57 protein-coding genes and 1 pseudogene (1 of these 58 running past the window's edge) are annotated in these 55,595 nt (G+C 72.7%); 24 read left to right on the top strand and 34 right to left on the bottom strand.

The genetic code is table 11. The annotated features are described in order from the left end of the window. The 3 genes from NYZ95_RS06880 to NYZ95_RS06870 form a co-directional block, all read left to right on the top strand. A protein-coding gene (locus NYZ95_RS06880) for a flavin-containing monooxygenase (protein WP_262850927.1) crosses the window boundary here: on the top strand, positions 1–711 show its 3' portion. Its footprint begins 792 nt before the window's first position; the window shows 711 of its 1,503 coding nt (coding positions 793–1,503); the start codon falls outside the window, past its left edge; it ends in the stop codon at positions 709–711. Beyond that, entirely contained in the window at positions 708–1,997 is a 1,290-nt protein-coding gene (locus NYZ95_RS06875; protein WP_262850069.1) for a cytochrome P450, read from the top strand. Before NYZ95_RS06880 ends, NYZ95_RS06875 begins: the two co-directional genes overlap by 4 nt. Before the next feature lie 104 nt (positions 1,998–2,101). Next, positions 2,102–3,070 carry an NADPH:quinone oxidoreductase family protein gene (locus NYZ95_RS06870; protein WP_262850067.1) on the top strand — a complete coding sequence of 323 codons (969 nt, stop codon included), beginning with the start codon at positions 2,102–2,104 and terminating at the stop codon, positions 3,068–3,070. Positions 3,071–3,080: 10 nt separating this feature from the next. Here NYZ95_RS06870 and NYZ95_RS06865 read toward each other — a convergent pair whose 3' ends face one another. From NYZ95_RS06865 to NYZ95_RS06845, 5 genes are all read right to left on the bottom strand, one after another. Beyond that, positions 3,081–3,911, bottom strand: a complete 831-nt coding sequence (locus NYZ95_RS06865) for an ECF transporter S component (RefSeq protein ID WP_262850065.1) — start codon at positions 3,909–3,911, stop codon at positions 3,081–3,083. Then, positions 3,908–5,515: an ABC transporter ATP-binding protein gene (locus NYZ95_RS06860; RefSeq protein WP_262850063.1), complete on the bottom strand. Its 1,608-nt coding sequence runs from the start codon at positions 5,513–5,515 to the stop codon at positions 3,908–3,910. Before NYZ95_RS06860 ends, NYZ95_RS06865 begins: the two co-directional genes overlap by 4 nt. Next, a complete protein-coding gene (locus tag NYZ95_RS06855) occupies positions 5,512–6,594 on the bottom strand; it encodes an energy-coupling factor transporter transmembrane component T (RefSeq protein ID WP_262850061.1) in 1,083 nt (360 codons plus the stop codon). The genes NYZ95_RS06860 and NYZ95_RS06855 overlap by 4 nt, the downstream gene beginning before the upstream one ends. 3 nt (positions 6,595–6,597) lie before the next feature. Further along, positions 6,598–7,293, bottom strand: coding sequence for an SCO2322-related protein (locus tag NYZ95_RS06850; protein WP_262850059.1), 696 nt, complete (start codon positions 7,291–7,293; stop codon positions 6,598–6,600). Positions 7,294–7,490: 197 nt separating this feature from the next. Beyond that, positions 7,491–8,093 (bottom strand): pyridoxamine 5'-phosphate oxidase family protein, encoded by a 603-nt coding sequence (locus NYZ95_RS06845; protein WP_262850057.1) that lies wholly within the window; start codon positions 8,091–8,093, stop codon positions 7,491–7,493. A gap of 46 nt (positions 8,094–8,139) precedes the next feature. Between NYZ95_RS06845 and NYZ95_RS06840 the strand changes: the two genes are divergently transcribed. Both NYZ95_RS06840 and NYZ95_RS06835 read left to right on the top strand, forming a co-directional pair. After that, the gene (locus NYZ95_RS06840; RefSeq protein WP_262850055.1) at positions 8,140–10,002 is read left to right on the top strand and encodes an endonuclease/exonuclease/phosphatase family protein; all 1,863 of its coding nucleotides are present in this window, start codon (positions 8,140–8,142) and stop codon (positions 10,000–10,002) included. Between the two features lie 18 nt (positions 10,003–10,020). After that, complete coding sequence (locus NYZ95_RS06835; protein WP_262850053.1) at positions 10,021–10,551, top strand: DUF1440 domain-containing protein; 531 nt, start codon at positions 10,021–10,023, stop codon at positions 10,549–10,551. Here the strand turns inward: NYZ95_RS06835 and NYZ95_RS06830 are convergent. Further along, the gene (locus tag NYZ95_RS06830; RefSeq protein ID WP_262850051.1) at positions 10,548–11,156 is read right to left on the bottom strand and encodes a TetR/AcrR family transcriptional regulator; all 609 of its coding nucleotides are present in this window, start codon (positions 11,154–11,156) and stop codon (positions 10,548–10,550) included. The two genes, NYZ95_RS06835 and NYZ95_RS06830, sit on opposite strands and share 4 nt — an antisense overlap. 20 nt (positions 11,157–11,176) lie before the next feature. Between NYZ95_RS06830 and NYZ95_RS20550 the strand changes: the two are divergent. Next, positions 11,177–11,755 (top strand): annotated as a pseudogene (locus NYZ95_RS20550) (nitroreductase/quinone reductase family protein); the annotation flags it as partial. Between the two features lie 54 nt (positions 11,756–11,809). Here the strand turns inward: NYZ95_RS20550 and cbiE are convergent. Further along, positions 11,810–13,018, bottom strand: a complete 1,209-nt coding sequence (gene cbiE, locus NYZ95_RS06825) for a precorrin-6y C5,15-methyltransferase (decarboxylating) subunit CbiE (protein WP_262850049.1) — start codon at positions 13,016–13,018, stop codon at positions 11,810–11,812. 129 nt (positions 13,019–13,147) lie between these two features. On the opposite strand from cbiE, the gene cobA reads away from it, so the two are divergent. Together cobA and NYZ95_RS06815 are read left to right on the top strand one after the other, a co-directional pair. After that, positions 13,148–14,263 carry a uroporphyrinogen-III C-methyltransferase gene (gene cobA, locus NYZ95_RS06820; RefSeq protein WP_262850047.1) on the top strand — a complete coding sequence of 372 codons (1,116 nt, stop codon included), beginning with the start codon at positions 13,148–13,150 and terminating at the stop codon, positions 14,261–14,263. 60 nt (positions 14,264–14,323) lie between these two features. After that, positions 14,324–15,352 carry an NAD-dependent epimerase/dehydratase family protein gene (locus NYZ95_RS06815; RefSeq protein WP_262850046.1) on the top strand — a complete coding sequence of 343 codons (1,029 nt, stop codon included), beginning with the start codon at positions 14,324–14,326 and terminating at the stop codon, positions 15,350–15,352. On the opposite strand, the gene mctP is transcribed toward NYZ95_RS06815, so the two are convergent. Together mctP and NYZ95_RS06805 are read right to left on the bottom strand one after the other, a co-directional pair. Further along, entirely contained in the window at positions 15,338–16,999 is a 1,662-nt protein-coding gene (gene mctP, locus NYZ95_RS06810; RefSeq protein ID WP_262850044.1) for a monocarboxylate uptake permease MctP, read from the bottom strand. The two genes, NYZ95_RS06815 and mctP, sit on opposite strands and share 15 nt — an antisense overlap. After that, positions 16,996–17,295, bottom strand: a complete 300-nt coding sequence (locus tag NYZ95_RS06805; RefSeq protein WP_262850042.1) for a DUF3311 domain-containing protein — start codon at positions 17,293–17,295, stop codon at positions 16,996–16,998. Before NYZ95_RS06805 ends, mctP begins: the two co-directional genes overlap by 4 nt. A gap of 191 nt (positions 17,296–17,486) precedes the next feature. On the opposite strand from NYZ95_RS06805, the gene cobT reads away from it, so the two are divergent. Together cobT and NYZ95_RS06795 are read left to right on the top strand one after the other, a co-directional pair. Continuing rightward, on the top strand, positions 17,487–18,536 hold the full coding sequence (cobT, locus tag NYZ95_RS06800) for a nicotinate-nucleotide--dimethylbenzimidazole phosphoribosyltransferase (protein WP_262850039.1): 1,050 nt from the start codon (positions 17,487–17,489) through the stop codon (positions 18,534–18,536). Further along, the gene (locus tag NYZ95_RS06795; RefSeq protein ID WP_262850037.1) at positions 18,533–19,324 is read left to right on the top strand and encodes an adenosylcobinamide-GDP ribazoletransferase; all 792 of its coding nucleotides are present in this window, start codon (positions 18,533–18,535) and stop codon (positions 19,322–19,324) included. The genes cobT and NYZ95_RS06795 overlap by 4 nt, the downstream gene beginning before the upstream one ends. A 15-nt stretch (positions 19,325–19,339) precedes the next feature. Here NYZ95_RS06795 and NYZ95_RS06790 read toward each other — a convergent pair whose 3' ends face one another. After that, positions 19,340–19,873: a bifunctional adenosylcobinamide kinase/adenosylcobinamide-phosphate guanylyltransferase gene (locus NYZ95_RS06790; protein ID WP_262850036.1), complete on the bottom strand. Its 534-nt coding sequence runs from the start codon at positions 19,871–19,873 to the stop codon at positions 19,340–19,342. A gap of 130 nt (positions 19,874–20,003) precedes the next feature. Here NYZ95_RS06790 and NYZ95_RS06785 point away from each other — a divergent pair, with 130 nt between their 5' ends. Then, entirely contained in the window at positions 20,004–20,474 is a 471-nt protein-coding gene (locus tag NYZ95_RS06785) for a hypothetical protein (RefSeq protein ID WP_262850034.1), read from the top strand. Next, the gene (locus tag NYZ95_RS06780; protein ID WP_262850032.1) at positions 20,471–21,679 is read left to right on the top strand and encodes a hypothetical protein; all 1,209 of its coding nucleotides are present in this window, start codon (positions 20,471–20,473) and stop codon (positions 21,677–21,679) included. Before NYZ95_RS06785 ends, NYZ95_RS06780 begins: the two co-directional genes overlap by 4 nt. A gap of 19 nt (positions 21,680–21,698) precedes the next feature. Here NYZ95_RS06780 and NYZ95_RS06775 read toward each other — a convergent pair whose 3' ends face one another. Next, positions 21,699–22,526 carry an NAD-dependent protein deacetylase gene (locus NYZ95_RS06775; RefSeq protein ID WP_262850030.1) on the bottom strand — a complete coding sequence of 276 codons (828 nt, stop codon included), beginning with the start codon at positions 22,524–22,526 and terminating at the stop codon, positions 21,699–21,701. Positions 22,527–22,579: 53 nt separating this feature from the next. Here NYZ95_RS06775 and NYZ95_RS06770 point away from each other — a divergent pair, with 53 nt between their 5' ends. After that, positions 22,580–23,383 (top strand): lytic murein transglycosylase, encoded by an 804-nt coding sequence (locus tag NYZ95_RS06770; protein ID WP_262850028.1) that lies wholly within the window; start codon positions 22,580–22,582, stop codon positions 23,381–23,383. A 121-nt stretch (positions 23,384–23,504) separates the two neighbouring features. Here the strand turns inward: NYZ95_RS06770 and NYZ95_RS06765 are convergent, their stop codons facing one another. Then, complete coding sequence (locus tag NYZ95_RS06765) at positions 23,505–25,730, bottom strand: MMPL family transporter (RefSeq protein WP_262850026.1); 2,226 nt, start codon at positions 25,728–25,730, stop codon at positions 23,505–23,507. Between the two features lie 42 nt (positions 25,731–25,772). Then, on the bottom strand, positions 25,773–26,348 hold the full coding sequence (locus tag NYZ95_RS06760; RefSeq protein WP_262850024.1) for a TetR/AcrR family transcriptional regulator: 576 nt from the start codon (positions 26,346–26,348) through the stop codon (positions 25,773–25,775). A gap of 132 nt (positions 26,349–26,480) precedes the next feature. On the opposite strand from NYZ95_RS06760, the gene NYZ95_RS06755 reads away from it, so the two are divergent. Then, positions 26,481–28,406, top strand: a complete 1,926-nt coding sequence (locus NYZ95_RS06755; protein WP_262850022.1) for an acyl-CoA dehydrogenase family protein — start codon at positions 26,481–26,483, stop codon at positions 28,404–28,406. Here the strand turns inward: NYZ95_RS06755 and NYZ95_RS06750 are convergent. Genes NYZ95_RS06750 through NYZ95_RS06730 form a run of 5 tightly spaced genes read right to left on the bottom strand, consistent with a single transcriptional unit; the run spans position 28,403 to position 32,694 of the window. Continuing rightward, positions 28,403–29,914 carry a sodium/solute symporter gene (locus NYZ95_RS06750; RefSeq protein ID WP_262850020.1) on the bottom strand — a complete coding sequence of 504 codons (1,512 nt, stop codon included), beginning with the start codon at positions 29,912–29,914 and terminating at the stop codon, positions 28,403–28,405. The two genes, NYZ95_RS06755 and NYZ95_RS06750, sit on opposite strands and share 4 nt — an antisense overlap. Next, positions 29,911–30,285, bottom strand: coding sequence for a hypothetical protein (locus tag NYZ95_RS06745; protein ID WP_262850018.1), 375 nt, complete (start codon positions 30,283–30,285; stop codon positions 29,911–29,913). Before NYZ95_RS06745 ends, NYZ95_RS06750 begins: the two co-directional genes overlap by 4 nt. A gap of 1 nt (position 30,286) precedes the next feature. Further along, positions 30,287–31,036 carry a LytR/AlgR family response regulator transcription factor gene (locus NYZ95_RS06740; protein ID WP_262850016.1) on the bottom strand — a complete coding sequence of 250 codons (750 nt, stop codon included), beginning with the start codon at positions 31,034–31,036 and terminating at the stop codon, positions 30,287–30,289. Between the two features lie 46 nt (positions 31,037–31,082). After that, complete coding sequence (locus NYZ95_RS06735; protein WP_262850014.1) at positions 31,083–32,174, bottom strand: sensor histidine kinase; 1,092 nt, start codon at positions 32,172–32,174, stop codon at positions 31,083–31,085. 19 nt (positions 32,175–32,193) lie between these two features. Further along, the gene (locus tag NYZ95_RS06730; protein WP_262850012.1) at positions 32,194–32,694 is read right to left on the bottom strand and encodes a GNAT family N-acetyltransferase; all 501 of its coding nucleotides are present in this window, start codon (positions 32,692–32,694) and stop codon (positions 32,194–32,196) included. A gap of 132 nt (positions 32,695–32,826) precedes the next feature. Between NYZ95_RS06730 and NYZ95_RS06725 the strand changes: the two genes are divergently transcribed. Beyond that, on the top strand, positions 32,827–33,732 hold the full coding sequence (locus tag NYZ95_RS06725; protein WP_262850010.1) for a putative endonuclease domain-containing protein: 906 nt from the start codon (positions 32,827–32,829) through the stop codon (positions 33,730–33,732). Positions 33,733–33,830: 98 nt separating this feature from the next. Here NYZ95_RS06725 and purL read toward each other — a convergent pair whose 3' ends face one another. Then, complete coding sequence (gene purL / locus NYZ95_RS06720; protein ID WP_262850008.1) at positions 33,831–36,122, bottom strand: phosphoribosylformylglycinamidine synthase subunit PurL; 2,292 nt, start codon at positions 36,120–36,122, stop codon at positions 33,831–33,833. 3 nt (positions 36,123–36,125) lie between these two features. Continuing rightward, positions 36,126–36,467 carry a cupin domain-containing protein gene (locus tag NYZ95_RS06715; protein ID WP_262850006.1) on the bottom strand — a complete coding sequence of 114 codons (342 nt, stop codon included), beginning with the start codon at positions 36,465–36,467 and terminating at the stop codon, positions 36,126–36,128. A gap of 65 nt (positions 36,468–36,532) precedes the next feature. Between NYZ95_RS06715 and NYZ95_RS06710 the strand changes: the two genes are divergently transcribed. After that, a complete protein-coding gene (locus tag NYZ95_RS06710) occupies positions 36,533–37,684 on the top strand; it encodes a GNAT family N-acetyltransferase (protein WP_262850004.1) in 1,152 nt (383 codons plus the stop codon). 9 nt (positions 37,685–37,693) lie between these two features. Here the strand turns inward: NYZ95_RS06710 and NYZ95_RS06705 are convergent, their stop codons facing one another. The 6 genes from NYZ95_RS06705 to NYZ95_RS06680 all read right to left on the bottom strand — a co-directional run bounded on the left by NYZ95_RS06705 (position 37,694) and on the right by NYZ95_RS06680 (position 41,606). Beyond that, entirely contained in the window at positions 37,694–38,539 is an 846-nt protein-coding gene (locus NYZ95_RS06705; RefSeq protein ID WP_262850002.1) for a siderophore-interacting protein, read from the bottom strand. Between the two features lie 47 nt (positions 38,540–38,586). Continuing rightward, the gene (locus NYZ95_RS06700; RefSeq protein WP_262850000.1) at positions 38,587–39,003 is read right to left on the bottom strand and encodes a VOC family protein; all 417 of its coding nucleotides are present in this window, start codon (positions 39,001–39,003) and stop codon (positions 38,587–38,589) included. Positions 39,004–39,028: 25 nt separating this feature from the next. Beyond that, entirely contained in the window at positions 39,029–40,249 is a 1,221-nt protein-coding gene (locus NYZ95_RS06695; RefSeq protein WP_372500456.1) for an Nramp family divalent metal transporter, read from the bottom strand. A gap of 44 nt (positions 40,250–40,293) precedes the next feature. Continuing rightward, positions 40,294–40,788: a hypothetical protein gene (locus NYZ95_RS06690; RefSeq protein WP_262849998.1), complete on the bottom strand. Its 495-nt coding sequence runs from the start codon at positions 40,786–40,788 to the stop codon at positions 40,294–40,296. Further along, a complete protein-coding gene (locus NYZ95_RS06685; RefSeq protein ID WP_262849997.1) occupies positions 40,785–41,204 on the bottom strand; it encodes a hypothetical protein in 420 nt (139 codons plus the stop codon). Before NYZ95_RS06685 ends, NYZ95_RS06690 begins: the two co-directional genes overlap by 4 nt. Before the next feature lie 99 nt (positions 41,205–41,303). Next, positions 41,304–41,606 carry a GNAT family N-acetyltransferase gene (locus NYZ95_RS06680; protein WP_262849995.1) on the bottom strand — a complete coding sequence of 101 codons (303 nt, stop codon included), beginning with the start codon at positions 41,604–41,606 and terminating at the stop codon, positions 41,304–41,306. Between the two features lie 21 nt (positions 41,607–41,627). On the opposite strand from NYZ95_RS06680, the gene NYZ95_RS06675 reads away from it, so the two are divergent. Both NYZ95_RS06675 and NYZ95_RS06670 read left to right on the top strand, forming a co-directional pair. Beyond that, entirely contained in the window at positions 41,628–42,257 is a 630-nt protein-coding gene (locus NYZ95_RS06675) for an ABC transporter ATP-binding protein (RefSeq protein WP_372500455.1), read from the top strand. A 95-nt stretch (positions 42,258–42,352) separates the two neighbouring features. Continuing rightward, entirely contained in the window at positions 42,353–43,738 is a 1,386-nt protein-coding gene (locus tag NYZ95_RS06670) for a DUF6297 family protein (protein WP_262849993.1), read from the top strand. Here NYZ95_RS06670 and purQ read toward each other — a convergent pair. From purQ to NYZ95_RS06640, 6 genes are all read right to left on the bottom strand, one after another. Beyond that, complete coding sequence (gene purQ / locus NYZ95_RS06665; RefSeq protein WP_262849991.1) at positions 43,716–44,387, bottom strand: phosphoribosylformylglycinamidine synthase subunit PurQ; 672 nt, start codon at positions 44,385–44,387, stop codon at positions 43,716–43,718. The genes NYZ95_RS06670 and purQ overlap by 23 nt on opposite strands. After that, positions 44,384–44,656, bottom strand: a complete 273-nt coding sequence (gene purS, locus NYZ95_RS06660; protein ID WP_262849989.1) for a phosphoribosylformylglycinamidine synthase subunit PurS — start codon at positions 44,654–44,656, stop codon at positions 44,384–44,386. The genes purQ and purS overlap by 4 nt, the downstream gene beginning before the upstream one ends. A 72-nt stretch (positions 44,657–44,728) precedes the next feature. Next, positions 44,729–46,279, bottom strand: coding sequence for a long-chain-fatty-acid--CoA ligase (locus NYZ95_RS06655; protein WP_262849988.1), 1,551 nt, complete (start codon positions 46,277–46,279; stop codon positions 44,729–44,731). A 90-nt stretch (positions 46,280–46,369) separates the two neighbouring features. Beyond that, the gene (locus NYZ95_RS06650) at positions 46,370–47,239 is read right to left on the bottom strand and encodes a phosphoribosylaminoimidazolesuccinocarboxamide synthase (RefSeq protein ID WP_262849986.1); all 870 of its coding nucleotides are present in this window, start codon (positions 47,237–47,239) and stop codon (positions 46,370–46,372) included. A 10-nt stretch (positions 47,240–47,249) separates the two neighbouring features. Further along, a complete protein-coding gene (locus tag NYZ95_RS06645; protein ID WP_262849984.1) occupies positions 47,250–48,392 on the bottom strand; it encodes a serine hydrolase domain-containing protein in 1,143 nt (380 codons plus the stop codon). A gap of 65 nt (positions 48,393–48,457) precedes the next feature. Then, positions 48,458–49,399, bottom strand: coding sequence for a helix-turn-helix transcriptional regulator (locus NYZ95_RS06640; protein ID WP_262849982.1), 942 nt, complete (start codon positions 49,397–49,399; stop codon positions 48,458–48,460). Positions 49,400–49,461: 62 nt separating this feature from the next. Between NYZ95_RS06640 and NYZ95_RS06635 the strand changes: the two genes are divergently transcribed. Both NYZ95_RS06635 and NYZ95_RS06630 read left to right on the top strand, forming a co-directional pair. Next, positions 49,462–50,475, top strand: a complete 1,014-nt coding sequence (locus tag NYZ95_RS06635) for an ABC transporter ATP-binding protein (protein WP_308212227.1) — start codon at positions 49,462–49,464, stop codon at positions 50,473–50,475. Then, positions 50,472–51,293, top strand: a complete 822-nt coding sequence (locus tag NYZ95_RS06630) for an ABC transporter permease (RefSeq protein ID WP_262849980.1) — start codon at positions 50,472–50,474, stop codon at positions 51,291–51,293. The genes NYZ95_RS06635 and NYZ95_RS06630 overlap by 4 nt, the downstream gene beginning before the upstream one ends. Positions 51,294–51,327: 34 nt before the next feature. On the opposite strand, the gene NYZ95_RS06625 is transcribed toward NYZ95_RS06630, so the two are convergent. Next, positions 51,328–51,834: a COG4315 family predicted lipoprotein gene (locus NYZ95_RS06625; RefSeq protein ID WP_262849978.1), complete on the bottom strand. Its 507-nt coding sequence runs from the start codon at positions 51,832–51,834 to the stop codon at positions 51,328–51,330. A gap of 127 nt (positions 51,835–51,961) precedes the next feature. Here NYZ95_RS06625 and NYZ95_RS06620 point away from each other — a divergent pair, with 127 nt between their 5' ends. Together NYZ95_RS06620 and NYZ95_RS06615 are read left to right on the top strand one after the other, a co-directional pair. Further along, on the top strand, positions 51,962–52,495 hold the full coding sequence (locus NYZ95_RS06620) for a sigma-70 family RNA polymerase sigma factor (protein WP_262849976.1): 534 nt from the start codon (positions 51,962–51,964) through the stop codon (positions 52,493–52,495). Then, complete coding sequence (locus tag NYZ95_RS06615) at positions 52,492–53,175, top strand: anti-sigma factor family protein (protein ID WP_262849974.1); 684 nt, start codon at positions 52,492–52,494, stop codon at positions 53,173–53,175. Before NYZ95_RS06620 ends, NYZ95_RS06615 begins: the two co-directional genes overlap by 4 nt. A gap of 7 nt (positions 53,176–53,182) precedes the next feature. On the opposite strand, the gene purB is transcribed toward NYZ95_RS06615, so the two are convergent. After that, positions 53,183–54,604, bottom strand: coding sequence for an adenylosuccinate lyase (purB, locus tag NYZ95_RS06610; protein ID WP_443677471.1), 1,422 nt, complete (start codon positions 54,602–54,604; stop codon positions 53,183–53,185). Positions 54,605–54,695: 91 nt separating this feature from the next. Between purB and NYZ95_RS06605 the strand changes: the two genes are divergently transcribed. Together NYZ95_RS06605 and NYZ95_RS06600 are read left to right on the top strand one after the other, a co-directional pair. Continuing rightward, entirely contained in the window at positions 54,696–55,172 is a 477-nt protein-coding gene (locus tag NYZ95_RS06605; RefSeq protein WP_262849970.1) for a hypothetical protein, read from the top strand. Further along, a complete protein-coding gene (locus tag NYZ95_RS06600) occupies positions 55,169–55,456 on the top strand; it encodes a transcriptional regulator (RefSeq protein WP_262849968.1) in 288 nt (95 codons plus the stop codon). Before NYZ95_RS06605 ends, NYZ95_RS06600 begins: the two co-directional genes overlap by 4 nt. The last annotated feature ends 139 nt before the right edge of the window (positions 55,457–55,595 follow it).

Raw genomic sequence — 55,595 nt, 5'->3', positions numbered from 1 at the left:
GCGCGCCAGGTCGAGGACCCGGAGACGCGCGCGAAGCTCACCCCCGACTACCGCCTGGGGTGCAAGCGGGTGCTCCAGTCGAACGACTTCTACAAGACCTTCAACAGGGACAACGTCGCGCTCGAGACGAGCGGCATCGCCAAGATCGTGCCCGAGGGTGTCGTCGACCGCGAAGGCGTCCTCCACGAGGCCGACGTCATCGTGTACGGGACGGGCTTCCACGTCGTGGACGCGTTCGACCACCTCAACTTCACGGGGCGCGGCGGGATCGACCTCGGTCGGATGTTCGCCGAGGAGGGCGTCGAGACGTATCTCGGCATCACGGTGCACCGCTTCCCGAACCTCTTCTTCATGCTCGGCCCCAACACCGCCCTCGGCCACAACTCCGTGGTCTTCATGATCGAGCAGCAGGCGAAGTACATCGTGCGCGCGCTCGACGAGATGGACCGTCTGCGCGCGACGACGATGGAGCCGACCAAGCTCGCCCAGGACGCGTACAACGCCGACATCCAGCGGCGCGTGAAGAAGGGCATCTGGACGCAGGGCGGCTGCACGTCCTGGTACCTCGACTCGCAGGGCAACAACCGGACGATCTGGCCGAAGTTCACCTTCCAGTACTGGTGGGAGACGCGGACGGTGCGCGAGGCTGACTACGTGTTCACCCGCGCGCCCCGCGAGGCACGAGCGTTGCCGGAGGAGGCTGTGGCATGACCTTGCCGCCCGGGCCTCGCTGGCCGGCTGCGGTGCAGACCGTCGCGTTCCTCGCGTTCCAGGAACGGTTCGCCCGCATGCTCGTCCGGCGCTACGGCGCGGCGTACACGATCCGGATCCACCCCGGGCCGCGCACGATCGCGACGATCAGCGCGCCCGAGCAGATCAGGCAGGTCTTCGGCGGCAGCCCTCGCGACTTCCACGCGGGTGAGGGCAACCAGGTGCTGCGCCCGGTCATGGGCGACCACTCGGTGCTGCTCACCGACGAGGACGAGCACATGCGGGCGCGCAAGCTGCTCATGCCGGCATTCAACGGTGCGTCGCTGCGCAGCTATCGCGGGCTGGTCGAGACCCTCGCCAAGGAGGAGGTCGACCGCTGGCACGACGGGCAGCGGCTCGTCACCCACGACCGGATGAACGCCCTCACCCTCGAGGTGATCCTGCAGGTCGTCTTCGGGGTCACCGACGCACGCACGCTCGGCGCCCTGCGCCCGCGGATCCGCCGCATGGTCGAGATCGGCCCGGTGATGTTCGTCGGGTGGATCTTCCCCAGGCTGCGGTCGTACGGGCCGTGGCGGCGCTACTTCGACAACCAGGCCGCGGTGGACCGCCTGATGTATGCCGAGATCGCCGCACGCCGAGAGGTCAGCGACCTCGCCACGCGTACGGACGTGCTGTCACGCCTGCTGCAGGCAGGCGGCGACGGCGACCTGCCGCCCCTGACCGACGAGGAGCTCCGCGACCAGCTGGTCACGCTCCTGCTCGCCGGTCACGAGACCACCGCGTCAGCCCTGTCGTGGACGCTGTACGAGCTCGGCGCGAACCCCGACGTCCAGGAGGAGGCGCTGCGCGCCGCCGACGCCGGGGACGACGAGTTTGTGGAGGCGTGCCTCAAGGAGGGGATGCGGCGGCATCCCGTCATCGACTCCGTCGTACGCCGCCTCACGACGCCTCAGCGCGTCGGGCCGTGGGACCTCCCGGCGGGGACGGTCGTCTCACCGTCGATCGCGGGCGCTCACTTCACCCCCGCGAACTTCCCCGAGCCGAGCCGCTTCCGGCCGCGCCGCTTCCTCGACGACGACATCGCCGCCCACACGTGGCTGCCGTTCGGCGGAGGCGTACGGCGCTGCATCGGTGCGGGGTTCTCGCTGATGGAAGGGACGGTCGTGCTGAAGGAGATCCTCACGCGCTACCGGGTCACCGTCGACACCGAGGAGGTCTCGACGGTGCGCAACATCACGCACGTGCCGAAGGGCAAGGCGGTCGTGACGTTGCACGCACGCTGACAACGCTGTGCTGGCTGACAACGCTGTGCTGACTGACAACGCTGTGCTGGCTGACAACGCTGTGCTGGCTGACAACTAAGCGCCCGCTTAGGTAGGGTCCAGGCATGCGTGCCGTGCAGATCACCTCGCTCGAAGGACCGTCCGCCGTCGAGCTCGTCGAGACCGACGCCCCCGAGCCGGGCCCCGACCAGGTCGTCATCGACGTCAGGGCCTCAGGGGTCTCGTTCCCGGAGGTCCTCCAGACCCGCGGGCAGTACCAGATCAACCCTCCCCTGCCGTTCATCCCCGGCTCGGAGGTCGCCGGCGAGGTCGTCACCGCACCATCGGGCTCGGGCTTCTCGATCGGCGACCGCGTCGCGGCGTTCCCCGCCCTCGGCGGGTTCGCCGAGCGGGTCGTCGCCGCGACCGACATGACGTTCCACCTCCCCGACAACCTGTCGTACGAACAGGGTGCCGCCGTGCCGCTCAACTACCTCACGGCTCACTTCGCCCTTCTCAAGCGCGGCCAGCTGCGCAGCGGGGAGTCGGTGCTGGTCCACGGCGCTGCGGGCGGTGTCGGCACCGCGTCGATCCAGATGGCCAAGGCGTACGGCGCGGGCCAGGTGATCGCCGTCGTCTCCACCGACGCCAAGGGCGAGATCGCGGTAGCGGCCGGCGCGGACGCGTACGTGCTCGCCGAAGGCTTCCGGGACACCGTCAAGGAGCTCACCGGCGGCCACGGGGTCGACCTCGTGGTGGACCCGGTCGGCGGTGACCGCTTCACCGACTCGCTGCGCAGCCTCACCGACGACGGCCGTCTGCTCGTCATCGGCTTCACCGCGGGGACGATCCCCGAGGTCAAGGTCAACCGCCTGCTCCTCAACAACATCGACGTCCGTGGCGTCGGCTGGGGAGCGTACGCGCTCAAGCGTCCCGGATACGTCGCGGCGCAGTGGGAGGAGCTCACCCCGCTGCTCGAGGCGGGCAAGCTCACCGCCCCCATCGGCGGGCGCTTCCCGCTGGAGGACGCGGCGCGGGCGCTCGAGGTGATCGACAGCCGCGAGGCGCTCGGCAAGGTCGTGCTCGTCCCCTGACGCGCCGCGGCTAGTCGGAGGGCGTGGCGTCGAGCGGGCGGCTGGCGAAGGTCGGCGTCCGCCCGAACGACGCCCGACGCGCGGCGCGCCGCAGCGTGAGCAGCACCGCCGGTCCGAGGACGACGATCAGAACGGCGTTGGTGATCGCGCGGCCGGTGTCCCACGACCCGGTGGACGTCAGCAGGGTGAACCAGAAGAAGCGCTCCAGGTTCTCCGCGAGCGAGGCGCCGGGCACGAACGCCAGCCCCTGCTCGCCGCTCGCGTCGACGCCGGCGAGGTACGGCCAGAAGGAGAGGTTGAGCAGCGCGCCGTAGAAGTACGCCGCGAACACCCCGTACGCCGCGAGCATCGCGATCTCCGCACGACCGGTGACGCGGCGCGGGAGCATCCCCGCCCCCATCCCCAGCCAGGCCGCGCACATCATCTGGAACGGCAGCCACGGCCCGACCCCGGCGGTCAGCAGCGCTGACGCGAACAACGACGTGCACCCCAGCAGGAAACCGAACCCCGCGCCGAAGACCCGCCCCGCGAGGACCAGCAGGAAGAACACGAGGTCGATCCCGGCCGTCCCCGCACTGAGTGCCCGCAGGCCGCACTGGATCGCCGCCAGCACCCCGAGCATCGCCAGGGCCTTGGCGTCCATGCCGCCCTCGGACAGCTCCGCCGCGACGACGAGGATCAGCAGCGGCAGGAGCAGCACGAAGTACATCGGCGCCTGGGCCTCCTGCTGGCTCGACCCGGCGGGCTCGAAGAGCAGCGGCCAGCAGAACATCGCGAGCCCGGCGACGGTCGCGAGGGCGAGCACGGCGGTCGACCGTGGGCGGAGCGTGATCGCGTTCACTGCCGCTCCTCCAACGCCACCCGCACGTCGCGGACCGTCAGCCACGGGTCACCGAGGACCTTCGTGACCTGTGGCGCGAACGCCGGCGAGGTCGCCAGCACCTCGTGGACGTCGCCTGCGGTGATCACCTCGCCCTGCGCCATGACCGCAGCCCGGTCCGCCACCGTCGCGACGAACTCGACGTCGTGCGTGGCGACGAGCACCGCTGCGCCGTCGGCCGCCAGCTCGCGCAGGATCTCGGCGAGCGCCTCCTTCGCCGTGTAGTCGAGTCCGCGCGTCGGCTCGTCGAGCAGCATCACCCGCGGCGCGGCGGTGAGCTGGACGGCGAGGACCAGCGCAAGCTTCTGGCCCTCGGAGAGGTCGCGCGGGTTGGTCGCCGGGTCGACGGTGCCGGCGAGGCGGGTGAGCAGCGCGGTGCACGTGCCCTCCGCCGCGTCGGCCTCGGCGTCGGCTGCCGCGCACTCCGCGGCGACGGACTCGAGGTACAGCAGGTCGCTGGCGGTCTGCGGGACCATGCCGACCCGCCGGCGCGCCTGCGTACGGGAGAGCCGTGCGGGGTCCTCCCCCTCCACCCGTACGTCGCCGCCGTGGCGGGGCCCCGACCCTTGCAGGGCCCAGAGCAGGGTCGACTTGCCGGAGCCGTTGCGACCCATCAGCGCCGTCACCGTCCCCGCCGGGAGGTCGATGTCCACCCCTCGTACGGCCGGCAGCGGGCCGTAGCGCACCTCCACCCCGCGCGCCGAGAGCAGGACGCCGTCCCGTCCGGGCTGCGGGCGGGCCGGAACGGGGAGCCCGGCGAGCTCCTTGCGGAGCGTCTGGGACGCGCGGCGAGCCTCACGTACGGTCAGCGGCAGCGGCTCCCACCCGGCCAGCCGGCCCAGCTCCACGATCGGAGGCGCGATCGGGCTGGTCGCGAGCAGCGTGGCAGGTGCCCCCGCCGTCACCGAGCCGTCGGTCCCGACGTGCACGAGCACGTCGGCGAAGGGCACCACCCGCTCGAGCCGGTGCTCCGCGAGGACGACGGTCGTGCCGAGATCGTGCACGAGCCGCGCCAGCGTGGCGAGGACGTCCTCGGCCGAGGTCGGGTCGAGCGCGGAGGTCGGTTCGTCGAGGACGAGCACCGGAGGGTGCATCGTCAGCACGGCGCCGATCGCCACACGCTGCTGCTGTCCACCCGACAGCGAGCGCAGCGACCGCGCCCGCAGGTCGGCGATGCCGAGCAGGTCCAGCGTCTCCTCGACGCGTCGCCGCATCGCCTGCGGATCCACGCCGAGCTGCTCCATCCCGTAGGCGAGCTCCTCCTCGACCGTGTCCGTGACGAACCCCGCCTGAGGGTCCTGGCCGACCCAGCCGACCGTCGCCGCAAGCTCCCTGGGCGGGTGGTCCTCGGTCCGCAGGCCCGCCACGGTCACGCTTCCCTCGAGGTGACCACCGGTGAAGTGCGGGACCAGACCGTTGAGCAGGCCGAGCAGCGAGGACTTGCCGGCACCCGTGGGCCCCGTGACCACCACCAGCTCACCTTCGTCGACGTGCAGGTCGACGTCACGGAGCACCGGACGCGCGGCGCCGTCGTAGGTCATCGTGACGCCGTCGACCGTGATCATGCCGCCATCCCCGCGGCCGTACGGGTGGCCGCCGCGCTGCGCAGCGCGGCGTACGGCGAGGTCGGCTCGGGGGTGAGCAGCGCCGGCAGCGCGGCGACCACGAGCCCGGTGAGCGTGACCGGTGACAGAGCGAAGTCGAGGAAGAACGTCACGGCGACCGCGACACCGCACAGCGCGGTGAACCACTCCCACCCCCGCCACGGGTCGGGCCGGTAACGCGTCTGGCCGACCTTGCGTCCGGACAGCCAGAACCCGATGCCGGCCACGGCGAAGCCTGCCGCGAGCATCGGCGCCGCGAGGATCCGGGGCGCGGTCAGGTCGGCCGTCGCGTACGCCCCGACGCATACCCCGAGGAGGCCTCCGACGAGCAGCGCCCCGGTGAGCCTGCTCGTCCGAGGGTCTGCGGCGCCCTTGCGGCCGTACCCGCGCGCGTCCATCGACGCGGCGAGCTGCATCGAGCGGTCGAGGGCGTCCTCCATCACCGGGATGACGATCGAGCGCAGGGCGCGGACGTTGCGCGACGCGTCACCGCGCAGCCGCCGCGCACGCCGGACCCGCCCGACGGACTCGGCGAGCTGCGGGAACAGGGTCATGGCGACCACCACGGCCGCACCGACCTCGTACAGCGCCGCGGGCAGCGACTTGAGGAGACGGCGCGGGTTCGCCAGGGAGTTCGCGGCCCCCACGCAGATGATCAGGGCGGCGAGCTGGAGCCCGGCCGCGAACGACCGCTGCAGCGTGTCGGACGTGATGGGGCCGAGCACCCGCACCCCGTCCGCCCACGACGGCAGCGGCACCTCCGGCAGGTCGAGGATCACGGTGCCGGTCGACGACGCGCCGAACACGACGCCGAACAGCACCCGGATCACGATCACCAGGGCACCGAGGCCGAGGTAGAGCCGGAACGACATCGCCCACGGCGCGACCGGCCGGCGTGCGAGCACGACCAGCGAGGCCACGCCGATCACGAGGCCGAGCAGGAGCACGTCGTACGTCCGGGTGGCCGCGACCGCGAGTCCCAGCGCCCACACCCACCAGGCTCCAGGGTGCAGGTCACGCCGAGCGCGGGGCTCGGCCACGGCTCAGGCGTCCTCGCTGCTGCGGCGTCGCACGAGGGTGACGGCGATGGCGACGGCGAGCAGCACCGCGACGGCGATGCCGATCCACACGATCGAGGTGCCGTCGTTCTCGTCGTCGGCGGCCTCGTCGCTGGTGTCGGCCGCGTTGTCCGCTTTGTCGACGGAGTCGTCGGCGGTCGCGGTCGGCGGGTTCGCCGGGTCGAACGCAGGCGTGGGTGCTGCGTCCGCCGGCTGGTCGAGCTGGAAGCGCCAGCCCTCGAACCCTCCGGGCACCGCCTTGTTGGTGTCGGCGCCGGTCGTCGCGTACGCCCAGGCGCCGTCGGCGGGAGCCACGTAGTAGGACCAGTACGCACCCGCGGGCGGGAACTCCTGGCACTTCTCGGTGTAGTCGCGGCCGCCGACGTCGATCGCCTCCGACGCCGACGGCTCGTCGTCGATCCGGCACACGGCCGGGACATCGCTCGAGGCGACGGTCGCCGCGTCGAATCCCGCGGCCTCCAGCGCCTGGAGGCCGGTCATGCCGTCGGAGTCCTCGGCGCACCCGACCTCGACGTCGCCCCCGAGGTCGGTGAAGTCGACGACGACGGTGGTGCCCGTGGCGTCCGCGCAGACGCCGTCGGCGGCGTGAGCGGGTGCGGAACCCAGGACGGGGAGAGCGGCACCCAGGAGAAGTGCGGCGGCGGCTGCGTGCATACGCATGCGAACGGTTCCTTCCTGCTGCGACGGGCGAGCCCGTTTTCCTCGGCAGCACATGGAGGTAGGGACTCCGGATCGCGGTGTGGATCGCGGAGCTGGCAGCAGGTGCTCCGGCTCGCCCCTCGTACGAGGTGCCTACGGTTGCGGGTCAGCGCCGGACTTCGACCGGCTTCCCCTGATGCCGCGCTCAGGATATCCGGTCAGCCCGGGAGCCGGCGCGCCGTCCACCCCTCGGGGGTCCGCTCGTACTCCAGACGCCTGCTCGGCCCTTCGTCGTCACCGCCCCAGAACGTGAGGCGCCGCGGCACGAGGTGGAAGCACCTCCAGGTCCGCGGCGGGGTCAGGAGGGGGTGCTTCTCGTCGAAGCGGCGCCACCGCTCGACCCGCTCCTCGCGCGGCAGCTGCGCCATCTCGGGGTCGTTGAGCCATGCGAGCAGCTGGAGGTCGCGCGGGCACGCGTCGAAGAGCTGGGCCGCCTCCGTGTCCGTCGCGGGCGCGACCTCACCAGCGGCGACGAGCTGGCGCGCCTCCTGCGGCCAGGCGAGGACGGCGACCGCGTACGGGAAGGCGTCGAGCTGGTCGGCCTTGCGGGCGCGGCTGTCGGTGTGGAACGAGAGCCGCTCGCCGTCGAACCCGTTGACCATGACCGTACGGGCGTCGGGCGCGCCGTCGAGGTCGCGGCTCGCCAGCGTCATCAAGGGCGGGTCGCCGTCCGGGGCGACGTCGAGCCACGCCGCCAGCAGGTGGTACGGCTCCGGGGTCTCCTCGCCGGGTTCGGGGACGTGCCTGCCTCGGGTGCTCACCGCGCCGACACTAGTGCGCGGCCCCCTGGACCGGTAGAACTCGTCCATGACGCCACCCCGGTCCCGCACCGCCGCCCTGCTCGCCGTCGCCGTCGGGGTCTGGGTCCTCGGCGACCTCGTCCGTGCGTGGGCGCCGTCGCTGATCACGATCTTCGGACAGGCAGCGTCGACGCCACCCGAGCTGATGGGGGCGTACGCGCTCGGCTGTGCCGCCGTCGGCGTGGCGGCCGCGTTCCTGGTGCGTCGGCGCGCCGCGGGTGCCGCCTGGGTGGCGCTCGGCGTCGCGCTCGTGTGCCGGGTCGCCCTGCAGCTGACCGACGGCGGCCAGCCGCAGCTGCTCGTGGCCTCGCTCGGCCTCGCTGCCGGGATCACCTGGCTGTCGCTGACAGCGACCACGTCCGGGGACGTGCTGGTCGTCGGTGTCGCCATGGGCACCGCGCTCGGCACCGTCACCCATGCTGCGCTGGGAACCTGGGGCGCAGTGTGGCGTGACGACGGCTGGGCGTGGGTGCTGCTCGTGGCGCAGGTCGTCGGCGCCGCGCTCGCCTGGCGGGCGGCACGCGGTCACCGTCCGCAGCCCGTCGCCGCCCGGACGGCGTGGCTCGTGATGCCCGGCCTGCTGCTCGGCGGCCTGGTCTTCGCGAACGCGGGGCGTGCGTCCGCGGCGGCGGGCACGGCCGGCCTCGTCGTGATCGCCCTGGCGGCGGTCGCCTCGGTCGCGACGGCCACCCTGCGACCGCCCCGCACGGCCACGTGGGCAGCCGCGGCGGTCCTCGCGGGCGCCACCGCGCTGGCGCTCCTCGTGACCGCCGACGTCGGCGGCGTCCCGGCGGTCTCCCCGACGTGGACGCTCGTGGCGTACGCGCTCGGGATGCCCGCGCTCACCCTCCTGTGGGCCGCCTCCGACCACGGTCGCCCGGCACGCGCCGCGACGCTGGCGCTGGGCGGCCTGGTGTGGGTCGTGCTGCTGTTCGTCTACTACGCGGGCTACGACCTCGGCTACCGCGCCGACCTCGTCGTCGTCCTCGCGGCAGCGGTGCTGGGCGTGGTCGCGTCCGCGGGCGTGCCCGCGGCCACCGAGGGTACGGGGCCGGTGGCCGTGCAGCCCGCCCTCCTCGGCGTGGCCGCCGTCCTCGCCGCCGTCGTCGCGTGGGGCGGCCCGGCGATGACCGTCACGGCGCTGGATCTCGAGGCCGAGACCGACCCCACGCCGGAGTCCGGCCTGCGGGTGAGCGCGTACAACGTGCGGATGGGCTACGGCATGGACGGCACGTTCCGCCCGGACCTGGTGGCCGAGACGCTGCACGGGTCCGACGTGGCGCTGCTCAGCGAGGTCGACCGCGGGTGGTACCTCAACGGCGGCCAGGACGAGCTCGCGATCCTCGAGCGGATGCTCCGCCGCGAGGCCGTCTTCGCCCCGGCCGCCGATCCGGTCTGGGGCGACGCCGTGCTCACGGACCTCCCGGTCAGGGAGGTCGTCGGGACACCGCTGCCCTCGCACGGCGCCGTCACCGGCGCGCAGGCGCTGTCGGTGCGCCTCGACGCCGGTGGGACCTCGACGTGGTTCGTCTCGACCCACCTGCAGCCTCACGACGGCGACGAGGGCGTCGACGCCCAGACCGCCGACCTCGTCGAGATGCTCCACGACCGGCTCGCCGACGGGCACCCGCTCGTCCTCGGCGGCGACCTCAACACGCAGCCCGGGAGCAGCGCGTTCCTCCAGCTGACGGGGCTCGGACTCGTCGACGCGCTCGACGGGGCAGGGCCGACGTCGCCTGCGGACCGGCCGACGGCCCGGATCGACCACCTCCTGACGACGCCCGACCTCGTCGCGTCGTCACCGACGGTGGGCGGCTCGCAGGCGTCGGACCATCTGCCGATCTCGGTGACCCTCACGCCGCGCGACTGACGCGCGTACCGTGGCCGGATGAGCGCACACCGGATGCTCCGCGGCGCGGTCGTCGGCGCCCTCGCGTCGCTGCCCGCGTCGTACGTCAAGGCCGTCACCGAGCCCGCCCTCCAGCGCACTGCCGAGCGGGTGGTGCCGCCGCAGACGTGGCAGAAGCGCCTGGTCGGGACCGACCCGAGCGGCCACCCGGAGAACATGCCGCCCGCGGTCGTCGCCGCCGAGGTCGCCGAGCTCCGGGACGGGACCGTGCTCGACCCCGCGCAGAAGGTCCGCGCGAGCCGGGCGATCCACTACGTCTTCGGGGCGGTGGCCGGCACGTTGTACGGCGCGCTCGCCGCCCGCTTCCCCGTCGTGACGCGCGGCGCCGGCGCGCCTGCGGGGATCGCGTTGTACGCGGGCACGCACGGGACGAGCCTGCCCGCGGCGGGCATCCAGGAGCCGCCCTGGACGCTGCCGGCGTCGGCGGTGATCTGGGAGACCGCGAGCCACGCGGTGTACGGCGTGGCCCTCGAGCTGTCGCGCCGGGTCCTCGACCGGGTCGTCCCTTAGGTCCCGCTCGACGACACGGGCGCGGGGCCGAGGAGCCGGTCGAGCACGACCTCGACGGATGCCGTCAGGGTCTCCGGCGCAGCGTCGCCCGTGCTCACCGCGTGCAGGGCGAGGCCGTCGGCCGTCGCGGCCAGGGTCCGGGCGAGCAGCCTCGCCTCGTCGGAGCCCTCGGCCTGCGCGCCGCTCTCGGCGACCAGCTGCGCGAGCGCTTCGTGCAGGTCGCCCAGCGCCGCCGCCTGGATCTGCTGGAGCGCGGGGCGCGAGGGCGCGACCGCCGCGAACGCGAGGTGGATGACGCACTCGTCGTGCCGCCGGGCGTCGAGCGGGAGCAGCTCGAGCAGCATCCGGCGCAGGCGTTCACGCGGTTCCGGCACGTCCTCGATCGCCTCGAGCCGGGCGCGGATGCGCCGCAGGACCTCCTCGTACGTCGCGGCCAGGAGGCCCTCGCGCGTACGGAAGTAGTGCTGCACCGTGCCGAGCGAGACGCCCGCCTCGTCGGCGACGGTGCGGAACGACGCGCTCTCGACGCCGCGGCTCGCCACGACCGCGAGGAAGGCGTCGACGACGGCCTCCCGGCGGTCGGCGGGGGTTGACTTCCTGTCCATGAAGAGGATCATACGACTGTATGAACCTTTCATACAGTCGTATGACACCGAGCCGTGGGATCACCGGCGGCTTCGTCGTCGCGATCGCGCTCGGCTGGGTGGTCTGGGCCATCGACCCGGCCCACGACCTCACCTTCGCCGTGGGCCAGACCCTGGTCCTGCTGGCACTCCTCGTCCTGACCGCCGCGAGCCCGTCCCTGAAGGTCGCGCTCGTCAAGCGGCTCCAGCGCTGGGTGGTGAACCCGATCGTCCGCGGCGGATTCGCGCTCGGCGTCAACCCGCTCGGCCTGGCGCTGCTGGAGACGACGGGACGCCGGACCGGACGACCCCGCCGCACCCCCGTCGGCAACGGGCACGAGGGCACGTCGTTCTGGATCATCGCTGAGCACGGCGAGCGGGCCGGCTACGTCCGCAACATCGCCCGCCACCCGCGCGTACGCGTGCGGCTGCGGACCGGGCTGCTGCGCTACGAGTGGTTCGACGGGACCGCCCGCATCCTGCCGTACGACGACCCGATCGCCCGCCAGCGCAGCCTGCTCCGGTGGCACCCGCTGCGCGCGTTCAACGCGATGACCGTACGGGTGCTCGGAAGCGAGCTCCTCACCGTGCACGTCCGCCTGGACGGCCCCGCACCCGATGCCCGCTCGGCAGCGTCAGCGAGTCGCGCTCCACTGCGTGACCGGCCGGCCGGGACGCCAGACGATCTGGCCCTCCCCCGCGCTGACGGTGTCGACGCCGAGACGGACGAGCTCGCCCCCGTGCTTGCGGAAGCGGTCGATCAAGGCGGCCTCGTCGTCGAGCGTGACGGCGTGGGCGACGAGCCGGCCTCCGGGACGCAGCGCCTCCCACGCGAGGTCGACAAGGGCGGTGTCGGCGGCGCGGGCGCCGAGGAAGACGGCGTCGGGCGCGGCGAGGCTCTCGAGCGCCTCCGGCAACGTGCCCTCGGTGACCCGCAGCTCCGGCACCCCGAGGTCGGCCGCCATCTCCTTCGTCCGGGCGACGCCGTCGCGGTCGTCCTCGACGACGACCCCGAACGCCAACGGCTCCGCGCGCAGCCACTCGACGGCGAGGGTGGCAGCGCCCGGGCCGAGTCCCCAGAGCAGGTCGCCGGCGGCCGGGGCGAGACGCGCCAGCGTGGCGGCCCGGACGTCACGTGACACCACGCCGCCGCCCTCTCCGAACACGCTGTCGGGCAGACCGGGCACGCTCGACATCGCCGAGCGGCGCGAGGCGTCCGCGACGCAGTCGAGGCAGACGACGTTGAGCTCGGGTGCGACCCGGACGTTCCACGTCGCCGCCGTCGCCTCGGCCCGCGACTCCGCCAGGCCCCCGAGGTCGCCGAGGACGGTCATCGTCGTGTCGCCGTACCCCTGGGCGACCAGCAGGGCGGCCACCGACGCGGGCGTGCCCCCGTCGTTCGACAGCACGATCAGCCGTCGGCCCGGGGCGAGGTGCGGGACGAGCTGGCGGACGTCGCGGCCGATGAGCGACACCAGCGACGTCTCCTCGTACGACCAGTGCATCCGCGCACGCGCGAGCGACTCGGTCGAGATCGTCGGCACGATCTCCACGTAGTCGGCCCCCAGCAGCCGGATGAGCGTCGTCCCGATGCCGGCGACGAGCGGGTCTCCCGCGGACAGGACGACGACCCGCTTGCCTTCGTACTCGTCGAGGAGCGCGGGCAGCGCCTCGTCGAGGTTGGGCGGCCACTCCACCCGGACCTGCCACCACGCCCACGGGACGGTCTCGAGGTGTCGCTTGCCGCCCATGACCACCTCGGCCTCGCGGACGAGGCGGCGCGACTCCATGGCGAGACCTTCCCAGCCGTCCGCACCGATGCCTACGACCGTGATCCGCTGCATGGGTGCTGACGGTAGTCGCCTGCGGGCCTCTAGCCCAAGCCCGGGGAGCAGGAGATCGGGCAGTTTTGTCCGCGATGCGGAGCGTCCGAACGGCGGGAGGCATCCGTGCCTACCATCGGGGCTCATTCCGTGAACGAGAGGACGGCCGCGCTGATGGCACGCGACGCGGGATTCCGCGCCACCTTCCCGGTCTCCGGCCGCCGCGTCCTCGTGGTCGGCGGCGGCACCGCCGCGCTCGCGCAGGTCGCGTCCCTGCGCGACGGCGGAGCACGGGTCACCGTCGTGGCCGCGCACTCGGTGCCGTCGATCGAGGACCTCGCCGAGCGGGGCGTCGTGACCTGGCACACCCGTGCGTACGACCGTGGCGACGTCGTCGGTCATGACCTGGTGGTGCCCGCGAGCGGCGACCCCCTGCTGGACGCCCGGGTCGCCGCCGAGGCCGCCGACGCCGGCACCTGGTGCACCGTCCCCGATTCGGGCAGTTCCCCACGTTCCGAAGGGGGCGAAGACGTGGGGAACTGTCCGAATCGGGGACGGGTCGTGCTGGTGGGTGGCGGACCGGGCGACCCGGGGCTGATCACGGTCGCCGGGCTCGAGGCCGTACGGTCGGCTGACGTCGTCGTCACGGACCGGCTCGCTCCCCTGGGCGTCCTAGACGGGCTCGACGCGGAGGTCGTCGACGTCGGCAAGATCCCCCGGGGGCGCTCGACGCCGCAGGAGGAGATCAACCGCGTCCTGGTCACGCATGCTGCGGCCGGCAAGCGCGTCGTACGCCTCAAGGGTGGCGACCCGTTCGTGTTCGGGCGCGGCGGCGAGGAGGTCGAGGCCTGCGTCGCGGCGGGCATCCCGGTCGACGTCGTCCCCGGGGTCACCTCCGCGATCGCGGGCCCCGCGCTCGCCGGGATCCCGGTCACGCACCGCGGCCTGAGCCAGGGCTTCACCGTCGTCTCCGGGCACGTCCCCCCGGGCGACCCGCGCTCCACCCTCGACTGGGACGCGCTCGCCCGCTCGGGCACGAACCTCGTCCTCCTCATGGCGGTCGCGACCCTCCCGGCGATCACGGAGACCCTCGTCGCCGCGGGCCTCGACCCTGCGACTCCCGCGGCGACGATCGCCGACGCCACGCTGCCGACGCAGCGCAGCGTCCGTGCCGACGTCGCGACGATCGCCGCGCGGGTGGCTGCCGAGGGCATCGGTGCCCCCGCGATCACCGTCGTCGGCGACGTCGCGGCGCGCCCGGTCTGACGGCTCGTCGTTTGACGGCTCGTCCCTGCGGGTACCCGTGCAGGGACGGAAGGAGCAGCGATGCGCGTCGTCGTCACGGGAGCCACAGGCAATGTCGGGACCGCCCTGCTGCGCGAGCTCGCACGCCGGCACCACACGCTGGTCGGCGTCGCCCGTCGTGATCCCCGCAGCGGCCCCGGCGACCGCGGCCCCGACGGCGTCCCCGTCGACGTCCGGTGGCACACCGCCGACGTCGGGACGGACCCGCTCGACTCCGTCCTCGCCGGCGCCGACGCTCTCGTGCACCTCGCGTGGATGTTCCAGCCGACCCACGACCCGGACACGACCTGGCGGGCGAACGCGGTCGGCACGCGGAACGTGCTCGCCGCGGCCTCGCGTGCGGGAGTCGGCGTCGTCGTCTGCGCGTCCTCGGTCGCCGCGTACTCGCCGAGCCTCGACGACGAGCCGGTCGACGAGTCGTGGCCGACCGACGGCCCGTCCCCCGCGTCGTACTGCCGTGAGAAGGCGTACGTCGAGCGCGCGCTCGACGCCTTCGAGGCCACGCACCCCGACGTCCGCGTGGTCCGCGTCCGGCCGGCGTTCGTGTTCCAGCGCTCGGCCGCGTCCGAGCAGCGACGGATCTTCGGCGCCCCCGGCTTGCGTCCCTGGATGCTCGACCGCCGCCTGCTGCCCGTGCTGCCCGTCCCTGCGGGCCTGCGCCTGCAGACCGTCCACGCCGACGACCTCGCACGTGTCTACGCCGAGACGGTCGAGCGGCCGGTCCGCGGCGCGTTCAACGTCGCCGCGGACGGCGTCCTGCGGCGCGACGAGCTCGGCGAGATCTTCGGTGCCCGCACGGTCGAGGCACCTCAGAGCGTCGCACGCGCCGCGTTGGAGGGAGCGTGGCGCGTGCGGCTGGCCGGGGCCCCCGGCTACCTGTTCGACGCCCTCCTCCGGGTCCCCGTGCTGGCGACCGCCCGCGCGAAGACGGAGCTCGGCTGGCAGCCGCGCCACGGCGCCGCCGAGGCCCTCGCGGAGATGGTCACCGGCGCCCGTGAAGGCGCCGGTGACTCCACTCCTCCGCTGCAGCCGGACTCAACGCGTCTCTGAGAGACCGCCGGCCGGCTCGTCGAGACCGGGGAGGGTCTTCATGACCCGCGGATCACCCTCGTCCGCGAAGTAGTCGCCCGCGATCGTCTCGTCCGTCCCGTTCGACACCTTGCCGGCCCGCAGCGCGAGCGTGACGAGGGCGGCCACGACGAGGTTGATCGCGAACGCCGTCAGCCCGATGTAGCCGAGGTGCCCGATGACCGGGATCGGGTCGAGCGACCCCCCGAAGTGCGCCCCGGTGACGGGGTTGACGACGTTGTACGCACTGACCGTGCCGTACACCATGCCGACGGCCCAGCCGGCGAGCAGGCCCCACCGGTGGAACCACCGCGTGTAGAGGCTGAACACGATCGCGGGGAGCGTCTGGAGGATCCAGATGCCGCCGAGGAGCTGGAAGTTGATCGCGTTCTGCTTGTCGAGCGTCAGGACGAAGACCAGCGCGAAGACCTTCACGACCAGCGACGACAGCTTCGAGACCTTGGCCTCCTGCTGTGGCGTCGCATCCGGTTTCAGGTACTCCTTGTAGACGTTGCGGGTGAACGTGTTCGCCGCCGCGATCGACATGATCGCCGCCGGGACCAGCGCTCCGATCGCGATCGCCGCCCACGCGACGCCGGCGAACCACGACGGGAACATGTCCTCGAACAGCTGCGGGATCACCAGCTGTGCGTTCGGCTCGCCGTCGAGCCCGACCGGCTTCGTCCCCGCCGCGATCGCGACCCAGCCGAGCAGCGCGAGCAGGCCGAGGATGAACGAGTACGCCGGCAGGATCGACGCGTTGCGCCGGATCGTTTGGCGCGACTGGCTCGACAGCGTCGCCGTGATCGAGTGCGGGTACATGAACAGCGCGAGCGCCGAGCCCAGCGCGAGCGTCGCGTAGGCCCAGTGGTTGTCGAGGCCGGTCGGGATGAACGAGCCGGTGGGCGCGCCCGTCGCCGGGTTCGGGGTGGACATCTTCTTTTCGGCCGCGCCGAACACGGCGTCCCAGCCCCCGACCTTCGACGGGAGGTAGACGATCGCGACGATGATGACGAGGTAGATCAGCGTGTCCTTCACGAACGCGATCACGGCCGGCGCACGCAGGCCCGACGAGTACGTGTACGCCGCGAGCAGCGCGAACGCGATGAACAGCGGCGCGTCCTTGGCGATCCAGTTGGAGCCGCCGCCGAGACCCGCCACCTCGAGCACCGCCTGGATGCCGACGAGCTGGAGCGCGATGTACGGCATGGTCGCGAGGAAGCCGGTGATGGCGACGGCGAGCGTCAGCCCTCGGCTGCTGTAGCGCCCGCGCACGAAGTCGGCCGGCGTCACGTACCCGTGCCGGTGGCTCACCGACCACAGCCGCGCCATGAAGACGAAGATGATCGGGTAGAGCACGATCGTGTACGGCACCGCGAAGAAGCCGGCCACGGCACCGGTGGCGAACATCGCGGCCGGGACCGCCACGAACGTGTACGCGGTGTAGAGGTCGCCGCCGAGCAGGAACCAGGTCACCCAGGTCCCGAAGCCTCGCCCGCCGAGGCCCCACTCGTCCAGGGACTCCATCGACGGCGGGCGGCGCCAGCGCGCGGCCAGGAAGCCCATCACCGTGACGAGCGCGAAGAGCAGGATCAGGACGGTGAGGGCGACCCCGTTGACGTCGCTCATCGCTCGACCTCCTCGGACGCGTGGGGTCGCATCGGGCGGTGCGGGCGGGCCACGAGGACGATCCGGTACGAGGTGTAGGTCAGGCCGGCGGTGAGGAAGACCCAGAGGAACTGGTACCAGAAGAAGAACGGCCAGGGGCCCAGCTTCGGGTCGACGCGTGCGTACGAGTCCACCCACAGCAGCGCGATCACGGGGATCGCGAGCAGCACGGCCGCGACCGTCAGCAGCGCGCGGTTGGCGGGAGGCGGGGTGTCGTGCAAGGTCGGGTCGTCGACCTCGTCGTTGCCGGTGGTCATCGCGGGTCTCACTCTCTCGAGGCGGTGTGACTGCGGTCACACAGGCTGGCACTGGCCCGCACCCGGGTCCACGCACGGCGCGGTCGCGTCGGTGAGCGGTCGGTACGACGCGGTGGGCGGTCGCGTCGGCCGGTCGGGCGGACGCGGGCGTACGCTGGAGTGCTCTTCCGTCGACCTCGAGGACCGACCTGATGACCCGTCCTGACGCCCCCGGCCGCGTCGCTTGCCCGTCCGACCGCGCCCGTACGCTGGCCGCCGAACGCCTCGCCGGGCTCGCGACCCCTGCGGGTGCACTGGGTCGTCTCGGCGAGACGGCGGTGTGGCTGTCGGCCGTCCAGGACGCGTGCCCGCCGCGGCCGCTCGAGGACGTACGCGTCGTGGTGTTCGCCGGCGACCACGGCGTGACGTCGCACGGGGTCTCCGCCTACCCGAAGGAGATCACCGCGCTGATGGTCCGCCAGTTCCTTTCCGGAGGAGCCGGGGTCGCCGTCCTCGCCCGCCAGCACGGAGCGGCGCTGCGCGTGCTCGACCTCGGTGTCGACATCGACCCTGGCGTGCTCCCCGCCGAGGTGAGCACGCACAAGATCCGTCGCGGCTCCGGGGCGATCCACCTTGAGGACGCGCTGAGCACGGACGAGACGCGCCGGGCGCTCGCCGTCGGTGCCGACGTGGCGGCCGAGGAGATCGCCTCCGGCGCGGACCTGCTGATTCCCGGCGACATGGGCATCGGCAACACGACACCGTCGGCCGCGCTGATCGCCGCCTCGCTGGGGCTCGACGCCCGTGACGTCACCGGCCGTGGGTCGGGCGTGGACGAGGCGACGCTCGCACACAAGGAGCAGGTCGTCGCACAGGCGCTCGTACGGGCGGGTGAGCGCGTGTCCGATCCCGTCGAGCGCCTCACCGCGCTCGGTTCGGCCGACCTGGCGGCTCAGGTCGGGTTCCTCGCCGAGGCGGCGCGACGCGGTGTCCCGGTGCTGCTCGACGGTGTCATCTCGGTCGCGTGCGCGCTGGTGGCCGAGGACTACGCCCCGGGCTCAGCAGCGTGGTTCGCTGCCGGCCACCGCTCCCCCGAACCGGCGCAGGCGCTCGCCCTGAGCAAGCTCGGCCTCGAGCCGCTCCTCGACCTCGGCATGCGCCTCGGGGAGGGCAGCGGCGCCGTCGCCGCCCTGCCGGTGCTGCGCTCGGCGGGCGCGCTGCTCACCGACATGTCGCTCCTCGCGGACGTCCTCGGGTCGTGACCGTCGAGGCAGGGCGCGGCGTCGTCCCCGACGGCGTCCTGCTCGCGGCAGGGACGTTCACCGTCCTCCCGGTCGCGCCACCGTCGACCGTCGACGCCGCCCGTGCGCGCACGGCGATGCTGCTCGCTCCGCTCGCGGTGACGCCGCTCGCGCTCGGGGTCTGCGCGGTCGTCGCCCTCGGGTCCGTGCTCGGGTGGCCCGGCATGCTCACCGGCGCGCTCGCGGTCGGCGTGCTCGCAGTCGGCACGCGGGTGCTGCACCTGGACGGCCTGGCCGACACCGCCGACGGGCTCAGCGCCCCGTACGACCGGGAGCGGCGCCTCGCGATCATGAAGTCCGGGGACGTCGGACCTGCCGGAGTGGCCGCGCTGGTCCTCGTGCTGGTCCTGCAGGCCGCCGCCCTCGGCGCGCTCGCCGCCCGCCCGTACGGGTGGCTGCTCGCCGGCGTCCTCGTCTGCGCGTCCCGGGCGGCGTGCGCGATCGTCTGCGCACGTCCGGTCCCGGCCGCGGCGCCGACGGGTCTCGGAGCGGCCGTGGCCGGGTCGGTACCGCTCGCCGGGGCAGTCGCGGTCGGCTGCTTCGTCGCCGCCGCGCTCGCCGGGGCGGTCGCGGCGACCGGGGAGCCGTGGTGGCTCGGGCCCCTCGCGGTCGTCGCGGCCGCGCTCTGCGTCGCCCTCCTCGTCCGGCGGGCGATCTCCGTCCTCGGCGGGATCACCGGCGACGTGATCGGCGCCTCCGTCGAGCTGGCGCTCGCGGCGCTGTGCGTCGTCGCGCTGACCGCTGCCTGAGCGGCGTCCCTCTCACTACAGGTAGAGCACCCGCCCGGCGACGACCAGCGCCACCTCGTCCGAGCAGGCGGCGACCCGCTGGTTCACGAGGCCAAGCACGTCACGGAACACCCGGCCCGAGCGGTGCTCGGGCACGACACCGAACCCGACCTCGTTCGTGACCGCCACCGTGAGGTCCCGTCGCGCGCACCACGCCTCGACGAGGCCGTCGATCCGCTTGCCGACCTCGGGTCGCCACTGGGCGTCCGGCGCGTCCCAGGCCCCCACCTCGTCCAGCATCGCGGTCGCCCAGGTGCTGAGGCAGTCGACGATCACCGGCGTCGTGGCGCCCTCCAGCGCGCTCGTGACGTCGGTGGTCTCCCGCGTGATCCAGGACTCGGGACGTCGCCTCTGGTGCTCGGCGACCCGGGCGACCCACTCGGGGTCTGACCCGTCCGGCACCGGGCCGGGGGCGATGTAGGAGACCACCGGTTCTCGCTGGAGCAGCGACTCGGCGTAGCGGGACTTGCCCGACCGCACCCCTCCGGTCACCAGCACCCTGCGTCCCATGTCCGCCCTCTCGTCTGAAGGTCGTCCGTGCGTCACCGTCGACAGCGCCTCTTCGCAGCCTCGCACGTCGGTCTGCGCGACGCGAGCCTGCCCCCGAGACAGGTCGCCGCCGTGCCGATACGGTGCGGGGATGAGCCGCAACCGACGTCGCCTCGTCCTCGGTGCGTGCACGGTCTCCCTGCTGCTGGCGGTGGTCGTGGTCGCGGCAGTGACCGGGTGGGGCCGCGAGGACGCCGAGGCAGGTCCGGAACCCGACCGCACCGCCGGCACGCAGGCGCCGCTGGGAGACTGCGCCCGCATGACGTACGACGGGCGGACGTACTACTCGGTGGGCCGCCAGCTCGCACGCGACGACCTCGTGCCGCCGGGCGACCCGCTGAACGACGGCGAGGGACCCCGAAGCTGTGACCCGGACGCCATGGAGACGTTGGAGTTCCGACCGGCCGGGGTCCGCCACATCCCGGGTGTCGATCCCGCGCGGGCGGTCGTGGCCCGGTACGACCCGAGCCGAGACCGCGACGCGCTGTACGTCGCCGACCCGGACTACCCGCGCACCGGCGCGCTCCCGGACGACCTCGCCGAGGCCCTCGACCTGTCATGACCGTGCGGCACGGGTGGCTCCGTACGGCAGCGCTGGTCCTCGCGCTCGCGTCGCTGTCCGCCTGCTCGTCGGCCGCGGACCACGCCACGTCACCCTCCCCCGCGCCGGCCGAGTCGCCGTCGCCGCGCGCGACGACCGCCGTCAGCCCGTCCCCTCGCGCGCTCCCCGGCGGGTGGGAGGCCGAGGCGCTGCCCGGACGCCTGAGGCCGGTGGTGGCCACGACGGACGGCACCCGGCTCGTCGTGAGCGGCGGCGCAGGCTCGGGTGACGACGCCGAGCCGCGTCTCCTCCTCCGCGGCGAGCGGGGATGGGAGGACGTGCGGCTCACGCCGGAGACCGGGTACGGGCGGGTCGCCTCGCTGGTCGAGCTGGCCGTAGCCCCGGACGGGAGTGTCGTGGCGCTGGGCAACGCCACCGGCGGGGCTCACCTCATGCCGCGCTGGACCGCCTGGTCGGGCACGCTCGACCGGGTCGACGAGAAGCCGCAGGTGTTCGAGACCTTCGGCGGGCCGTCCGCCGGTGGGCTTGCCGGCGTCGCGTCCGCGCCGGTCGCCACCGTGATCGGGAGCTGGGCCACCTCGCCCTCACGCTTGTCGCCCGCCGTCTGGCGCGAGGACGGCGGGCGGTGGCTGCGCCGTACCGACGTCGGTGCGTTCGCGGACCGCGGTGACGTCCAGGCGCTGCCGGCCGCGGTCGCCGCGACGGAGGCGCACGTCGTGGTCGTGGGCACCGAGACGACGACCGATGCGGCCGGGACGCGGCAGGCCGCCGTCGCCTGGCGTACGAGCGACCTGGGCCGATGGGAGCGGTTCCCGCTCACCGACCCGGCTGGGTCCGGCGTGTCGAGCGGGGCGACCGACGTGTCGTGCGCCGCGGACGGGTGCGTGGTCGCCGGATGGGTCGGGCCGCGTCTCGCCGGGTGGCGGCTGGACCGGCAGGGCGTGGAGCGTCTGCGGCCACCGCCTGTCGCCGTCGAGCCGTACGTCGCACGCCCACGGGCGGCGTACGACGGGTCGTGCGTCGCCCTCGCCGCCGGCCAGGAGTCGCGCGACCTCGTGGCCTCGACCGACGGCGTACGGTGGCGCGCGATGCCGGTTCCGCAGCCGGAGGTCACCGATCTCGCGCTCGTCGGTGGGCGGCTCTTCGCCCTCGCCCCCGACGCGGGAACACCCCTCGTCGCGCGCGACGACGCCTGCCGACGGTGACCCAGCACCCACGCGTTGGCTACGCGGCGAGCGACGACGCCAGCGGCACCAGCGTCTCGGCACACCCGGCGTCGAGCTTCAGCGTCGCGAGCTCGTCGCCACGGGTGCGGCCGCGGTTGACGATGACGACCGGTGTGCCGGCCTTCGCCGCCTGGCGGACGAACCGCAGCCCCGACATCACCTGCAGCGACGACCCGACGACGAGCAGGGCGTCCGCGGCGTCCACGAAGGACCGGCACCGCTCGACGCGGGGCTTCGGGACGTTCTCACCGAAGAACACCACGTCCGGTTTCAGCCGCCCGCCGCACCGCTCGCACGCCGCGACGCGGAACGCGCTCGTCTCCTCCAGCAGCGCGTCGCCGTCCGGCGCTATCGCGTACGCGCCCTCGCCGTATCCGGGGTTCATCGCGTCGAGCCGCTCGTGCAGCGCCACCCGCGACGTACGGTCACCGCAGTCCAGGCACACCACGTCGGCGATCCGGCCGTGCAGCGTCACCAGCTCGCGCTGACCGGCCTCCTCGTGGAGCCCGTCGACGTTCTGCGTGATCACGGCGTCGACGGCCCCGGCGCGCTCGAGCGCGACCAGGGCGTGGTGCGCGGCGTTCGGGGCGGCGCCGGTCATGTGCCGCCAGCCGACGTGGGCCCGCGCCCAGTAGCGCTGCTGCGCCTGCGGGGTCGCCACGAACTCCTGGTACGTCATCGGCTGGCGCGGCACCGAACCCGGCCCGCGGTAGTCCGGGATGCCCGAGTCCGTGCTGACCCCGGCTCCCGTCAGCACGACCGTACGCCGCCCCGCGAGCAGCGTACGGACGTCCTCGAGGGTCGGCGGCGGGGTCAACGTGTCCACACTTCGAGGGTACGAGGGCGGTCACGTACGCACCTGCGTCTACGCTGACCTGCGTGAACGGTCGGACCTGGACGAGCAGGAGCGTGCTCGTCCCTGCGGCGCTGGGCGTCGTCTGCGCCGGTGTCGGCCTCACGGCGTGGGCGAGCGGCAGCGCCGACGCGACGATCGGCGCCACGACCGTCACCACCCTCGACGCCCCCAAGCTCCCGTCGGGCGCAGCCTCGCCCCAGCCGGCCGACGCCGGTCTCACGACCTCCTCGCTCGACTCCGGGGTCGGGTTGTCCGGAGGTGGCGTCGCGCGCGGCTGGGTCTCCGACGCCTCCGCCCGTACGGGGATCAGCGCGGTCGCGCTGACCGCCTACGCCAACGCCGCGCTCCGTATCGGTGACGAGCAGCCCGGTTGCCGGCTCGGCTGGACGACGCTGGCGGGGATCGGCTGGGTCGAGACGCATCACGGCACTCTCGGCGGCAACGCCCTCCTGCCGGACGGCACCACCCGTACGCCGATCCTCGGGCCGGCCCTCGACGGGAGCGCGGGCCTCAAGGCGCTGCGGGCGCGCGCCGACGACACCGCCGCCCACGGCAACGCGACCTGGGACCACGCCGTCGGCCCCCTGCAGTTCATCGGCTCGACCTGGCGGCGCTGGGGCGCCGACGGGGACGGCGACGGCGTCAGCGACCGGCACGACATCGATGACGCCGCGTACGCCGCCGCCCGCTATCTCTGCGCAGACGGCAACGACCTCACCACAGGGTCCGGGTGGACCGCTGCGGTGAGGTCGTACAACCACTCTGACGCCTACGTCGCCTCCGTCCTCGCCGCGACGAACGACTACGGCGCACGCGCGGGAGGCTGACCCCGTACGCCCAGGGTCGGGTACCCGAGCGAACCTCCGGACACCCGACCGTGCACAGTCGGGGCGGGGTGCGTCCGCTGGGGTACCCGAGCGGACGCACCCTCGGCTCACACCGGTGGCGTCAGCGCGATCCCGCCGCGCCCGTCGACGCGGGCTCCTTCTGCTCCTGGGCGGCAAGACGCTTGGTGAGCTGGTCGCCCTCGATGTCGAGGTTCGGGATCGGCTTGTCGAGCCACTTCGGCAGCCACCATGCGGACTTCCCGGCGATCGCCATGAACGCGGGGATGAGGGTCATCCGGACCAGGAACGCGTCGGCGAGGATGCCGAACGCCAGTCCGAAGCCGATCGGCTTGATCATCGCCATGTCGCTGATGATGAAGCTGCCGAACACCGAGATCATGATGATCGCGGCCGCGGTGACGACACGGGCGCTGTGGCTGAAGCCGGTGACCACCGCCGCCTTCGCGTCACCGGTGTGCACGAACTCCTCACGCATCCGCGACACGAGGAACACCTGGTAGTCCATCGCCAGGCCGAACAGGATGCCGACCATGAGCAGCGGCAGGATGCTGATGATCGGGCCCGGCGTGTCGACTCCGAACAGGTCGGACAGCCAGCCCCACTGGAACACCGCCACCGTCGCACCGAGCGCCATCCCGATGGTGAACAGGAACCCGAGCACCGCCGACAGCGGCACCAGCAGCGACCGGAACACCAGGATCAGCAGCAGGAACGCCAGCCCGACGACGAGCGCGAGGTAGACGGGTAGGGCGTCGGCGAGCTTCTCCGACACGTCGACCGACACCGCGGTCTGCCCGCTCACGTACACCTCGGCACCGGTGTCGTCCTGGACGGACGCCACCGCGTCGCGGATGTTGCCGACGAGCTCCTGCGTCGCAGCCTCGGCCGGGCCACTCTTCGGGACCACGGTGATCGTCGTCAGGTCGGCGTCGGGGATCGGCTGCCCCGGCACCACCGCGGCGACATCCTCCTCGACGCCTTCGATCGCCTCCGTCGCTGCGCCGACCGCAGCCTCGGCGTCGTCGGCCTTCGCGGTGTCGACGACGACGAGGAGCGGACCGTTCGCACCGGCGCCGAAGCTGTCGGCGATCATGTCGTACGCCTTGCGCTGCGTCGTGTCCGTCGCCGCGGTGCCGTCGTCGGGCAGCGACTCCTCCAGCGACATCACCGGGATCGACACGACTGCGGCGATGGCGACGCCGAGGACGGCGACGACGGCCTTGCGCCGCGAGACGAACGACGCCCAGCGCTGGCCCATGGCGGGCTTGTCGGAGTGGTCGTCGGCCTCCGGGTCGTGCTGACGCAGGCCCGGGATCTTGCCCTTGACGATGCGCTTCTTCGCGAAGCCGAACAGCGCGGGCAGCAGCGTGAGCGCGATGAGGACGGCGATCGCGACCGTGGCCGCGGCGGCGAGACCCATCTCGGTCAGGAGCGAGATGTTGACGACCGACAGGCCGACGAGTGCGATGACCACGGTGAGGCCGGCGAAGACGACCGCGCTGCCGGCCGTACCGACCGCGCGCCCTGCAGCCTCCTCCGGGTCGCGGCCGATCATCACCTCGTGGCGGTGGCGCGACACGATGAACAAGGCGTAGTCGATGCCGACGGCCAGGCCGAGCATCGTCGCAAGGATCGGCGTCGTCGAGCCCAGCGACACGAAGCCGGTGAGTGTCGTGATGCCGGCGATGCCGATCCCGACGCCGATCAGCGCCGTGAGCAGCGGCATGCCCGCGGCGACCAGGGAGCCGAAGGTGAAGATGAGGACCACCAGCGCGACGACGACGCCGATCGCCTCCGACGCGCCGGTCTCCGGGATCTCCATCAGCGCGTCACCGCCGATCTCGACGGTCATGCCGGCCTCACGGCCGATCTCCGGTGCCTCCTCGAGCGCGTCGACCTGCGCTGCGCTGAGGTCGATCGACTGCTTCGCGTACGAGATCGTCGTGTACGCGACCGTCTCGTCGGGCGAGACCTGTCCCGCCTCGAACGGGTCGACGGCGTTGACCACGCCGTCCTGCCCGGCGAAGGAGTCGACGGTCTCGGTGACGGCGGCGGCGTACTCCGGGTCGGTGACCTTCGCACCCTCGGGCGCCTCGAAGACGATGCGCGCGGTCGCGCCGTCAGCGGCAGCCTGCGGGTTGCGCTCCTTCATCAGGTCGAACGCCTCGACCGACTCCAGCCCCGGCATCGAGAAGTTGTCGGACGTCTTGCCCGAGAGGGTGGCTGCGCCGGTGCCGGCGAGCACCAGGGCGATCAGCCACGCGACGAGGACGCCTTTGCGGTGGCGGAACGCCCACCGTCCGAGACGGTAGAGGGACCAGGACACGGTGTCTCCTGTGGGTCGAGCGCCCGCAGGCGCGGGTGCGGGTCAGGGTGTGGTGGTGATGCCCAGGGCGGGCAGGATCACGGCGTCCAGGAACGCAGCGAGGTAGGTCATGTCGGCCGGCTTGCGCTCGATGAGCTCGCGGACCATCGCCGGGCCGACCAAGGTCGGGACGAGGAACGGGATCGCCGGGTTGTCGGGGTCGATCTCGCCACGGGCGACGGCACGGCGCAGCACCTCGTCGACGACGCCGACCCGTGAGGCGATGACACGGTCGTGCAGCGACTCGGCGAGCGTCGGGTGGGTCTGGCAGGCGTGGAGGACGGCCCCGGCGAGCGCGATGTCGGGGTCGACCTCGTTGATCACCCGGTACAGCGCGAGGAAGTCGCCGCGCAGCGACCCCGTCTCGACGACGGAGGGCACCTCCGGCGCGTGCGCGTCGAAGGCGGCCACGACCAGGGCTTCCTTGCTCCCCCACTGGCGGTAGAGCGTCGCCTTGCTGGACCGCGTCTCTTCAGCGATGCGATCCATCGTGAGCTTGTCGTACCCGAGCTCGGTGAGCAGGCGCAGCACCGCCGCGTACAGCTCGTCGGTGCGCTCGGGCGTCAGACGACTGCTCACCCATCCCCCTCGATCGAAACACACGACTATCGAAACGAAACAGTTTCGTTCCGATGCTAGGTCGGCGTCAGCCGAAACCGGAGCGGCCGAAGGGTGGTCTCGCTCACAACAGCCACCGGGTAGCGTCGAGGCATGGCCGACCTCGCGATCTCCCTCCGCTCCGTCCTCGACGGCCCGTACGCCGCAGCGCGTGACGTGAGCCGTGACCAGCTGGCAGCGACCGGGGTCCTGACCGACCCGACGCTGGCGCTCGACGAGCAGCGCACCCGCGTACGCGAGGCCGTCCTCGCCCTCGCGTCCACCGGCCTGCCCGGCGCCGGCTTCGCGACGTCGCACGGAGGCACCGGCGACATCGCCGCGACGCTCGTCGGCTTCGAGATGCTCGTCCACAGCGACGTCTCGCTGATGGTCAAGGCCGGCGTCCAGTGGGGCCTGTTCGGTGGCGCCATCGAGAACCTCGGCACCGACCGGCACCACCAGGCGTACCTGCCTCGCGTCATCAACGGCGACCTCCTCGGCTGCTTCGCGATGACCGAGACCGGGCACGGCAGCGACGTCCAGAGCATCGAGACGACAGCGACGTACGACGCCGAGACCGGAGAGTTCGTGATCGACTCGCCGACCCCGACCGCCCGCAAGGACTACATCGGCGGCGCGGCTCACGACGCGACGCTCGCGGCGGTCTTCGCGCAGCTCGTGACCGCCGGCCCGGGCGAGACGCCGCAGTCGCGGGGCGTGCACTGCCTGCTCGTCCCGATCCGCGACGCCGACGGCCGTGACCTCCCCGGCGTCACGACCTCCGACTGCGGGGTCAAGGGCGGCCTCAACGGCGTCGACAACGGTCGCATCGTCTTCGACCAGGTCCGCGTGCCGCGCGAGAACCTCCTCGACCAGTACGCGACGGTCGCCGAGGACGGCTCCTACTCCTCCCCCATCGAGAACCCGAACCGTCGCTTCTTCACGATGCTCGGCACGCTGATCCGCGGGCGCGTGAGCATCGCCGGTGCGAGTGGTGCAGCTGCGCGGCACGCGTTGACGCTGGCCGTGCGGTACGCCCTGAAGCGGCGCCAGTTCGGCCGTCCCGGCACCGACGGCGAGACCCTGCTGATGGACTACCGGACCCACCAGCGCCGGCTGCTGCCCGCGCTCGCGCGCGCGTACGCCCTCCAGACCGCGCAGAACGACCTCGTCGGCACGCTCGCCCGCATCCAGGGCGGCGGCACACCGGCGGACCCGACGGAGCAGCGCGAGCTCGAGGCGCTGGCCGCGGGCGTGAAGGCGTACGCGTCGTGGCACGCGACGGCGACGATCCAGGAGTGCCGGGAGGCCTGCGGTGGCGCCGGCTACATGGCCGCCAACCGCCTGACCTCCCTGAAGGCCGACACCGACGTCTTCACCACCTTCGAGGGCGACAACACGGTGCTGATGCAGCTGGTCGGGAAGGAGTTGCTGACCGGGTACGCCGACGAGGTCCGTGGCCTCGACCCGGTGGGGATGGCCTCGTTCGCCGTCGCCAACGCCGCAGAGGTCGTGCTCGAGCGCACCCCGGTCGCGCCGTTGGTCGCCCGGCTGCGCGACGCGACCCGCCGCGAGGGCGACGAGCCCGACCTCCTGGACCGCGGGACGCAGCTCAGCCTGCTCACCGACCGCGAGGAGCACCTCCTCGAGACGCTCGCCCGCCGGATGCAGGCGGCCCGCAAGGCCACCGGGGAGGAGGCCTTCACAGCGGTCAACCAGGCGCAGGACCACCTCGTCCACCTCGGCCGGGCGCACGTGGAGCGGGTGGTGCTGGAGTCGTTCGTCGCCACCGTCGGCGAGGTCGAGGACGACGAGACCCGCGAGATCCTCGACGCGGTCTGCGACCTGTACGCGCTGAGCGTCGTCGAGCAGGACAAGGCGTGGTTCCTCGAGCACCGGCGGCTGTCGGTCGGCCGGGCCAAGAACGTGACGACCTCCGTCAACGCGCTCTGCGAGCGGCTGCGCCCGTACGCCGGCGACCTGGTCGACGCCTTCGGCATCCCGGAGAACCTGCTCGAGGTGGAGATGCTCGGCAGCTAGCGGTCCGCCCGGTCGAGCCGGAGCCGCTCCGGCGTGTGCAGCCGCACCATCGTGCGGGCCACGTTGGACGGCCGGCGGTGCTGGGTCGCGAGCGACACGAGGACCATCACGGCGAACGCGAGCGGCACCGACCAGGCCGCGGGGCGCGACAGCAGGAGGTCGAGCCAGCCGTCGTCGCTGCCGCGGACGATGGTCGCGACGACGGCGCCACCGGCCCCGATCCCGCCCGCGAGCATCCCCGCGATCGCCCCGGCGGCTGTGAGCCGGCGCCACCAGATCCCGAGGACGAGCAGGGGGCAGAAGGTCGACGCCGCCACGGCGAACGCGAACCCGACCGAGCTGGCCACGGCGATCTGGTCCGAGGCCAGGGCGAGGCCGAGCGGGAAGACGGTCCCGACGACGGCACCCGCGCGTACGGCGGCGACCGGCCCGAGGGCGCGACGCCCGAGCGAGCCCTGGGCGAGCACGCCCGCGAGCGACATGGTGAGCCCGGAGGACGTCGACAGGAACGCCGCGAAGGCGCCCGCCGTCAGCAGCGCGCCCAGCACGTCGCCGAGGGTGCCGCCGATCACCCGGAGCGGGAGCTCGAGGACGACGATGTCGCTGCTGCCCGTCCCGGCCAGGTCGCCGGCGTACACCCGGCCGATCACCCCGTACGCCGTCGGCAGCAGGTAGAACGCGCCGAGCAGGGCCAGGACGATCAGCGTCGTCCTGCGCGCGGCACGCCCGTCGGGGTTGGTGTAGAAGCGCACGACGACGTGCGGCAGCCCCATCGTGCCGAGGAACGTGGCGACGATCAGCGAGTACGTGCCGTAGAGCGCGAGCGACGTCGTGTCCGCGGCCATGGGCGACAGCCACGCCTCCGAGGCGCCCGCGCCGGTCGGGGTGGGACGCCCGTCCTCGGTCCACGCGTGCAGCAGGAAGACGAGCGGCACGAGGAGCGCGGTCAGCTTGAGCCAGTACTGGAACGCCTGGACGAACGTGATGCTGCGCATGCCGCCGGAGACGACGTTGACGACGACGATCGCGGCGACGAGGACGGACCCGGCCCAGATCGGCGCCCCGGTCACGGTGTGGAGAACCAGACCGGCGCCCTGGAACTGCGGCATCAGGTAGAGCCACCCGATGACCACCACGAGCACGCTCGCCACGGCGCGGGCGACGCTGGACTGGACGCGGATCTGGGTGAAGTCCGGCAGCGTGTACGCGCCGGAGCGGCGCAGCGGCGCCGCGACGAACGCCAGCAGGACGAGGTAGCCCGCCGTCCAGCCCACCGGGAACCACAGCATGTCGGCACCGAGGGTGAGGACGAGCCCGGCGATGCCGAGGTACGAGGCGGCCGAGAGGTACTCCCCACCGATGGCCGAGGAGTTCCAGAGCGGGCTCACCGACCGCGACGCGACGTAGAAGTCGGACGTGGTGCGGCTGATGCGCAGCCCGAACAACCCGATGCCCAGCGTCAGCAGCGCCACCACGGTGACGGCCACGGCCGCGTACGAGCTGTTCACGGCCTCTCGACCAGGTCGCTGAACGCCCGCTCGTTGCGCTCGGAGGCACGGACGAACACCCAGCCGATGACGAAGAGCACGGGGTAGACCGCCGCTCCCAGCAACCACCACGGCAACGGGACCGACGCCACGGTGACGGTGTCGAGACCGGACAGCACGAACAGCAGCGGGAGGCTCCCGACGAGGAGCACCAGCACAGCGGCGACCGCGAGCGCGAGACGCAGCTGCGACCGCACGAGGGAGCGCATGTAGACCTCGCCGATCGCGGTCTCCTCGTCGATCTCCTGCTCGACCGTACGGCGCCGGTGCGGGCGCGCCGTCGTCTGCGGGCTGGTGATCCGGACCCGTGCGGGCGCGTCGTCGGCGGCCACCTCAGCCACCCGAGCGCGCGCGCTGCTGGACGAGGTCGCGCAGGTCGCGGGTGTGGCGCCGGGCGACCTGGAGCTCGGTGTACGGAGGGCCGCCCGCGTCGACGAGGACGGAGCAGCGGCCCGAGACCGTACGGACCTCGCGGACGCGAGCCGACGAGACGAGAAGGCTGCGGTGGATCCGGACGAACCCCGCCGGCGCCCAGTCGTGCTCCAGCGTCATCAACGGCGTCCGGAGGAGGTGGCTCTCACCCTCGGTGGTGTGGAGCCGCACGTAGTCGCCCTGCGCCTCGACGTAGGCGACGCTCGAGCGCGGCACGAACCGCGTGACCCCGGCGAGCTCTACCGCCACGACCTCGTCGTCGGAGGCCGGGGAGGCGACCTGGGGCGAGCGCGCGCCCACGACGCGGCGTACGGTCTCGCGCAGGCGGTCCTCGGAGACCGGCTTCAGCACGTAGTCGACGGCGTCGAGGTCCCAGGCGTCGACGGCGTGGTCCTCGTGGGCGGTGACGAACACGACCTTGGGCTGGGTCCGGAAGCGCGCCAGCACCCGGGCGACCTCCAGACCCGACAGCGCCGGCATCGCGATGTCGAGGAACACCGCGTCCACCGGCTCGGCCTCGAGGGCGCGGAGGACGTCTGCTCCGGAGGCGACGGCGCGGACCTGGCTCACACGCTCGTCCCGGCCGAGCAGGTAGACCAGCTCGTCCAGGACCGGCTGCTCGTCGTCGGCGACGAGGACGTGGAGACCCATGGCGCACGAGTCTAGGACGCGGGTGTGGCCCCCGTCACGCACCCGATCAGCGGGCGGCCCCGGGCGCGTACTTCGGGACGCGGACGCTCACCTTCGTCCCGGCGCCCGGCGCGGTCTCGATGACGATCCCGTACGCGTTGCCGTAGACGGTGCGCATGCGCTCGTCGACGTTCCCCAGCCCGACGGAGTCGGTGGACGGGTCGCCCGCCAGCGCCCGGCGTACGCGGTCGGGGTCCTCTCCCGCCCCGTCGTCCTCGACCGTGATCACGGCCTCGTTGCCGGCGTCGCGCGCGATCACCACGACGTTGCCGCCGCCGGCCTTGCGCTCGAGACCGTGCCGGACGGCGTTCTCGACCAGCGGCTGGATCGAGAGGAACGGGAGGGTCACGCTCAGCACCTCCGGCGCGACCTGGACGGTCACGTGCAGCCGGTCGCCGAAGCGTGCCTTCTCGAGCACCAGGTAGCGCTCGATCGACCGCAGCTCGTCGGCCAGCGTCGTGAACTCGCCGTGGCGCCGGAAGGAGTAGCGGGTGAAGTCGGCGAACTCCAGCAGGAGCTCGCGCGCCCGCTCGGGGTCGGTCCGGACGAACGACGCGATCGCGCCGAGGGAGTTGTAGACGAAGTGGGGCGAGATCTGGGCCCGCAGCGCCCGCAGCTCCGCCTCCATCAGCGCGGTGCGCGACTTGTCGAGCTCGGCGAGCTCCAGCTGGCTCGACACCCATCGGGCGACCTCGGTGGTCGTCCTCGCGAGCCCGGCGGACGCGGCCGGCGAGCTGACCACGACCGCACCCACGACGGCGTCCTCGACGCTCAGCGGCGCCACGATCGCGTGCGGGTACGGGGAGCGCGGCGTGCTGAAGGCCTGGGTCGTCCCCGCCGAGATGACCTCGCGGGCGAGCTCCATGACGTCAGTACGGCGTCCGCGGGCGCCGTCGGTGGCGAGGACCCGCTCGGTGTCGGTGAGGGCGACCGACGGCACCCCGAGGAGGGCGCGCAGGTGCTTGATCGCCTTCTCGGCGCTGTCCTCGTCCAGACCGCGGCGCAGCGCAGGCGCGGCCAGCGACGCGGTGTGCAGCGTCTCGTACGTCGCGCGGTCCTCGGCGGAACCGAGTGAACGACGCGACCACGGGGTCCTCATGCGAGGGAGTGTCCCACGCTCACGCGAGCGACTTCTCCAGGCGCACGAGCGTCCCCCAGGGCGCGCCGAAGGTCCGCTCGCCCCGCTCGACGTATCCGCGGTCGCGGTAGTAGCGGCGCAGGAACGCGTTGGTCGCGGCGGTGTCGAGGCGCACGTACGCCCGCCCCTCCTCGCGCGCCCGCGCCTCGGCCCACTCCAGCAGCACGTCCCCCAGACCCCGTCCGCGGTGGAGGCGACGCACCATCAGCCCGTGGACGTACAGCGCGTCGCCGGCGCCGACCGAGACGAGGTCGTCCCAGACGTCCGGGTCGTCGTCGAGGACCCGGACCGTCGCGTTCAGCGCGCCGTCGTCGCGCAGCACCCACCACTGCCCGGCGGCGATCTGGTCGCGGACGGTCGCGGCGTCGATCTCGCCGGGCTGCCACTGGTCGATGCCGACGGACTGCTGCCAGCGGGCGAGCGCGTCGCGCAGGGCGACGATCGCGGCAGCGTCGAGGGCGTACGCGCGGGTGGGGATCACGCCGCCCAGCGTAGGCGGCGCCGCCGCACAGGATGGTGCGGGTTTGGTGCTCATATCCGGCACCAAACCCGCACGTTGTGTCCTGTGGACGGCACGACGCGTCCGCGCCGCCGTCCGTAGCACGCTGGGGCGATGCATCCGTGGGAGGAGCTCTGCGCCCGCCAGTCCGGAGTGGTCGCACGGCGACAGCTGTGCGACCACGGGCTCCGCCCGCACGAGATCAGGCGTCTGCTCAAGCAGCGCCACCTGAGTCTGCTGTTCGCAGGCGTGTACGTCGATCACACCGGCGCACCGACGTGGCAGCAGCAGGCATGGGGCGCAGTGCTGTACGCGTGGCCGGCGGCGCTGGCGGGACGATCCGCGATCCGCGCCGCCGAAAGGGTCCACCTCAACTCCACCGCTCCCGACGTCATCGAGATCGCTGTCGACCGCCGACGCGAGATCGTCGAGCTGCCAGGCCTGCGGGTGACGCGCCGCACGACGTTCGACTCGATGGTGTCGTGGAACCGCTCGCCGCCTCGGCTCCGGTACGAGGAGGCCGTGCTCGACGTCGCGGCGGCCGAGGGCGACGAGGTCGATGCCGTGGCGACGCTCGCGCAGGCGTGCGCGAACCGGCGCACCACGGCGTCGCGCCTCCTGTCCGTCATGCACCGGCGCACGCGGATCCGCAGGCGCCGGTGGCTCCAGTCCGTTCTCGGCGACATCGCCTCGGGCACCCAGTCGGTGCTCGAGCACGGATATCTGCGTCGCGTCGAACGCCCGCACGGCTTGCCCGCACCACGTCGGCAGCTCGCGGCCGCAGGGAGCGACGGCAAGGTCTACCGCGACGCGGACCTCGGCGTGCTCGTCGTCGAGCTCGACGGTCGCCTCTACCACGAGTCCGCGCAGAAGCGGGACGCCGATCTGGAACGCGACCTGGACGTCCTCGGTGAAGGGCGCCCGACCGCCCGTCTCGGATGGGGCCAGGTCTTCCGCAGGCCGTGCCGCACGGCGGTGAAGCTTGCCCGCATCCTGCGATGCGTACGGGTGGGAGGGTGACGTGCGCCCGTGCGCGTCACCCGACTGCGCGGTGCGCCGTACATGATCGTGCGGGTTTGGTGCTGGATATGAGCACCAAACCCGCACGATCAGCGCACTCAGGCTCCCATGACCGCCGGGATCGTGGCTGTCCAGACCTCGCGCAGCTCGGCGACGGCCACCGTGAACTGGCCGTCGACCGTCAGGTCCGCGCCGCCGGTCGTCCCGATCCGCGCCACCGGCACCCCGTACGAGGCGGCGAGGGCGGTGAACGCGTCGAGGTTCTCCGGAGCGACCGCCACCAGCGCCCGCGCCGTCGACTCGGAGAAGAGCCCGACGAACGGATCCTCCTCGAGGGCGACCGTGGCGCCGACGCCGTTGCGCATCGACGCCTCGGCGAGCGCGATCGCGAGCCCGCCGTCCGACAGGTCGTGCGCGGCGGTGGCGAGGCCCTGCTTGGCGACGTCGACCATGAGGTCGGCGAGCGCCTTCTCCGCGGCGAGGTCGACCTGCGGCGGGAGACCGCCGAGGTGGTCGTGGACGACCTGCGACCACGCGGAGCCGTCGAGCTCGTCGCGAGTCGTGCCGAGGACGAGCACCGCGTCACCGTCAGAGGCGAAGCCCTGCTTGACGCGCTTGGTGACGTCCTCGACGACACCGAGCACGCCGACGACCGGGGTCGGGAGGATCGCGGTCTCCCCCGTCTGGTTGTAGAACGACACGTTGCCGCCGGTGACCGGGATCCCGAGCACCTCGCACGCGTCCTTCAGACCCGAGGTGGCCTGCTCGAACTGCCACATCACCGCAGGGTCCTCGGGCGAGCCGAAGTTGAGGCAGTCGGTGACCGCCAGCGGGAGGGCGCCCGAGACGCCCACGTTGCGGTACGACTCGGCGAGTGCCAGCTGTGCACCCGCGTACGGGTCGAGCTTGGCGAAGCGCCCGTTGCAGTCGGTCGAGACGGCGACACCGAGGTTGGTCTCGTCGTCGATCCGGACCACGCCGGCGTCCTCGGGCTGCGCCAGGACGGTGTTGCCGCGGACGTAACGGTCGTACTGGTCGGTGACCCACGACTTGTCGGCCTGGTTCGGCGAGGCGAGCACCTGCAGCAGCGTCTCCCGCAGCGCGTCACCGCTCTGCGGGCGCGCGAGCGACGCGGTCGTGTCGGCCTGCAGCGCGTCCTGCCACTCCGGCCGCGCGTACGGCCGGTGGTAGACGGGGCCGTCGTGCGCGACCGAGCGCGGCGGCACGTCGACGACCGTCTCGCCGTGCCAGTCGATGACCAGCCGCCCGGTCGTGGTGACCTCGCCGACCACGGTCGCCTCGACGTCCCACTTCTCGCAGATGTCCATGAACGCGTCGAGGTGCTGCGGCTCGACGACCGCCATCATCCGCTCCTGCGACTCGCTCATGAGGATCTCCTCCGGCGAGAGGGTGGAGTCGCGCAGCGGCACGGTGTCGAGCTCGACGTGCATCCCGCCGTCACCGGCACTGGCCAGCTCGCTCGTCGCGCACGAGAGGCCGGCGCCGCCGAGATCCTGGATGCCGGCGACGACACCGGCGTCGAAGAGCTCGAGCGTGCACTCGATGAGCAGCTTCTCCATGAACGGGTCGCCGACCTGGACGCTGGGGCGCTTGGCGGGGCCGTCAGCGTCGAAGGTCTCCGACGCCAGCACCGAGACACCGCCGATGCCGTCACCACCGGTACGCGCGCCGTACAGGACGACCTTGTTGCCCTCGCCCGAGGCGTGGGCGGTGTGCAGCTGCTCGTGGCGCAGGACGCCGACGCAGAGCGCGTTGACGAGCGGGTTGCCGAGGTAGGTCTCGTCGAAGACGACCTCGCCGCCGATGTTCGGGAGGCCGAGGCAGTTGCCGTAACCGCCGACACCGGCCACGATGCCCGGCATCACGCGCTTGGTGTCCGGGGCGTCGAGCGGGCCGAAGCGCAGCGGGTCCATCACGGCGACCGGACGTGCGCCCATCGCGAGGATGTCGCGGACGATACCGCCGACGCCGGTGGCCGCACCCTGGTACGGCTCGACGTAGCTGGGGTGGTTGTGAGACTCGACCTTGAAGGTGACGGCATAGCCCTGGCCGACGTCGATCACGCCGGCGTTCTCGCCGATGCCGGCGAGGGTCTTGCCGAGCGGCGTCTCCTGCGGGAGCTCACCGAACTTCTTGAGGTGGACCTTGCTCGACTTGTACGAGCAATGCTCGCTCCACATCACCGAGTACATCGCGAGCTCGGCGCCGGTCGGGCGGCGACCCAGGATCTCGCGGATCCGCTCGTACTCGTCGGGCTTGAGTCCCAGCTCCGCCCACGGCAGCTCCCGGTCGGGAGTGGCGGTGGCGTGCTCGACGGTGTCGAGGCGGGTCTTGGCGGTCGGTGCGGTGGCGGCGGGCGCGTCGGTCACGGCTCAAGGGTAGTCGCCGCCGCCAGCGGCCTCCTCAAGCCATTCGGTCTCGAACGTGTCGCTGGCGTGGACGTGGGTGGCGCGGTAGCCGCCCGGGAGGACCCGGAACTTGTGCGGGGTGTCGGGCGGGACCACGATCACCTGGCCGGCCCTCCCGACCAGCTCTTCGCCGTCGACGGTGAAGAGCGCGCTCCCGGCGTGGATCACGAAGGTCTCGGCGTAAGGGTGCTGATGCAGCCGGGGGCCGCTCCCCTCCACGTCGGTGTCCTCCTGGATGAGCGAGATGCCGGCGCCGTACGCCGCACCTTCGAGGTTCTCGGTGGTGGTGACGTCGATCACATGCATACGGGTGACGCTACCGCGCAAAACTCCTTCGCCCGGCGTGCGCTCGAGCGGTTAGGTTCGACCGCGTGGAGATCCGTGACCTTGCGCTCGACGACCTGGACGCTGCGCTCGACGTCCGTTCCCGCTCCTTTGGTCCGCTGTCGTTGGCCGACGTCGACCAGTGGAAGGCGATGGTCACGCGCGCCGTGGCTGCGGGCCGCCAGCTCGCGGCGTACGACGGCGGGGTGGTCGTCGCGACCGCCCGGATCAACGCGTTCGGCCAGTGGTGGGGCGGCCGGCGGCTGCCGATGGCGGGCATCGGCGGCGTGGTTGTCGCCCCCGAGCACCGCGGCTCCGGGGTGGGCGTCGCTCTCATGGAGGCCGTCGTCGCACGCGCCCGTTCGCTCGGCTTCATGCTGTCTGCCCTCTACCCGGCGACCGTCGCACCGTACCGACGCACCGGCTACGAGCTCGCCGGCGTACGGCGCGTGGTCGACCTCTCCACGGACGCCCTCCGCCGGCTGCCCGGCCCCGACGTCGCCCTGCGGCGCGGCGGAGCCGGGGACGCAGAGGAGGTGGTGCGTCTGCTCGCCGCCCCCGTGCGCTCGCGGCGCGACAGCGGCCCCTTCGACTGGGAGCCGGCCGAGGTGGCGGTCGACCTCGAGGACGACGAGGTGCTGACCTACCTCGGGGACGACGGCGCCCTCTCGTACGGGTTCGCCGGCGACCGCTTCCAGGTGCACGCGATCGGCGCCGCCTCCCCGGAAACGCTGCGTGCCCTGTGGCGGCTCGTCGGCTCGGGCTCGTCCGTCCGGGCCACGACGCGGGTCGCGCTCGGTCCGACGGACCCGTTGCTGTGGATGCTGTCGGACAACGAGCTGTCGGTGACGTCCACCCAGTGGTGGATGCTCCGGCTGCTCGACCCGGCGGCGGCGGTCGCGGAGCGCGGCTTCCCAGTGGGCCTCTCGCTCGAGGTTCCGGTCTCGCTGACCGACCCGCTCGACCGCGAGGCCTCCGGCGCGTACGTCCTGGCGGTCTCCGGAGGGCGCGGTGTGCTGCGGCGGACGGAGGTGCCGGGAGGGGTGACGCTCGGACCTCGGGGCATGGCCGCGATGTTCGCGGGGACGCCGGTCGCCACCCTGCGGGCCACCGGGCTGGCCGAGGGCGGGGAGCCGTCCGACGACGCCCTGCTCGACGCCGCGTTCGCCGCGACGCCGTTCATGACCGACTACTTCTGAGGCCGGCGCTCAGACCTTGGGCTGGCTCGCCTTCCAGGCACGGAAGCCCTCTTCGGTCTCACCGCGGCGCCAGTAGCCCGACAGCGAGAGTCGCTCGCGCGGCACCTCGCGCTCGGTGAGCAGGTACGACCGGAGCTGCTTGAGGAGCCCGGCCTCGCCGTGGATGAACACCTGCGGCGACCCCGGTGGCCACTCGTGCGCGCGGACCGCGTCGGCGATCAGCGTCGTGCTCCCCGGAGCCGCGCCGTTGCGGTGGAGCCAGGTGAGCGTCACGTCGGCCTCGCTGACGACCGGCTGCTCGTCGGCAGGCCCGTCGACCTCCACGTACGCGTGGACCCGCGCGCCGGCTGGCATCGCCTCGAGCGCCGCCTGGATGGCGGGCAGGGCGGCCTCGTCGCCCGCGACGAGGTGCCAGGGCGCACCCGGGTCAGGGGCGTAGGCGCCACCGGGGCCCATCACGTGCAGGGTGTCGCCGACGCGGGCGGCCGCGGCCCACGGCCCCGCGACGCCCGAGTCGCCGTGCAGGACGAAGTCGATCGTGATGCGCCCGTGCTCCAGGTCGATCGCCCGGAGCGTGTACGTGCGGACCGTCGGCTGCGCCTCTGCGGGGTACGTCTCCTTGACGAAGTCGAGGTCGAGCGGATCGGGGTAGTCGAACCCGTCGACGAGGAAGACGAGCTTGACGTAGGAGTCGGAGAAGCCGCCGAACTTGCGGGCGAACTCGTCGAACTGGTGGCTGGAGAACACCACGCGCTGCATGTGCCGCGTGAGGCGGTCGCTGGAGGCGACCTCGAACCGGAGGGGGGTACGACGGCCCCGGGTTGCAGAAGACTCGGGTTGCGCCGTGATGCTCATATCAGGCCACCCTAACGGGAGACGTCAAGAGCTGACGCCGCCCTCGCTCACGGGAGGAGGTCCTGGCCGATCGGCCCGGGGTTGTAGGCGACCTCCCACGCGAACCCGTCGGGATCGACGAAGTAGCCGCTGTACCCGCCCCACTCGCGCTCGGTGCCCGTCGACCGTACGGTCGCTCCTGCGGCGGCCGCCTCCTCGAGGACCTCGTCGACGTCGGCGGGCGACGCGACGTTGTGCGCCAACGTCAACGGCGCGAACCCCTCGCCCGTCGCGATCGGGCCCACCTCTGCCTCGAAGGCCGCCCGGTCCCAGAGGGAGAGGACGAGGCGCTCGCCGACACGGATCATGAGGACGTCGCCGGGGACGTACAGGCTCTCCTGCCACCCCAGGCCCTCGACGAAGAACGCGCGGCTCCGGGCGACGTCGGCGACAGCGAGCGTGAGGAAGCTGAGGCGCTGGTCCATGCCCGCAGCATAGAGCGGCGCACGTTCAGCTGAAGGTCAGGACGAGGAGCGCCAGGTTGAGCGCGATCACGAGCCCGGCGATGACCGCGGCGAGGGTGGTGGTCACGGTCCGGTTGACCCACTCCCCCATCACCGAGCGTCGGGCGGTGAGCCACAGCAGCGGCACGAGGGCGAACGGGATCCCGACGGACAGCACGACCTGCGAGACCACCAGCGCCCATGACGGCTCCACCCCCAGCGCCAGCACCACGAGCGCAGGGATCACCGTCACGATCCGGCGCAGCATCAGCGGGACACGGCGCCGCAGCAGGCCGTGCATGACCTCGGCACCGGCCGCGCAGCCGACCGACGTCGACGCGAGCCCCGACCCGAGCAGCGCCACTGCGAACAGCAGCGCCACACCGGCGCCCAGCTCGGAGGTCAGGAGCGCGTGCACGCCGTCGAGCGTGTCGGTGCCCTCCTTGCCCGCCAGGCTCGTCGCCGCGGTGAGGAGGAGGGCGAGGTTGAGCGTGCCGGCGACCAGGAGGGCGACGACCACGTCGACGCGCGTGGCCCCGAGCAGCTCCGCGACCGTACGTCGCTGGCCGCGGACGCCCAGGCGGCCGGCCGTGAGTCCGGAGTGGAGGTAGATGACGTGCGGCATCACCGTGGCGCCGATGATCGCCGACGACAGGAGCAGGCTCTCGGTCCCGTCGAACTGCGGAACGAGCCCGTCGGCGACGGCGCCCGCGTCAGGCGGCGCGACGAAGAGTCCGGCCGTGAACCCGGCGGCGATGAGCAGCAGGAACCCGATCACGACCCGCTCGAGGACGCTCTGCCCGAACCGGTCGCCGATGCGCAGGACCACCATCGAGACCAGCACGGTCACGACCGCGCCGATCAGCAGCGGCAGGTCGAAGAGCAGCGACAGGGCGACAGCACCGCCGACCACCTCGGCGACGTCGGTGGCGATGGCGACGCCCTCGGCCTGCAGCCAGTACGCGATGCGCGCGGGACGCGGCAGCTTCTCCCCCATGTGCGAGGCCAGGGACTGCCCGGTGACGATGCCGAGCTTGGCCGACAGGTACTGGACGATCACGGCCATCGCGTTGGCGAGGACGACGACCCAGACCAGGGTGTAACCGAAGGTCGCGCCCGCGGTGACGTTGGTCGCCACGTTGCCCGGGTCGACGTACGCGACGGCGGCGACGAAGGCCGGGCCGAGCAGGCTGACACTGCGAGGAAGTCGGGGTGCGCGCACGAACACGCCCCCCAGCATGGACCACCGCCGCCTCGGACGCGACGGTCAGGTCAGACCACGACGTACCAGGCACCGCCGGCGCGCACGAGGACGAAAACGGCGTTGCGCATGCCGACCGGCGCGTCCACGAGGTGGCGCGGCTCGACCGTCGCGTTGCCGCCCTCGACACGGGCCCCACGGACCGAGACGTCGCGGTATCCCTCCAGCACACGCGGGTCGAGGTCGTTCATCAGCCGCTCCAGCGCCTTCTCGCAACGCTTGAGGGCGTGGTCGGTGCGGATGGGCAGGCCGTCCGGGGCGGCGACGGCGCATGCCGCTCCCACGTCACCTTCCCCGAGCGCGTGCAGGAGCATCTCGACGCTGCGCGCCGGAGTCGACGGCACGTCGACCGTCGTCTGCGCGTGCGACCCACGGGCGCCGACCGTCCCCAGTCCCGACATCAGGCTCACCACCCCGGTCAGCGCGATCCCCGCCACGAGGGCGGCGATCAGCAGCGCACGTCTGCGGGCCGGTCTCTCCCGGTGCCGGGGCGGAGCGTCGGTCATGACGTCGTCACCACCACGTACCAGAGGTCATCGATCCGGACGAGCTCGAACGCCCCCTCGGCGAAGGCCGGCGGGATCCGCGGAATCCGCGTGCCCGGGATCTCCGCGGTCTTGCCCTCGGCGGGCACGTCCGGGACCGTGGCCTGCCGCAGGGCCTGCACGTCTGCGGGACGCAGCCCTTCGACGAAGACGCGCATCGTCGTCACGCACTCGTCAAGATCGCCGTCGTCGACCGGAGCGCCGTCCTGCACCGTGATGCGGCAGGCGTCCTCGTACTCGCGGTTGCCCATCGCGACCAGCATCCGCTCGAGGCTCTCCCCGGGCTCGTCAGCCGGTCCTTTGCCGGATCCCCCGACGAGACTGAGCGCGGCGATCACCGACAGCGTGAGCGACCACGTCAGGAGCTTGGCGACCATCGAGCGGATCCTCCCCGAGTACCGAATCTTTCCTTCGTCACGGGGGGTGACACGATCCTCACCCTAGAGCGGGTGAGGCGCTACTCGAGGGCGCGGCCGTCAGCGCTCGAGGACGAGAGCCTCGTACTCGTCGTGCTTCTGCACGTACGAGGCGACGTAAGGGCAGGTCGGGACGACCTTCCACCCCTTGGCACGGATGTCGTCGAGGGCGGCTCGGGCGAGGACGGAGGCCAGCCCCTGCCCGCTCAGCTCGGGGCGCACCTCGGTGTGGACGAGCTGGCGTACGCCTGGCCGCGGGTCGCGGTAGACGATCGATCCGCTGAGCTCACCGTCCACGGTGAGGTCGTAGCGCTGCTCGTCCGTGTTGTCGACGACCTCGATGCGGCGGGAGTCCTCGCTCATGGCGTCCACCATACTGACGTCGTGGCGCTCCTGGAGGTACGCGGTCTGCGACGCCGGTACGCCGACGTCGACGTCGTGAGCGGCCTCGACCTCGACGTCGGCGCGGGGCAGGCGCTCGCGCTGGTGGGCAGCAACGGCAGCGGCAAGTCGACCGTCCTGCGCTGCGTGACCGGCGCCGACACGCCCACCGAGGGGACAGTCACCTGGGACGGCGAGCCGTTGGACGAGCGCAAGGCGGGCGTCCGGGCTGCGCTGGCGACCGTGATGGACGACCTCGACCACTTCCCCGATCTCAGCGTCGTCGAGCACCTCGACCTCTTCGCGCGGGCGCACCGGGTCCCCGACGCCGAGGCGGTCGTCGACGACGTCCTCCGCGACGTCGGCCTCGTCGCCCAGGCGAGCCAGCTCCCGGGCACGCTCTCCTCGGGCCAGCGGCGCCGCTTCGCGCTCGCGAGCGCGTTCGTCCGCCCGCGACGGCTGCTGGTCCTGGACGAGCCGGAGCAGCGCCTCGACACCGAGGGCGTCGCCTGGCTCGCCGGTCGGCTCCAGCGCGAGAAGGCGGACGGCACCGCGATCCTCATGGCCAGCCACGAGCCGGCGCTCGTCGAGGCCGTCGCCGACCAGGTGCTCACGCTCGGGACCTCCCGCTGAGCCGGGCAGAGATCCGGGCGCTCCGGGCAGAGATCCGCCACTGGCGGCGCGGACGGGCCTCCGTACGCCTGGTCGACGCGCTCCAGGACGCCTACGTGGCCGTGTTCGCGACGGTCATGCTCGGCGGGATGTTCGTGAACGCCGTCGTCCAGGCCGGCGCGGTGACCGACCGACTGTGCGCGTCGGCGGCGTGCAGCGACGCACGCAGCCTCGTCCCGTGGCTCGTCGCCGGAGCGTCCCTGCTCGCGGTCGTCGGGGCCTCGCGCCTGTTCGGCCCCGTCTACGTGACCCCGGCGGACGCGACCTGGCTCGTGTCCAGCCCGCTCGACCGGGCGGCGCTGCTACGACCTCGGCTCGCGCGGGTCCTGCTGACGACGCTGCTCGTGACCTGCGCCGCGACCGGTGTCGGAGTCCTCCTGGCCGGCGCCTCGCGCGGGGAAGGCCTGGCGTTCACGGCGACCGCGGCGCTGCTCGCCTCGGTGGTCGCCGCCACGTGCGCGTACGCCCAGGAGCACGACCGCCGCAGCCTCGTGGCGGGGGCCCAGTGGGTGCTCGTCGTCGTCCTCTGGGCGGCGGTCGCGGCGGTGGCCGTCGGCGAGGCGCCCTCGGTGCCCCTGCTCCCGGTGGGAGGACCCGTCACGGTGGTCGTGGTGGTCGCAGCTGCTGCGGCGGCGGTCCTCGGCAGCATCGCCGCCTGGCGGCACCTGGGGAGGCTCCGCCGTCGCGACGTCGCCGGCGGCGGCGAGCTGGCCCCCGGGCTGTCCGGTGCGCTCGCGACGCTCGACCTCGCGCTCGCCTACGACGTCGTGCTCGCCCACCGCTGGCGCGACCGCGGCGCGGTGCGGTCGGGACGCGGAGGCCCCGGCGGCGCCCTGGCGCTCCTGACGAGCGAGCTGCGACGGCTCCGGCGCAGCCCTCACCGGCTCGTCGTGCTCGCGGGGACCGTCGTCGTCCCGTACGCGGCGGCGGCAGCGGGCACCGGACGGTTCGTCGTGCTCGTGGCCGCGGCGGCAGGGTTCGCGGCCTGCCTCCCGCTGCTCAGCGGCCTGCGCGTCGTCTCCCGCGGGCCGTCGGTCGCGAGGGCGCTGCCGTTCTCCAGCGCCCTCGCCCAGGTGATGACGGCGGCACTGCCGACGCTGGCCGCGCTGGCGTACGGGGCCGCGACGACGGCGGCCATGAGGGAGGGCGACGCCGACCCTGGCGCCGCCCTCGCCTGCGGTCTGGCGGTCGGCGCAGCGGCGGCCGCGTCGGGCGTGCGATGGACGACCCGGCGTCCGCCCGACTACACCAGGCCGCTGATCGCGACGCCCGCCGGAGCGGTCCCGACCAACCTGTACGGGAGCATCATCGCGGGCTTCGACGTCCTGCTGCTCACCGTGACGCCGATGCTCCTCGCGCCCGACGTACGCGGAGCGACCGTGTCGCTCCTGCTCAGCGTCGGCGTGTGGGCCTACCTGGTCAGCCGGCCACCAGCGCGTTGAGCACGGAGGTGAAGAACGGGAGCCCGTCGGTGCCGGGCCCGCACAGGTCCTCGACCGCGTGCTCCGGGTGCGGCATGAGACCGACGACGTTGCCGCGCTCGTTGGTGATGCCGGCGATGTCGCGCATGGAGCCGTTCGGGTTGTCCTCGAGGTAGCGGGCGACGACGCGGCCCTCGCCCTCGAGCAGGTCGAGCGTGAGCTCGTCGGCGACGAAGCCGCCCTCGCCGTTCTTGAGCGGGATCACGATCTCGTCGCCCGCCTCGTACCCGTTGGTCCAGGCGGTGGCGGCGTTGTCGATGCGCAGGCGCTGGTCTCGGCAGACGAACTTGCGGTGGTCGTTGCGGATCAGCGCGCCGGGAAGCAGGTGGGACTCGCAGAGGATCTGGAAGCCGTTGCAGATGCCGAGGACGGGCATGCCGCCGTTCGCGGCGTCCACGACCTCCCGCATCACCGGCGCGAACCGGGCGATCGCCCCGCAGCGCAGGTAGTCGCCGTACGAGAAGCCGCCGGGGAGGATGACGGCGTCGACGGACTTGAGCGCGTGGTCGCCGTGCCACAGCGCGACGGGCTCGGCGCCGGCCAGACGGACGGCCCGCTGGGCGTCGACGTCGTCGAGCGACCCCGGGAAGGTGACGACCCCGACCTTCATGCGCCCAGGCCCTCGTCGGCCACCGGCTCCTCGACGCGGACGGCGAAGTCCTCGATCACCGGGTTCGACAGCAGGGTCTCGGCGAGCGTACGGATCTCGGCGAGACGCTCCTCGGTGATCTCGCCCTCGACCTCGAGCTCGAAGCGCTTGCCCTGTCGGACGTCGGCGACTCCGCCGAAGCCGAGCCGGTCGAGCGCGCCATGGACGGCCTTGCCCTGGGGGTCGAGGATCTCCGGCTTGGGCATGACGTCGACGACGACACGAGCCACGGTGGCACTCCTTGGGAGGCGGGACGGGATTCCGGGGGCGAGTCTACCCGCCCCCGGAAGCCGCCTTCGCGCTCAGATCTCGCGCTTGAGGATCTTGCCGGTGGCCGTCATCGGGAGCTCGTCACGGAACTCGACGATGCGCGGGTACTTGTAGGCCGCCATCTGCTCCTTGGCCCACGCGACCAGCTCCTCCTCGGTGGTCTCGTCGCCGGGGTTCTTGATGACGACGGCCTTGACCTCCTCGCCGTGGCTGTCGTGCGGGACCCCGACGACCGCGACCAGCGACACCGCCGGGTGGGTCATCAGGACCTCCTCCAGCTCGCGCGGGTACACGTTGAAGCCGCCGCGGATGATCATGTCCTTGGCGCGGTCGACGATGTAGTAGAAGCCGTCCTCGTCCTTACGGGCGAGGTCGCCCGACCGGAACCACCCGTCCTTGATGACCTCGGCGGTCGCTTCGGGGCGGTTGTAGTAGCCCTTCATGATGTTCGGGCCCTTGATCGCGATCTCACCGATCTCGCCGACCTCGGTGACCTCCTTCCACTCCGGGTCGATGAGCTTCATCTCGACGTCCGGGATCGGCGTGCCGATCGAGCCCGGCCGCGGCTCGGCACCCGGGGGCGCGAAGCTGGCGACGGGCGAGGTCTCCGACAGGCCGTAGCCCTCGCGGATGTCGACGCCGAAGCGTGCCTTGAACTCGCGGATGATCTCGACCGGCAGCGAGGACCCGCCGGCGGCGGCGACGCGCAGGTTGTCGGCGATCTGCGACGCCTCGACGCCGCTGCCCTCGAGTGCCCCGAGCAGGCCCCAGTACATCGTCGGGACACCGGCGAAGAAGGTGACCTTCTCGCGGACGAGCAGCTGGAGCGCGGCGCCCGCCTCGAAGCGCGGCAGCATCACGATCGTGCCGCCGAAGGCGAAAGCGCCGTTCTGGATGACGGTCTGCCCGAAGGAGTGGAACAGCGGCAGGACGCAAAGATACGTGTCGGGGTTGGCCGCGTCGGCGCCGAAGAGCCGGTCGCCGACGAGGGCGTTGCTGCGCATGTTGGCGTGGGTCAGCTCCGCGCCCTTGGGCTGCCCGGTCGTCCCGCTGGTGTAGAGGATGACGGCGGTGTCGTCGTCGGCGGTCTCGACCGTGTCGAACGTGGGCGGCTGGTTCGCCACCGCGGACGCGAACGTCTCGGCACCCTCGATCGGCGACGGCGCGGTGGGGTCGACCGTGATGAGGAAGAAGTTGTCGCACTCGGCGGCGTCGTTGAAGCCCTTCCACGACTCGGCGCCGATGGGGAGCTCCGCGGTGCCCTCGAACGCGAACAGGGCACGCGCGTCGGAGTCGTCGAGGTAGTACGTCACCTCGCGCGCCTTGTTGAGCACGTTGAGCGGCACGACCGTCGCTCCGGCCTTGAGGATGCCGTAGTAGACGATCGAGAAGTACGGGACGTTCGGAGCCGAGAGCGCGACCTTGTCGCCGTGCCCGATGCCGCGCGAGGCCAGCAGGTTGGCCACCTGGTTGGCGGCGCCGTCGACCTGCGCATAGCTGAGGCGCAGGTCACCGAAGACGATCGCCGTCCGCTCGGGGTACTGGGCGGCGGAGTGGTCGAGGAAGGAAGCCAGGTTGCTCACCGGGTGCTCCTATTCTACTGGCGAGTACGTCGCCCAAGAGTGACACGGACCACGTGACGCAGGTCGCACCGGGTCATCGCGTCGCGGCCGTCAGAACGTCGACCCGGTCAGCGTCTCGTACGCCTCGACGTACCGCGCCCGGGTCCGCGCCACGATGTCGTCCGGCAGCCGCGGCGGCGGCGTGTCCGAGGCGCGGTCCCACCCCGACTCCGGCGACGTCAACCAGTCGCGGACGAACTGCTTGTCGTACGACGGCTGGGCGTGGCCGGGCTCCCACTGGTCGGCCGGCCAGAAGCGAGACGAGTCGGGCGTGAGCAGCTCGTCGGCGAGCACCAGCGTGCCGTCGGGCCGCAGGCCGATCTCGATCTTGGTGTCGGCGACGATGATGCCCCGCTCGCGCGCGATCGCCTCCCCGCGGGCGTACACCTCGAGCGTGAGGTCGCGCAGGCGGGCCGCAAGGTCCTCGCCGACGAGGCCGACCACGTCCTCGTACGAGATCGGCTCGTCGTGGCCGCCGTACGCGGCCTTGGTGCTCGGCGTGAAGATCGGCTCGGGCAGCCGCGAGCCGTCGGTCAGGCCGTCCGGGAGGGCGAGGCCCGAGACGACGCCGGTCGCGCGATAGTCGGCGAGGCCCGACCCGGTGAGGTAGCCGCGCGCGATGCACTCGACCTGCACCATGTCGAGCCGCTCGACCTCGATGGCCCGCCCGGCGACGACGTCGGGGACGTCGGTCGACACGACGTGGTTCGGAGCGACGTCGCTCAGCTGGTCGAACCACCACAGCGACATCCGGGTGAGGATCTCGCCCTTGTCCGGGATCGGCGGGTCGAGCGCGTGGTCGTACGCCGAGATCCGGTCGCTGGCGACCATGAGGAGGTTGCCGTTCGGCAGCTCGTACAGGTCGCGGACCTTGCCGGAGTAGACGTGGGTGGCTCCGGGGACGTCGTACGGCGCGCTCACCTGGCCGAGTCTAGGCGTCGAGGCAGGCGTACAACGTGCGCACGTAGCCCTCGCCGCGGTGCGAGCCGAGCAGCCCGTTGCTCATCCGGTTCATCGCGTAGGTCGCGGTCACGTGCCGGTCGAGGTCGTTCACCACGAACGAGCCGCCCCACCCTCCCCAGTGGCAGATCCGGCCATCAGGGAGGTACGGCTGCGTGGCCGGGTCGACGAGGGCGTAGCCGATCCCCCACCGCAGCGGCGCCCCGAGCACGAGGTCGGGGCCGTTCACCTGCTCGTCGAAGATGAGGTCGAGCGTGCTCGGGCCGAGCAGCTTGTGCCCGCCCGCGGCCACGCCGCCGTTGCTGACCGCGGACTGGATCGTCGCCAGCGCGCGGGCGTTGCCGTGGCCGTTCGCGCCGCCGATGTCGGCCGCGCGCCACTCGTCCGACAGCGCGACCGTGGCGTGCAGCAGCGGCCCGCCGAGGGTCTGCATCGCGAGCGGCCCGGGCTCGACTCCGGGCGGCATCTCGACACCCGTCGGGGCGATGATCGGGCTCACCCGGTCGTACGCGTCGGCGGGCAGGCCGATCGTGAAGTCGGCGCCGAGCGGACCCGCGATCTCCTCGGCGACGAACTGCTTGAGGGAGCGACCGGTGACCCGCCGCACGACCTCGCCGACCAGGTGCCCGTAGTTGATCGCGTGGTATCCCGACGCTGTCCCCGGCTCCCACCACGGCGCCTGGGTAGCGAACCGCGCCGCAGCGGTCTCGGCGTCGAAGAGCTCTTCGACGGCGCACGGCTGCTCGAGCGCCGGCACCCCTGAGGTGTGCGCGAGCAGGTGGCGCACCTCGACGTGCGACTTGCCGTTTGCGGCGAACTCCGGCCAGTACGCGGCGACCTTCTCGTACACGTCGAGGTCTCCGCGGTCGTGCAGCATCAGGGCGGCGAGCGCCGTGACCGTCTTGGTGCACGACCAGACGTTCGTGACGGTGTCCTCGCGCCACGGCGTCGTCCGCTCCGCGTCGGCGTGCCCGCCCCAGACGTCGACGACCATGCGGCCGCCCTGCGCGACCGCGAGCGAGGCACCCACCTCGTCTCCGGAGTCGACCCGCCGCGCGAGCTCGTCGACCAGCGGCGCGAAGCGGTCGTCGTACGTGCCGTGGATCTCGGTCATGGGGCTCCTCCGCGTGCGACTAAGCGTCCGCTTACCCTGCCAGGAGCGCGCCGCCGTGTCGAGGCCTAACCGGCCAGCAGGCGCCCTGCGCGTCCCAGGTGCTCGGCGAGCGCGGGCGGCTCGGCCTGCTCGTACGGGGCGCCCACGGAGGCGAGCACGAACACCACCCAGTCGAACGTGTCCACGCTCATCGTGACGCGGCACCGCGCGTCGCCGTCGGCCTCGACCGTCCCCCACCAGCGCACGGCCCCCACGACCTTCTCCGCCGGCGCGTGCACCACGAACGACACGTCCGTGGTGGGACGCAGCGCGGCGATCTTCTCGTTGACGTACATCGCGGCGTCCGGGGCGGGCAGCTCGCGCTGGCGGAACCGGACGCCGGTCGAGCGGGGCTCGGACATCCGGTCGACGCGGAACGTACGCCAGTCGCCGCGGCCGAGGTCGTACGCGACGAGGTACCAACGACGGCCGAGCGAGACGAGGCGGTGCGGCTCGACCGTACGGCGCGAGCGCTCGCCGTCGGCGCGGTGGTAGACGAGCTCGAGGCGTTCGTCGTCGCGGCAGGTCTGGGCGAGCACCGACAGCAGCACCGCGTCGACGGACGGGCCGTACATCGGCCCTCGGTCGGTGTAGTCCTGCAACGCCTTCACGCGTCGACGTAGCCGTGGCGGCATCACCTGGACGATCTTGCTCAGCGCCCGCACCGCGGCGTCGTCGAAGGCGCTCGCCCCCGTGCCCGCCGAGGACTGCAGCCCCACCGCGATCGCGACCGCCTCGTCGTCGGAGACCAGCAGCGGAGGCAGCGAGGCGCCGGCCTGCAGCTGGTAGCCGCCGGCGGTCCCGCGGGTCGCGTCCACGGGATAGCCGAGGGTCCGCAGCCGGTCGACGTCGCGGCGCAGGGTGCGCTCGCTGACGTCGAGCCGCTCGGCGAGCTCGGGCCCCGTCCAGTAGCGGTGCGTCTGGAGCAGGGACAGCAGTCGCAGCATGCGTTCGCTCGATCCAGCCATGCCCTCAGACTAAGGCGGGATTCAGGACAGGATCTGACCGGAAGCTACGAGAGCGTTGATCCATGGACACGATGATCGAGACCCGGGGACTCACCAAGGAGTTCCGTTCCGGCAAGAAGACCGTCACGGCGGTCAAGGACCTCGACCTCCACATCGCCACCGGCGAGATGGTCGCGCTGCTCGGCCCGAACGGCGCCGGCAAGTCGACGGCGCTGCGGATGCTGACGACCCTGCTCGCACCGACGTCGGGGTCGGCGTACGTGGCCGGCTACGACGTGACGAGCGACCAGCACGCGGTGCGGCGGGCGATCGGCTACATCGGCCAGGGCAACAGCGCCGGCCACGCGCAGCGGGTGAATGACGAGCTGGTCGCCAGCGGGCGGGCGTACGGCCTGTCACGCGCCGGGTCGCGTGCGCGTGCCGACGAGCTGCTGGAGTCGCTCGGCCTGACCGAGCAGGCGACGCAGAAGGTCATGACCCTCTCGGGCGGGCAGCGTCGCCGGCTCGACATCGCGATGGGCCTCATCCACTCCCCCGGCCTGCTGTTCCTCGACGAGCCGTCGACGGGACTCGACCCGCAGAACCGCGCGAACCTCCAGCAGCACGTCGTCGACCTGCGCCGCAAGCACGGCGCGACGGTCGTGCTGACCACCCACTACCTCGAGGAGGCCGACAGCCTGGCGGAGCGGATCGTCGTCATCGACCACGGCCAGGTGGTCGCCGACGACTCACCGGCCGCGCTCAAGTCACGGCATGCCGGAGACCGGATCGCCCTGACCTTCGCCGGACCCGACGAGGCCGCCCGCGCAGCGCAGCGCGCGGCAGCCGCGCACCCGGCGGCGCAGGTGGTCCAGGACGGCACGGCCGTGGACGTCCAGGTCGCGGGCGGCGCCGCCATGGTGACCGGCTTCCTCGCCGACCTCGCCAGCTCCGGCCTCGCCCCCGCGACGGTCGAGGTCGCCCGCCCGACGCTCGACGACGTCTTCCTCGCCCTCACCGGCCGCAGCCTGCGCGAGGGCCGCACCGACATCCGCACCGACGCCCGTACCGACATCACCGAGGAGGTGGCGGCATGACCGCCCTCGACACCCCCACCCGTACCAACCCGGCCCCGGCCGCGGCCGGCCCGACGACCAGCCGACCGACCGGTCAGCTCCACGACATCGGGCTCGTCTTCGGCCGCGAGCTGCGTCCCGTGGCCCGAGACCCGTTCTCGGTCGTCTTCGGTCTCATCCAGCCGCTGTTCTTCCTCGGGCTGTTCACCCCGCTGCTGGTCGCGTCCTCCGGGCAGTCGACGGCCGACACGCTGCAGTGGTTCGTCCCAGGCGTCATCGTGATGCTGTCGCTGTTCGGCACGTCGACGACCGGCGCCAACCTCCAGGTCGAGATGCAGACCGGCTCGCACGAGCGGACGCTGGTCAGCCCGCTGTCGCGCTCGTCGCTGATGATCGGTCGCGCGCTCAAGGAGATCGTCCCGGCGCTCGTGCAGGCGCTGGTGATCATCGGCGTGGCGATCCCGTTCGGCTTCCGCCCGGACGCCGCCGGGCTGGTCGTCGGCCTCACGGTGCTGGCGGTGTTCTGCGTCGGCCTCGGCGCGCTGTCGTACGCGCTGGCGCTCGCGGTGAAGGAGAACCAGTGGGCGTTCTGGGCCGTGCAGCAGACGCTGCTCTTCCCGGTGATGCTGCTCGCCGGGATCCTGCTGCCGCTGGAAGGGGCGCCGGGCTGGCTCGAGGTCGCGTCGAGGCTCAACCCGCTGACGTACGTCGTGGACGCGGAGCGCGCCCTGGTCGCCGGGACCTGGGACGGGGACGCGGTCGCGGGCGCCGCCGCCGCCCTCCTCACCTGCGTCGTGGGGCTCTTCGTCGGCGCGAAGACGATGCGCGCCAGCAGCTGACCGGGCGCCGTACGGATCGTCGGGGGCGGCCGCGTCAGTAGCCGTAGCCGCCCCCACCGCCGCCGCTCAGGTCGCTCGTGATCGCCTGGCCGGACGGCTGGACCAACCACCACTTCGCGCCGAAGCCGTCGCTGCCCTGGCCGGACACGTCGGAGCCCTGGTCCTCGACGTAGTAGTACAGCGGGTGCCCGTCGTACGTCACCTGCGTCGCGCCGTCGGCCCGCGAGGTCGTCCCGAGCGCCTGCGACTTGGCCGCTCCCTCGCTCGTCGACCCGCCGTCGGTCAGCAACGGCGGCCACGCGTCCGCGCACGGGCCCGTGCACGTGGACTCGGCCCCTGTGTCGGCGACCCACAGGTAGAGCGCGCGCCCGTCCGCGTCCGTCAGGTACGTCTCTCCACCGCGGTCACGCGTCCCCACCGCGGCGGCGCCGTCGGCCGTCGTCGGCGGCGGCCCGGAGGCCTCACCGTCTCCGCCCGACCCGCACCCTGCCAGCAGCACGAGCGCCCCGAGGACGCCCGCCATCCCTCGTACGACTCCCATGCCCTCACCACGAGAGGGACGCGGGCCCGGTTCACCGTGACCGACGACGCCGGGCGGGCGGACAATCGAGTGAACCGGGAGGCGCCCGGTCTCGTGTCATGGACATGCCCGTTCAGGGGTGGAGGCGATGAGCTCGCCCGCGACGACGAGCGCGGACGAGGCGCTCCTGCGCGCCCTGTACGACGCGCACGCCGCCGCGCTGTGGTCGTACACCGTGCGCCTGCTCGACGGGGACGCCGCCCGGGCACAGGACGTCGTCCAGGAGACGCTGGTGCGCGCGTGGCGCCACCCGGACGTGCTCGACCCCTCGCGCGGCTCACCTCGCCCCTGGCTGTTCACGGTCGCGCGGCACCTCGTGGTCGACCAGCGGCGCTCGGCAGCGCAACGGCACGAGACCGTGACCGACGAGCTGCCCGAGGAAGCGCCGCCGGACCACCGCGGGGCCGACGAGCAGGTCCTCGACCGGCAGGTCGTCGTCGACGCGCTCCGGACGCTGTCGGACGACCACCGAGAGGTCCTGCTCGAGACCTACTACCGCGGCGCCTCCGTCGCGCAGGCCGCCGCTCGCCTCGGAATCCCGGAGGGGACGGTCAAGTCCCGGACCCATCACGCCCTGCACGCCCTGCGCCGGGCGCTCGAGAGCAGCGGAGGCCCCCCGTGAGCGACCCGTACGGCACCAGCGACGCGGCCTACGTGCTCGGGGTGCTCGACGACGCCGACCGCGCGGCGTACGAGCGCCATCTGCTCGGTTGCACCGCCTGCCGTGAGCGGGTGGCCGCGCTGCGGCCGCTGGGACCTGCCCTCGCCCGGACGAGCGTGGAGGACCTCACCGTACGACCGGCTCTTCCGCCGGTGCCCGACACGCTGCTGCCCGCCCTGGTGCGCCGGGTGCGAGCCCAGCGGCGGCGTCGGCGGCTGGTGCTCGGGGGCGCGACGGCGGCGGTGGCGGCGGGCGCGCTCGCCGTCGTCGTCGCGGTGGGGCCGGGCTCGACGCCGCCGACCGACACGGCGAGCCCGGGCCCGTCCACCGCCCTCACGGCGCTCGTGGACGTGCCGGTGCAGGCGAGCGCCACCCTGAGCGAGGAGCCGTGGGGCACGGAGGTCGTCCTGGACTGCCGGTACGGCGCCCGCGGCGGGTACGGCAGCGCGGGCCAGGCCACGACGTACGGCCTCCGCGTCGTCGACGTGGACGGACGGGCGTACCCGCTCGGGACCTGGTCGATCCGCCCCGGCGAGTCGATGACGTTCCGCGGCGGCGTCGCCGTTCCCCCGGACCGCATCGACGTCGTCGAGGTCGTGCGACCGGGCGGCGAGGCGGTCCTGCGGCTCGACCGCGGCTGAGGAGCCGCTACAGGATGTCGCCGGGCGCGTACGCAGCGGCGGCGGGGTGCCGCTCGACCAGCGCGGCGACCTTCGCGACCACGGTCTCGACCTGCGGCACCGCGGCACCGGTGAACGACAGCGGCTCGGCGACCAGCGCCTCGAGGTCGGTCTGGGTGAGGCCCAGGCGAGGGTCGGCCGCGAGGCGGGCGAACAGGTCGTTGTCGTTCGCCCCCTTCTCGCGCATCTCCAGCGCGACGGCGACGGCGTGCTCCTTGATCGCCTCGTGCGCCGCCTCGCGCCCGACCCCGTGGCGGACCGCCGCCATCAGCATCTTGGTCGTGGCGAGGAACGGCAGGTAGCGGTCGAGCTCGCGCTGCACCACCGCCGGGAAGGCACCGAACTCGTCGAGCACCGTCAGGAACGTCTCGAACAGGCCGTCGGCGGCGTAGAAGGCGTCCGGCAGCGCGACCCGGCGGACGACGGAGTCGGAGACGTCGCCCTCGTTCCACTGGTCGCCGGCGAGCTCGCCGATCATCGACAGGTAGCCGCGCAGGACGACGGCGAGCCCGTTGACGCGTTCACAGGAGCGGGAGTTCATCTTGTGCGGCATCGCCGAGGAGCCGACCTGCCCGGGCTTGAACCCTTCCGTCACGAGCTCGTTGCCCGCCATGAGGCGCACGGTGGTGGCGAGGTTCGACGGGCCGGCGACCAGCTGCACCAGCGCGCTGACGGCGTCGAAGTCGAGCGAGCGCGGGTAGACCTGGCCGACCGAGGTGAGCACGTTCTCGAACCCGAGGTGCGCGGCGACGCGGCTCTCCAGGGTCGCCAGCGCCTCACGGTCGCCGCCGAGGAGGTCGAGCTGGTCCTGCGCGGTGCCGACGGGGCCCTTGATGCCGCGCATCGGGTAGCGCGCGATCAGATCCTCCAACCGCGACACGGCTACCAGCATCTCGTCGGCGACGGTCGCGAAGCGCTTGCCGAGCGTGGTCGTCTGCGCGGGGACGTTGTGGCTGCGCCCCGCCATCACGAGCGCCTCGTACTCGCTCGCGCGGGCCGCCAGCCGCGCCAGCGCTGCGACGGCCCGGTCGCGGACGAGGGCGAGCGAGGAGCGGACCTGGAGCTGCTCGACGTTCTCGGTGAGGTCGCGCGACGTCATGCCCTTGTGGATGTGCTCGTGGCCGGCGAGCGCGTTGAACTCCTCGATCCGCGCCTTGACGTCGTGGCGGGTGACGCGCTCGCGCGCGGCGATGGAGTCGAGGTCGACCTGGTCGACGACGGCCTCGTACGCCTCGATGACGCCGTCGGGCGTGTCGATGCCGAGGTCGCGCTGCGCCTCCAGGACGGCGATCCACAGGCGGCGTTCGAGCACGATCTTGTGCTCGGGCGACCAGAGGCGGACCATCTCGGGCGAGGCGTAGCGGAGCGCGAGCACGTTCGGAGTCGTCACGCCCCCCATTCTCCCAGGTGGGCCCGGAGGGGGCGGAACCGATCTCACTTTCCACTTGCACAAGTGGAAAGTTGAGCGATATGTTTCCGTCATGGAAAGTGATGTCGAGATCCGCGCCCAGCTTCGCGAGCTCGAGCGCGCCGAGGCCGCGCCGTACGTCGACAACCCGCCCACGCCCCGGTGGTTCGTCCCCACCGCCGCCCTCTGGGCTGCCGCCCTCGCCGCCCTCGTCCGGCTCAGCCGCAGCGACGCTCTGCCCGCACAGATCGCCGCCGTGGTCGGCATCCTCGCGCTCGCGTCGCTGATCGGCGTCTACGTCGGCTGGTACCAGCGCTACCACGGGGCGATGCCCTCGATGCGCGGCCGCAAGCCGGTCGAGGTCCGCCGCGTCATGAGGGGCTACCTCGCCGGAGCGGCGCTCGTGCTGGCGGTGAACGCGGCCGTGGTCGCGGTCGCTCCCTGGTGGGCCTGCGCGGCGGTCGCGTTCGTCACTGCCGGGACCGGGCTGTGGTGGTACGAGCACGCCTACGCGCGTGCCGCCGCCGCGACCAGGGACCGGCTCGCGTGAGCCTCGCCGACCTCGACCCGGTGATCCACGCCCCGAAGCGGCTCGCCGCCATGGCGGTCCTCACCAGCTCCGACCACGTCACGTTCCGGTTCCTCGTGGAGCACCTCGGACTCAGCGAGTCGGACCTGTCGAAGCAGATGTCCGCGCTGGAGTCCGCCGGGTACGTGAAGGTCCACAAGAGCGGTCGCGGGCGCGGCTCGACCACCTCGTACGCGCTCACGTCGGCCGGGAGGACCGCCTACCGCCGCTACCGCGCGGCGCTCCACGACCTCCTCGGCGAGTGAGGCAGGACTAGATGTGATGTCCAGGCAGGTTGGTCGAGGAACTGTGACGACACTGTCTGATGTCGTAGATGGGTGAAGGCCTCCCGGTGTGGAGTGGAGCTGTCTAAGGAACCGCTCCCCACCAAGGAGGCCTTCGTGT

The organism is Mumia quercus (genome assembly GCF_025506335.1).
GTDB lineage: Bacteria > Actinomycetota > Actinomycetes > Propionibacteriales > Nocardioidaceae > Mumia > Mumia quercus.
The sequence above is the reverse complement of the archived record's forward strand: the minus strand, read 5'-3'. Positions and strand labels throughout refer to the sequence as shown.

Coding starts and splice junctions, on each gene's coding strand:
- purQ (WP_262849991.1), bottom strand. CDS start 44,387: ATGAAGGTCGGGGTCGTCACCTTCCCGGGGTCGCTCGACGACGTCGAC.
- NYZ95_RS06835 (WP_262850053.1), top strand. CDS start 10,021: ATGAGCGCACACCGGATGCTCCGCGGCGCGGTCGTCGGCGCCCTCGCG.
- NYZ95_RS06870 (WP_262850067.1), top strand. CDS start 2,102: ATGCGTGCCGTGCAGATCACCTCGCTCGAAGGACCGTCCGCCGTCGAG.
- NYZ95_RS06685 (WP_262849997.1), bottom strand. CDS start 41,204: ATGGTCGCCAAGCTCCTGACGTGGTCGCTCACGCTGTCGGTGATCGCC.
- NYZ95_RS06815 (WP_262850046.1), top strand. CDS start 14,324: ATGCGCGTCGTCGTCACGGGAGCCACAGGCAATGTCGGGACCGCCCTG.
- NYZ95_RS06735 (WP_262850014.1), bottom strand. CDS start 32,174: ATGAGGACCCCGTGGTCGCGTCGTTCACTCGGTTCCGCCGAGGACCGC.
- NYZ95_RS06700 (WP_262850000.1), bottom strand. CDS start 39,003: ATGGACCAGCGCCTCAGCTTCCTCACGCTCGCTGTCGCCGACGTCGCC.
- NYZ95_RS06725 (WP_262850010.1), top strand. CDS start 32,827: ATGCATCCGTGGGAGGAGCTCTGCGCCCGCCAGTCCGGAGTGGTCGCA.
- cbiE (WP_262850049.1), bottom strand. CDS start 13,018: ATGCAGCGGATCACGGTCGTAGGCATCGGTGCGGACGGCTGGGAAGGT.
- NYZ95_RS06785 (WP_262850034.1), top strand. CDS start 20,004: ATGAGCCGCAACCGACGTCGCCTCGTCCTCGGTGCGTGCACGGTCTCC.
- NYZ95_RS06860 (WP_262850063.1), bottom strand. CDS start 5,515: ATGATCACGGTCGACGGCGTCACGATGACCTACGACGGCGCCGCGCGT.
- NYZ95_RS06875 (WP_262850069.1), top strand. CDS start 708: ATGACCTTGCCGCCCGGGCCTCGCTGGCCGGCTGCGGTGCAGACCGTC.
- NYZ95_RS06605 (WP_262849970.1), top strand. CDS start 54,696: ATGGAAAGTGATGTCGAGATCCGCGCCCAGCTTCGCGAGCTCGAGCGC.
- NYZ95_RS06645 (WP_262849984.1), bottom strand. CDS start 48,392: ATGACCGAGATCCACGGCACGTACGACGACCGCTTCGCGCCGCTGGTC.
- NYZ95_RS06850 (WP_262850059.1), bottom strand. CDS start 7,293: ATGCGTATGCACGCAGCCGCCGCCGCACTTCTCCTGGGTGCCGCTCTC.
- NYZ95_RS06840 (WP_262850055.1), top strand. CDS start 8,140: ATGACGCCACCCCGGTCCCGCACCGCCGCCCTGCTCGCCGTCGCCGTC.
- NYZ95_RS06620 (WP_262849976.1), top strand. CDS start 51,962: ATGAGCTCGCCCGCGACGACGAGCGCGGACGAGGCGCTCCTGCGCGCC.
- NYZ95_RS06635 (WP_308212227.1), top strand. CDS start 49,462: ATGGACACGATGATCGAGACCCGGGGACTCACCAAGGAGTTCCGTTCC.
- NYZ95_RS06780 (WP_262850032.1), top strand. CDS start 20,471: ATGACCGTGCGGCACGGGTGGCTCCGTACGGCAGCGCTGGTCCTCGCG.
- NYZ95_RS06755 (WP_262850022.1), top strand. CDS start 26,481: ATGGCCGACCTCGCGATCTCCCTCCGCTCCGTCCTCGACGGCCCGTAC.
- NYZ95_RS06740 (WP_262850016.1), bottom strand. CDS start 31,036: ATGGGTCTCCACGTCCTCGTCGCCGACGACGAGCAGCCGGTCCTGGAC.
- NYZ95_RS06690 (WP_262849998.1), bottom strand. CDS start 40,788: ATGACCGACGCTCCGCCCCGGCACCGGGAGAGACCGGCCCGCAGACGT.
- NYZ95_RS06625 (WP_262849978.1), bottom strand. CDS start 51,834: ATGGGAGTCGTACGAGGGATGGCGGGCGTCCTCGGGGCGCTCGTGCTG.
- NYZ95_RS06705 (WP_262850002.1), bottom strand. CDS start 38,539: ATGAGCATCACGGCGCAACCCGAGTCTTCTGCAACCCGGGGCCGTCGT.
- NYZ95_RS06790 (WP_262850036.1), bottom strand. CDS start 19,873: ATGGGACGCAGGGTGCTGGTGACCGGAGGGGTGCGGTCGGGCAAGTCC.
- cobT (WP_262850039.1), top strand. CDS start 17,487: ATGACCCGTCCTGACGCCCCCGGCCGCGTCGCTTGCCCGTCCGACCGC.
- NYZ95_RS06830 (WP_262850051.1), bottom strand. CDS start 11,156: ATGGACAGGAAGTCAACCCCCGCCGACCGCCGGGAGGCCGTCGTCGAC.
- NYZ95_RS06715 (WP_262850006.1), bottom strand. CDS start 36,467: ATGCATGTGATCGACGTCACCACCACCGAGAACCTCGAAGGTGCGGCG.
- NYZ95_RS06640 (WP_262849982.1), bottom strand. CDS start 49,399: ATGGCTGGATCGAGCGAACGCATGCTGCGACTGCTGTCCCTGCTCCAG.
- NYZ95_RS06630 (WP_262849980.1), top strand. CDS start 50,472: ATGACCGCCCTCGACACCCCCACCCGTACCAACCCGGCCCCGGCCGCG.
- NYZ95_RS06680 (WP_262849995.1), bottom strand. CDS start 41,606: ATGAGCGAGGACTCCCGCCGCATCGAGGTCGTCGACAACACGGACGAG.
- mctP (WP_262850044.1), bottom strand. CDS start 16,999: ATGAGCGACGTCAACGGGGTCGCCCTCACCGTCCTGATCCTGCTCTTC.
- NYZ95_RS06805 (WP_262850042.1), bottom strand. CDS start 17,295: ATGACCACCGGCAACGACGAGGTCGACGACCCGACCTTGCACGACACC.